This is a genomic window from Variovorax guangxiensis, from assembly GCF_003952165.1.
Lineage (GTDB): Bacteria > Pseudomonadota > Gammaproteobacteria > Burkholderiales > Burkholderiaceae_C > Variovorax > Variovorax guangxiensis.
The window spans coordinates 1-54332 of the sequence record NZ_RXFT01000002.1 but is presented as its reverse complement, the minus strand read 5'-3'; the positions used below and the strand labels follow the sequence as shown (position 1 = coordinate 54332).

Genomic DNA, 54332 nt, shown 5'->3' with positions numbered 1-54332 from the left:
GTTGATGACCGATTCCGCCTTCTGCAGGAAGGCCAGCACCTTGTCCTCGGTGCGGTCGTGGTTCGACTTGTGCGCCGACACGCCGATGCGCGACACCAGCCTCTGCGAGCCCCAGTAGCCCAGCGACACCAGCAGCAGCGACTGCGCCAGCGCCACCGCGCTCACGATGGTGCCCACGTCCACCCGGAAGCGGCGCGAGCGCCCGGGAGGTGCGACGAGCGCCGGTGTGTGGGGCGACGCTCCCGTGACAGATTTGACCGGCGGCTTTCCAGCCGCTTCCGGATTTCCGGACGAGTTCTTGTTCATACAGCTCCCTGACAACCACTCGACGCCGCAAGGCCGAAGCCGCGGGCCGGCTTCCGTCAGGCCCGCGGCGCCGATCGTTGGTGTCGGGGTCCGTGGCTGCGCGGAAGCGGGCGTGATTTTCGCTCGACTTCGGCTTGCCGTGCGGTATTGCACGGCGCGGCGGTGGCTCGAACCTGTCTAGACCAGTCCGGGGAAGCTGCTGAAAAAATAGGCGGCTCGTCCGTCAGCGCGCGTCGTGGAAGATGATGCCCAGCGTATGCCGGCGCCCCGAGCGTACGCGGCTCACACCGTGGCGCATCGTCACGCGATAGCTGCCGCGCGTGCCGGCCACCGGCCGCTGGTTGACCGCGAAGATCACCGCCTCGCCCCGCGAGAGCGACACCACCTCGGCGCGCGACTGCATGCGCGGGCGCTGTTCGGTCAGCACGAACTCGCCGCCGGCGAAATCGCTACCGGGCTCGCTCAGCAGCACAGTGAGCTGCAACGGGAATTGCAGGTCGCCGTACAGGTCCTGGTGCAGGCAGTTGTAGTCGCCCTCGCCGTAGCGCAGCAGCAGCGGGGTGGGGCGCTCCTGGCCGGCGGCGTGGCAGCGCGCCAGGTACGCGGCGTGTTCCGCCGGATAGTCGGCCGGCTGGCCCATCGCCGCCGCCCACGCGTTGGCCAGCGGCGCGAGGCGCTCGTACAGCGCGGCGCGCCACGCCGCCAGCTTTGGCGGCAGCGGATAGGCGAAGTACTGGTACTCGCCCTGGCCGAAGCCGTGGCGCTGCATCACCACGCGGCTGCGGAAATGACGGGGCCGGTCGTACATCGCCACGAGCGCGGCGCATTCCGTCGGGGTGAAAAGCGGTGTGCCGGTGGTGGCGCAGCCGCGGGCGGCGATGTCGGCTTCGATGCGGGGCCAGTCGAGGGCTTCGACCAGGGAGGCTGGGGTTGCTGCTGTCATGCGTGCAGTGTCCCGCCTTCGGCGCCGAGCGGCTGGCCGTTTCCGGACGCGACTTTCCGCACCGGTTCGCATCGCGGGCTTTGGAGGGCCAAGCGGAGGCTGTCCGGGGTTTTGAGCGATCATCCCCTCATGGCAAGAGAAAAAACCACCTCGCGCGAAGGCTCCACGGGGCAGCTGGTGCAGGGCCGGCCGGTGGCCGTGCTGGGGCGCGGCATGGCGCTGGTCAAGGTCGGCAAGGCGCCGCGTCCGCAGGTGCGGCCCGAGGACAACACCACGGCGCTGATGAAGAAGGCGGCCCGTGCGCTGGGCAAGCCCGGCATCGACAGGTCGGTGGTCTTCCGCGGACCCAACGCGGCCAAGGTGTACGCCTACTCGGCCTATCCGCCGGACCCGAGCAAGATCGTGCGCGAAGCGGCCGACGGCACCAAGGTCATCGGCCGCATGGTCGACGGCAGGTTCCGCGCGAGCAAGGCGTGAGCATCAGCCGCCCGCCGAAGCTCGAAAAACTGCTGGAGCAGACGCAGGGCTCGCGTCCCGTGGCCTTCGTGCTGGCCGGCCACAACGGCTCCGGCAAATCCACCCTCTGGTATTCGCGCCTGGCGCCCTCGCTGCGCCTGCCGCTGGTCAATGCCGACCGGATGATGATGTCCATCCTGCCCGACGCAGACCCCGCCACCGGACACATCCCTGCCTGGGCCCAGCGCCTGCGCGACGACGACGAGCGCTGGCAGATCCTCTCGCAGAAGGGCGTGCGCGCCTTCAAGAGCCTTGTGATGGACCAGCGCATGCCCTTCGCCTTCGAGACCGTGTTCTCGCACTGGAAGCCGCTGCCCGGCGGCGGCCACGAGTCGAAGGCCGACGACATCCGCGCGATGCAGGAGGCCGGCTACTTCGTCGTGCTGCTCTTCGTGGGGCTGGTGTCGGTGGACATGTCGGTCTTCCGCGTGAGCACGCGCAGGCAGCAGGGTGGCCACGACGTGGACCGCAGGAAGCTCATCGAGCGCTTTCCCCGCACGCAGGCGGCGGTCGGCCACGCGGCGCAGATCGCGAACATGACGCTCATGTTCGACAACAGCCGCTCGGAAAAGGACGCCTTCTCGCTGGTGCGCGCGCAGGCGAAGAAGTCGGTGCTGTTCGACGCGCGCGACCCGCAGTTCGACGTCGACCCGCAGCTGCGCGCCGTCTGCGACCCGTGGCTGGAGAAGGTCACGGGGCCGTTCAGGCCGCCGCGCGCTTCGCCGCCGAAGAAGAACAGCGCGGCATCGGCAGCGCCGGCGACCACATCGACAACCTGACCGGAGACCTTTGTGAGCACCTCGAATCCATCCCCCGATCAAGCCGGCGACTGGCAACTTCCCTGGACCGGCGGCTGCCGCTGCGGCCAGGTGCGCCTGCGCATCAGCGCGCCGCCGCTGCTGTCGATGGCTTGCCACTGCACCGGCTGCCAGACCATGAGCGCGAGCGCCTTCTCGCTCTCCATCGCCATTCCCACGCAGGGCTTCGAGGTGGTGTCGGGCGAGCCCGTCATCGGCGGGCTGCACGGCGCCGATTCGCATCACTACTTCTGCCCGCACTGCAAGAGCTGGATGTTCACGCGCGCCGAAGGCCTCGACCAGTTCGTCAACCTCCGGCCGTCGATGCTCGACAGCCACGCATGGGTCGAGCCCTTCGTCGAGACCTGGACCGACGAGAAGCTGCCCTGGGCGAATACGCCCGCGAAGCACAGCTTCGGCGCCCTGCCCGAGATGGACGCCTTCCCGGCGCTCATCGAAGCCTATGCCCGGGAAGGCTCCCGGCCCCCGAAGCGCTGACGGAAGGACTGGCGCCATGACGCCCCAGGCCGTTCTCGACCACTACGACCAGGGCCTGCTGTGGCCCGCCGATCGCCCGCTCCCGATCGCCGCCGACCTGGACGCCGCCTACCAGCAGGCGCTGGCCCTGCGCGCGCTTCGCGCCGCTCGCGGCGAACGCGCAGTGGGCTACAAGATCGGCTTCACCAACCGCACGATCTGGCCCCGCTACGAGGTCTACGCGCCCATCTGGGGCACCGTGTGGAACACCACGCTCACGCGCAGCAGCGGCGGCACCGGCGAAGTGAGCCTCGACAGGCTGTGCCAGCCGCGCCTCGAACCGGAGATCGTGTTCGGCATGGCCGCCACCCCGCCGCGCGACGCCACGCTGGAAGACCTCTTCGGCTGCATCGCGTGGCTCGCGCCGGGTTTCGAGATCGTGCAGTCGCACCTGCCCGGCTGGAAATTCAGCGCCGCTGACACCGTGGCCGACGGCGGCCTGCATGCGCGCCTGCTGATCGGGCGCGAAACGCCCGTCGGCCACTTCGCCACCAGCGCCCATGCGCTCGACGAACTGCTCGGCTGCACGCGCGTGAGGCTCCATCGCGGCGATGAATTCGTCGAAGAAGGCAAGGGTGCCAACGTGCTCGACGGCCCGCTGCATGCCTTGCACCACTTCAACCATGAGCTGCAGCGCTGCGCCGGCGCACCGGCCTTGATGCCCGGCGACGTGGTCACCACCGGCACATGGACTGACGCCTGGCCGCTGGAGCCCGGCCAGTCGTGGCGCGCCGAATTCGACGCGCCCTTCGATTCGCTCGGGATCACGCTGCGCTAGCGGCGGCCCGCGCCTGCTCCAGCAGCCACTCGCTGAAGAACCTCAACAACGGCCGCTGGTCGGCCCGTTCGGGCGTCACGAGGTAGTAGTTGCGCTCGCCCGAGAGCGGCCGCGCGCAGGCCACCACCAGTTCGCCGCGCGTGAGCTCGTCGGCCACCAGCATGGTCGGCATCAGCGCCACGCCGAGCCCGTGCGACGCGGCAGCGGCGAGGATGGAGAACAGCTCGTAGCGCGGGCCGCCGCGCGCGTTGGGTGCGTCCACGCGCTGCGCATCGAACCACTGGCGCCAGCCGTCGGGGCGCGTGCTCTGCTGCAGCAGCGGCATCCTGGCGATGGCAGCGGGCGTCACGGCCTTGCCGCGCGGAAGAAGGGCGGGGCTGCACACCGGCACCACGTCCTCGTGCATCAGCAGCAGCGCGCGCGTGCCGGCCCAGTTCTCGACTTGCGCGGGCGTGCCGGCGTAGAGCGCGGCGTCGAACTCCGCGTCGGCGAACAGAAAGGGCCGGGTGCGCGTCTCGATGTGCACCACCACGTCGGGCTGCAGCGCCGCGAAGCCCTTCAGGCGCGGCATCAGCCAGCGGGTGGCGAAGGTGGGCACGGCCGCCAGCGAGAGCGAGCCGCCCTCGCCCTGGTGCGCCATGGCGTCGAGCGTGTCGCGCTCCATCGCTTCGAGCCGTTTGCTGATCTGCCGCGCATAGGCCGCGCCGCTGGCCGTGAGCGCCACGCCGTGCCGCGTGCGGCGGAACAGCGCCACGCCCAGGAAGGCCTCGAGCGTGCCGATCTGGCGCGACACCGCGCTCTGCGTGAGGGCCAGTTCCTGCGCGGCGCGGGTGTAGCTCTCGTGGCGCGCGGCGGCGTCGAAGCACACCAGGGTCTGCAGGGGTGGGATCTTGCGGCGCATGTATGCCTCGGCTGTATGTATGGATCCGATGGCTCGTCAATGGAGAAGCCGCTCGAACATCTTGCAAGACATTCTACGAACGCATATCTGGGTGCGGAATCATCGTTTGCGTCATGGCCCCCGCGTGGCTAGCATCGGCCGATCCCCCTCGTTTTTCTTTCTTCCCCCCTTTTCCGGAGACAGCCACATGGCCGCCAAAGCGCAATTCCACTGGGACGACCCCCTTCTTCTCGACCAGCAGCTGACCGATGAAGAACGCATGATCCGCGACGCGGCCAATGCCTATTGCCAGGAGCGCCTCGCGCCCCGCGTGCTCGAAGGCTTCCGCACCGGCGAGACCGACCCCGCCATCTTCCGCGAGATGGGCGCCCTCGGCCTGCTGGGCCCGACCATCCCCGAGCAGTACGGCGGCCCCGGCCTCAACTACGTGGCCTACGGCCTGATCGCCCGCGAAGTCGAGCGCGTCGACTCGGGCTACCGCTCGATGGCCAGCGTGCAGAGCTCGCTGGTGATGGTGCCGATCTACGAATTCGGCTCCGAGGCGCAGAAGCAGAAGTTCCTGCCCAAGCTCGCCACCGGCGAATGGATCGGCTGCTTCGGCCTGACCGAACCCGACCACGGCTCCGACCCCGGCAGCATGGCCACGCGCGCCAAGAAGGTGCCCGGCGGCTACTCGCTCACCGGCTCGAAGATGTGGATCAGCAATTCGCCCATCGCCGACGTGTTCGTGGTGTGGGCCAAGGAAGTCAGCGAGAGCGGCGCCGTCGGCCCGATCCGCGGCTTCGTGCTCGAGAAGGGCATGAAGGGCCTGAGCGCTCCCGCCATTCACGGCAAGGTCGGCCTGCGCGCCAGCATCACCGGCGAGATCGTGATGGACGGCGTGTTCTGCCCCGAAGAGAACGCCTTCCCCGAAGTGCAGGGCCTCAAGGGCCCCTTCACCTGCCTCAACAGCGCCCGCTACGGCATCTCGTGGGGCGCGCTCGGCGCCGCCGAGGACTGCTGGCACCGCGCCCGCCAGTACACGCTGGACCGCAAGCAGTTCGGCCGCCCGCTGGCCGCCAACCAGCTCATCCAGAAGAAGCTGGCCGACATGCAGACCGAGATCACGCTGGGCCTGCAGGGCAGCCTGCGCCTGGGCCGCATGAAGGACGAGGGCATCGCCGCGGTGGAAATCACCTCGATCATGAAGCGCAACAACTGCGGCAAGTCGCTCGACATCGCCCGCATGGCGCGCGACATGATGGGCGGCAACGGCATCAGCGACGAATTCGGCGTGGCCCGCCACCTGGTGAACCTCGAAGTGGTCAACACCTACGAAGGCACGCACGACATCCACGCGCTGATCCTGGGCCGTGCGATCACGGGCATCGCGGCGTTCTCGAACTGAAAGCGGACAGCCGAACGCAGAAGAAATAACAAAAGGCACGCAGAAGTCGCAGAAGGAAACCGAAGCAATTCCTGGGTTTTACTTCTGCGACCTTTGCGTGGCCTTCGCGACTTCTGCGTTCTGTCCCCGTATTCCTTCTCGATAGACCCATGACCCCTCAAGCAGCCCTGGACGGCATCAAAGTCCTCGACCTCTCCCGCGTGCTCGCCGGCCCGTGGTGCACGCAGATCCTCGCGGACCTGGGCGCCGACGTCGTCAAGATCGAGCGCCCCGGCGTCGGCGACGACACGCGCACCTGGGGCCCGCCCTTCATCAAGGACGCGGACGGCAACGACACCGACCAGGCCAGCTACTTCACCGCCTGCAACCGCAACAAGCGCTCCGTCACGGTCGACATGGCCACGCCCGACGGGCAGGCGCTGCTCAGGCAGATGGCGGCGCAGGCCGACATCGTGGTGGAGAACTTCAAGACCGGCGGCCTGAAGCAGTACGGCCTCGACCACGAGAGCCTGCGCGCGGCCAACCCGCGCCTCATCTACTGCAGCGTGACCGGCTTCGGCCACGACGGCCCGTACGCCGAGCGCGCGGGCTACGACCTGATGATCCAGGCCATGACCGGCATGATGAGCATCACCGGCCGTCCCGACGACGTGCCCGGCGGCGGCCCGCTGCGCGTGGGCGTGGCGCTGACCGACCTGTTCACCGGCGTCTACGCCAGCACCGCGATCCTCGCGGCGCTGCAGGTGCGCGAGCGCACCGGCGAAGGCCAGCACATCGACATGGCGCTGCTCGACGTGGGCATGGCCATCCTCGCCAACCAGGCCAGCGCCTTCCTCAACACCGGCAAGGCGCCCGGACGCCAGGGCAACACGCACCCCAGCCTCGCGCCCTACCAGGACTTCCCGACGCAGGACGGCGCGATGCTGCTGGCCATCGGCAACAACGGCCAGTTCGCGCGCTTCTGCGAGGCCGGCGGCCACCCCGAGTGGGCGACCGACGCGCGCTTCGCCACCAACACCCTGCGCGTGAAGCACCGCGGTGTGCTCATTCCGATGATGGAAGAGCTCACCCGCACCCGCACCACCGCCGCGTGGGTCACGCTGCTCGAAGACAAGGCCGTGCCCTGCGGCCCGATCAACGACATCGCGCAGGCCTTCGACGACGCGCAGGTGAAGGCGCGGGGCCTCGCGGTCACGCTGCCGCGCGATGCGGGTGACGGCATCGCCAGCATCACCGGCGTGGCGAGCCCGCTGCGCCTGTCGGCCACGCCGCCCGTGCTTCGCCACGCGCCCCCGGCGCTGGGCCAGCACACGCAGGAGGTGCTGGCGGAAATGGGCATCGACGCGGCCCGCTTCGAGGCGCTGCGTTCGGCCGGCGTGGTCTGACGAAGAGGCCGGTGGCATGACGAACCCGATGCGCCAGCCGCCGTTCTCGGTGCTGCGCATCGACCACGTCGTGCTGCGCGTGAAGGACGCCGAACGCGCCATCGCCTTCTACTGCGGCGTGCTGGGCTGCACCGTCGAGAAGCGCCGCGACGACCTGGGGCTCGTGCACCTGCGCGCGGGCGCCAGCCTGATCGACCTCGTCACGCCCGACGGCCCGCTGGGCAGGCAGGGCGGGGCGCTCGCCGGTACCGAAGGCCGCAACGTCGATCACCTCTGCCTGCGCATCGAGCCTTTCGACGAAGCCGCCATCCGCGCGTTGATGGCGGCGAATGGCGTGACGGTGCACGGCGATGTACAGAACAACTTCGGCGCCGAGGGCAACGGCCCCTCGATCTACATCGCCGACCCCGACGGCAACAGCGTCGAGCTCAAGGGCCCCGCGGCGGCCTGAGCGTTCCTCTCTTTCTTCTTTCTCCGCCGATTTGTACGCCACTGTGTCTGCCCGACGCAGTGAACACACGCGCATGCAAATCGGCAGGTGGTTCGACACATCGCGGATACAGCCCGCCGATGTAATTCCTGCATCGCTTCAGATGCACGTCACACGAGGCGATGGGGCCCGAGACAGGGCCTCATTCCGAACCACCTTCCATCCAAAGGAACCACCATGACCGACAAGCAAGTCCTCTACACCGGCAAGACCCACACCACCGGCGGCCGCCTCGGCGCATCGCGCAGCAGCGACGGCCACCTGGACATCCAGCTGTCGCCCCCCGGCGGCAATGGCACCGGCACCAATCCCGAGCAGCTGTTCGCCGCCGGCTGGTCGGCCTGCTTCATCGGCGCCATGGGCAAGGCCGCGGGCACGCTGAAGGTCAAGCTGCCGGCCGACCTGTCGGTGGATGCCGAGGTCGACCTGGTCCTGCAGGAAGGCCAGTATTTCCTGCAGGCCCGACTGAACGTGAGCCTGCCCGGCCTCGACCGCGAGACTGCTCGCGCCGTGGTCGACACCGCGCACCAGACCTGCCCGTACTCCAAGCTCACGCGCGGCAACATCGAGGTGGAGTTGAATCTGGTCTGACAGGCGCGGGGGCCGTCAGCCGGATCAAAGACGCGGGCTCGTTCAGCCCGCGCGCCCGATGGTCGCCACGCCGAACACGATCACGCCCAGCGCCAGGTTCACCGTCACCAGCTTGCGCACCGTGTTCAGCCGCGCGGCAGCCACCGGCCAGGCGCTTTCATCCACCGCGCGGCGCATCGTCCTGAACACAGAGGCGCGGATGTAGACGTAGATGGCGGCCATCACGATCGCGATGCTCATCATGGCCTCGATGCGCCAGTGCAGGCCGCGGAAGCCGCCGCCAGCCAGGATCATCGCGACACCGGTCACGAAGAGCAGCGTGACCGATGCGTCCACCCCCACGAAGAAGCGCCTGAGCGCCGCGGCCATCATGCGCAGGCGCTGCGGCGGTTGTTCGAGCGTGGCGATGGCCGAGGGGCGCACCGCGAAGTGCATGGTGGCCATGCCGCCGACCCAGAAGGCGGCGCACAGCAGGTGGATGAAGAGGGCGGTGACGTAGAGCATGTTGGGCCCGATCAGAACACCGAAGGGCCCCGGCGCGCAACGAAGCCCTTCATCGTCATCCGGAGGGCTTGGTTTCCGCGAAACGCCGCATGTCCGCCACCACCTGCCGCAGCAACTCCGATGCGGCCGGCGAGAGCATGCGCCCGTGTCGCGAGACGATGTGGGAGCGGCCCTGCGACAGCAGCGGGTTCTTCATCGGCAGTTCCACCAGTCCGGGGTTGCTCGCGTTCGGCGTGAGCGAGATGCGCGTGCCCAGCGCATAGCCCAGCCCCGCCGACACGAAGTGCCCGAGCGCGCTGAAGGAGGTGGTGGTCAGGAGCGAGGCCAGGCGAACGCCCTCGCTGATCTCGGCGGCCTCGATGTGCTGGCGCACGCCGAAATTGCGATGCAGCGTGGCGCCCGGGTAGGGCTGCAGGTCGGCGAGCGTCAGAGGGCGGTCGAGCTGCGCGAGCGGGTGCGAGCGCAGCACCATTGCCTGGATCGGCTGCGGGTGCGACTGGTGCGAGGTTAGCCGATCGTCCTTCGGCGGCTGGAACAGCAGGCCGACGTGGGCGCGCTCCTCCACCACCCGCTGCACGATCTCGTCGGTGCTGGCCACGTCGAGGTCGATGGTGATCTTCGGGTGCGAGGTCATGAAGTCGCGCAGGCTGTGGCGCATGAGCCAGTCCACGTAGCCCTCGCCGGCCACGATGTCGATGTGGCCGCGCTCGATCTTGCGGATGCTGTCGAGCTGCGCCATCAGGTGCTGCTTCTGGCTGTGCTGGCGCCGCACGTAGCCGGCCAGCATCTGGCCCGCGTCGGTGGGCACCACGCCGCGCCCGTGGCGCTCCAGCAGCGGCAGGCCGCACTCCTGCTCGAGGATGCCGATGGCGCGGCTCACGGCCGAGGGGTCCATATCGAGCACCTCGGCGGCGCCGCGCACGGAGCCGCTGTCCAGCACCTGCATGAAGTAGCGCACGCGGCGCGTGTCGAGCCTGTCGTCCATGGCCCTGTCTCCTGAGTGTTGCATCCAATGCAACAAATATGTCAATTCGCGGTCATTGATGCAAGAGGCGGGCGATCCGAAACTCCCCGGCACCCCGCAGCCGCTGCTGCGCCACACGATGCCCACCCGATGACATCCGCCGCCTCAACCACCTCCACGCTGCCCTCCGTCGCTTCTTCCTCGGCTTCCGGAAAACTCAGGCTCCTGCTCGTCACCCTGGCCGTCGTGGCCGTGGCTGAGCTGATCGGTCCGGTGCAGTTCAGCGTCGGCCCGGGCAAGGTGGCGCTGCTGCCGATGCTGTGGGCGCTGCTGATCGCGGCCGCGTGGGGCATCGCGCATCGCCGCGTGCCGGGCGTGGTGCGCGTGGCGACGGCCGAGCAGTCCTTCGCGGGCGGCCTGCTGAACGCGGGCCTGCTGCTGTTCGTGGTGAAGCTGGGCCTCACGGTGGGCGCCGCGCTGCCGCAGGTGAAGCAGGCGGGCTGGGCGCTGCTCTTCCAGGAGTTCGGCCACGCGCTGGGCACGCTGGCGCTGGGCCTGCCGCTGGCGCTGCTGCTGGGCATCAAGCGCGAGGCGGTGGGCGCCACCTTCTCGGTGGGGCGCGAGGGCAACCTGGTGATCATCGGAGAGAAGTACGGCATGGCCTCGCCAGAAGGCCGTGGCGTGCTGGCCGAGTACATCACCGGCACGGTGCTGGGCGCGCTCTTCATCGCGGTGCTGGCGGGCTTCATCGCCAGCCTGCACATCTTCGACCCGCGCTCGCTGGCCATGGGTGCCGGCGTCGGCTCGGGCAGCCTGATGGCGGCGGCGCTGGGCGCCATCGCGGCGCAGCAGCCGGCCGAGATGCTGCCGCAGCTCACCGCCATTGCCGCCGCGTCGAACCTGCTGACGACGGTGGTGGGCTTCTACTTCACGCTGTTCCTGTCGCTGCCGCTGTGCTCGTGGCTCTACGGCAAGCTGGAGCCGGTGCTGGGCCGCTTCTCGAAGCGCGGCGCGCAGGACGCGGGCACGGGCGCCGTGTCGCAGGTCAGCGTCGGCCACGGCGGCGCATTGCCGCTGCGCGACACGCTCATCGCCTGGGCGGTGGTCAGCGGCGGCGTGCTCATCGGCAACTCGCTGACCTACAAGGTGCCGGTGCTGGTGTCGCTCGAAGGCCTGGCGGCGGTGGCGTCGATCGCGCTGATCGTCGAGGGCATCAAGCGCCTGGTGCCGCGCCTGCCGATGGTGCTGGTGCTGTCGGTGGTGGCCACAGTGGCCGGCATTCCGGGACTGTTCCCGTTCTCCGACGCGCTGATCGCGATCACCGCCAAGCTCAACTTCCTGGCCTTCACCACCCCCGTGCTCGCGCTGGCCGGCTTCTCGGTCGCGAAGGACCTGCCGGTGTTCCGCCAGCTCGGGTGGCGCATCGTGGTGGTGTCGCTCACCGCGACCGCCGGCACTTTCCTCGGCGCCACCGTGATCGCAGAATTCTTCCACTGAACCCGTCCCACGAGAGAACCCCCAAAGCCATGTACCGCGACCCCGAAATCGCCGAAGACACCCGTGCCCGCATGCTGGCCTGGCGCCGCGACATCCACGCCAACCCCGAGACCGCCTTCGAGGAGCACCGCACCGCCAACGTCGTCGCCAACGCGCTGATGCTGATGGGCCTGCCGGTGCACCGCGGCCTGGCCGGCACCGGCGTGGTGGGCACGCTGAAGAACGGCGAGGGCCCGAGCATCGCGCTGCGCGCCGACCTCGACGCGCTCAACATGCAGGAGCTGGGCACCCGGCCGCACGCCTCGAAGTGCGCCGGCAAGATGCACGCCTGCGGCCACGACGGCCACACGGCCATGCTGCTGGGCGCGGCCGAGCATCTCTCGCGCCACAGGCCCTTCAAGGGCACGGTGCACTTCGTGTTCCAGCCCGCCGAGGAGAACGAGGGCGGCGGCCGCGTGATGGTGGACGAGGGCCTGTTCGAGCAGTTCCCGGCCGACGCCGTCTACGGCATGCACAACTTCCCCAGCCTGCCGCGTGGCCAGTTCGCGATCCGCAAGGGCACCATGACCGCCTTTCTCGACACCTTTGAGATCGTCGTCACCGGCAAGGGCAGCCACGGCGCCATGCCCGAGACCGGCATCGACTCGGTGGTGGTCTCGGCCCAGCTGGTGAACGCGCTGCAGACCATCGTGAGCCGCCGCACCGGCGCCACCGATTCGGCGGTGGTCAGCGTCACGCAGATCCACGGCGGCGACACCTGGAACGTGATTCCCGAGACCGTGGTGCTGCGCGGCACCGTGCGCACGCTGGACCCCGGCATCCAGGACAAGACCCAGGCCGCCATGCAGCAGATCTGCGACGGCGTGGCCGCCACCCACGGCGCCAAGGTGGCGCTAGACTACCGCCGCGGCTACCCCGGCGTGGTCAACACGCCCGCCGAGACCGACGCAGCCATCGCCGCCGCCGCCAGCCTGGTCGAGCGCGCGCAGGTGCACACCGACATCCCGCCCGCCATGGGCTCGGAAGACTTCGCCTTCATGCTGCAGAAGCGCCCGGGCGCCTACATCGGCATCGGCGCGGGCGAGGGCCCGAACGACCCGAACGTGCACAACCCGTACTACGACTTCAACGACAACATCCTGCCGCTGGGCGCGGCCTACTGGGTGGCACTGGTCAAACAGCAGCTTCCCGCATCGAGAGATGAGAGCATGATGCGCTGATGCTCTCCGCCTTCGACATCTTCAAGATCGGCATCGGCCCCTCCAGCTCGCACACCGTGGGGCCGATGCGCGCCGCGCTCATGTTCGCGCGCTCGCTCGAAGCGCGCGGCCTGCTCGCGCAGGTGGCGCGGCTGCGCATTGACCTTTTCGGCTCGCTCGGCGCCACCGGCCACGGCCACGCGACCGACCAGGGCGTGATCCTCGGCCTCTTCGGCGACGCGCCCGACACCGTGCGGCCCGAGACCGTGCAGCCCCGGCTGGAGGCACTGCGCCGCACGGGCCGCCTCGAGCTGCTGGGCACCACGCCCATCGCCTTCGACCGCGTGCGAGACATCGCCTTCAGGGGCGAGGAATCGCTGGCCGAGCATCCCAACGCGATGCGCTTCACCGCCTTCGCGGCCGATGGCGCCACGCTGGCCGGGGGCACGTATTTCTCGGTCGGCGGCGGCTTCGTCGTCGAGGGCGGGCAGGCCGTTGCACAGACGGCGGCTGCGGCGTCGGCCGTGCCGCATCCCTTCGCCACCGGCGACGAGCTCATGGCGCAGTGCCGAGAACATGGCCTTTCCGTGGCCGCTCTCGTCATGCGCAACGAATGCGCGTGGCGTCCGGAAGTCGAAGTGCGCGCGGGGCTGCTGCGCGTCTGGCAGGTGATGCAGCAGTGCGTGCAGCGCGGATTCGGCATCGACAACCCGCTGGCCGCGCAGGCGCTTCCCGGCCCGCTGCGCATGCGCCGCCGCGCGCCCGAGCTGCACCGCGAACTGCTCGCGCAGGCCGGCGCGGCCGATCCGCTCGCGCAGGCCGGCGCGGCCGATCCGCTCGCGGCCATGGACTGGGTCAACGCCTTCGCGATGGCGGTGAACGAGGAGAACGCCGCCGGCGGCCGCGTTGTCACCGCGCCCACCAACGGCGCGGCCGGCGTGGTGCCCGCGGTGATGCACTACTACCAGCGCTTCGTGCCGCAGGCGAGCGACGAAGGCATCGTCGACTTCCTGCTCACCGCCGCGGCCATCGGCATGCTCTACAAGACGAATGCCTCCATCTCGGGCGCCGAGGTCGGCTGCCAGGGCGAGGTGGGCGTGGCCTGCTCGATGGCGGCCGGCGCGCTCGCAGCAGTGCTCGGCGCCACGCCGGCGCAGGTCGAGAACGCGGCCGAGATCGGCATGGAGCACAACCTCGGCCTCACCTGCGACCCGGTCGGCGGCATGGTGCAGATTCCCTGCGTGGAGCGCAACGCGATGGGCGCCGTGAAGGCCATCAACGCGGCGCGCATGGCGCTGCGCGGCGACGGCAGCCACTATGTGTCGCTCGATGCCGTGATCCGCACCATGAAGCAGACCGGCGAGGACATGAAGGCCACCTACAAGGAAACCTCGCTGGGCGGACTGGCCGTGAACGTCGTGGAGTGCTGAGGGCGCGAGGCTGCGTCAGAATGGCCGGTCCACCGTCTTGAACATTCAAAGCCGAGGCCCCATGACCCGCACCATCGCCGAAAAACGCGCCGATTTCCGCGCGCTCCATCAACAAGGCTGCTTCGTCATTCCGAACCCGTGGGACACGGGCAGCGCGCGTTATCTCGAAGGCCTGGGCTTCAAGGCGCTGGCCACCACCAGCTCCGGCTTCGCGTGGTCGCAGGGGCAGGCGGACGGCGCGATGTCGCGCGAGCACATCCTCGCGCACCTGCGCGAACTCGTGGAAGCCACCGACCTGCCGGTGAACGCCGACTTCGAGAATGGCTTCGCCGCCGATGCGCAGGGCGTGGCCGAAAGCGTGAGCCTGGCCATCGAGATGGGCGTGGCGGGCCTGTCCATCGAGGACTCGACGGGCAATGCCGCCGATCCGCTCTTTCCGCTCGACATGGCGGTCGAGCGCCTGCGCGCCGCGCGCAAGGCCATCGACGCATCGGGCGCCGACGTGCTGCTGGTCGGCCGCGCCGAGAACTTCTTCGCCGGCCGCCCCGACCTGGACGATGCCGTCGCGCGCATCAAGGCGTATGCGAATGCGGGCGCCGACTGCCTCTACGCCCCCGGCATCAAGACCCGTGAGCAGATCGCCGCCGTGGTCGCCGCCGCGGGAGGCAAGCCGGTCAACCTGCTGGTGGGCGCGCCCAGCGAACTCACGTTGAAGGACATCGCCGAACTCGGCGTGCGCCGCGTCAGCGTGGGCGGCGGGCTGGCGCGCGCGGCGTGGGGCGGCTTCATCCGGGCCGCGCGCACGCTGGCCGACGGGCGCTTCGACGGCTTTGCCGATGCCGCGCCGGGTGCCGAGCTCAACGCCTTCTTCAAACCCTTCGCAGACTGAGGCCGTGGAGGCGCTGCTCGCCGAGGTCCGCGCCTGCCGTGCGTGCGCGGTGCACCTGCCGCTGGGCCCCAGGCCGGTGGTGCAGGCCAGCGCGAGCGCGAGGCTGCTCATCGTCGGCCAGGCGCCCAGCCTCACGGTGCACCAGACCGGCGTACCGTGGAACGACCGCAGCGGCGACCAGCTGCGCCGCTGGCTCGGCATCGAGCGCGAGGTGTTCTACGACGCCGCGCGCGTGGCGATCGTGCCGATGGGCTACTGCTACCCCGGCCGAGGCAAGAGCGGCGACCTGCCGCCGCGCAGGGAATGCGCCGAGTTGTGGCACGAGAAGCTGTTCGCGCAGATGAAGCAGGTGGAGCTGACGCTGCTCATCGGCCAGTACGCGCAGCGCCATTTCCTCGGCAGGAAGGCGCACGCGGGCGTCACCGAGACCGTGCAGGCCTTCGCCGACTACGCGCCGCGCTTCGTTCCGCTGCCGCATCCGTCGCCGCGCAACACGGGCTGGCTCAAGCACCATCCGTGGTTCGAGAGCGACGTGCTGCCGGTGCTGCGCGAGCGCGTGCGGCACGCGCTCGGGCTCTGAGTGGGTTTCAGGGCGCCGAGGCGACCGAAGCACCCGTGGCGTTGAAGGGCCGCGCCGCATACACGATGCGCCCGCCCACCACCGTCATCAGCGATGTTGTCTTGCCCATGCGCTCCAGCGGCACGCTGAAGAAGTCCTGGTCGAGCACGGCGAAGTCGGCGAGCTTGCCCACTTCGAGCGTGCCGCGCCTGCCCTCGTCGAAGCTGAACCACGCGCTGCCCTGCGTGTACAGGCGCAGCGCCTGCTCGCGCGTGGGCGTCTCGTCGGCGCCGCGCATGGCCTTGCCGCTCACCGTCCTGCCGTCGAGCATCCACTGCAGCGCGACGAAGGGGTTGTACGAGGCCACGCGGTGTGCGTCTGTGCCCGCGCCCACGTTCACGCCGGTGCGCAGCGCGGTGCCGATGGGCGGCATGCGTCGCGCCGCGTCGCCGCGCACGGCGAGCGCGCGGTCGCCCTGGAAGTACATCGCGTCCTGCATGGTCCAGCCGATGCCCAGCGCCTTCATGCGCGCGAGCGTCTCGGGCGAGGCGTCGTCCAGGTGGGCGATGGACCAGCGCAGGTCCTTGATCGGCACTTCGGCGTTCAGCTTCTCGTACAGCCCCAGCAGGTGGTCGACCGAGCCGTTCTCCTGCCAGTGGATGGTGACGGCCATCTTCTTCGTGGCGGCCCACTTGACGAGCTCGTAGAACTTCGCCTTCGCGGCCTCGTCGGGGAAGTTGTTGTTGTACATGGCGAGCGTCACGCGTTCGCCCAATCCGTTGAACTTGAGCATGTCGTCGCCGAAGCCCATCGGCAGCATCTGCGTGAGGTCGCGAAACTCCTGCAGCTCCGCGCCGGGCTTCTGCGCGAACACGCTGTAGGCCACGCGCAGCGTCAGCGCCTTCTCGCGCCACAGCTGGAAGAGCGCGGCGTACTGCGATGGCGCGATGCTGAAGCCGCCCGGGTCCACCAGCCCGGTGATGCCCAGGCGGTTGAGCTCGGTGAAGAAGGCGCGCGTGCCGGCCACGTTGTCGTCGTAGGTGGGCTTGGGCAGCTTGTCGAAGAGCGCCGAGATGCCGACGATGTCGCCGCTCATCCAGCCGGGTGCGCCGTCGGGTGTCGGCTTCATGCCGGCGGGCAGCGTGCCGGGTGCGACGCCCAGCGCTTCGAGCGCCTTGGGCGTCATCACCACCGCCTCGTAGAAGAGCTGCACGTACACCGGGTTGTTCGGCGCCGCTTCCTGCAGCTCGGCCAGCGTGGGGCGGCGGCGCTCGGCGAACTGCTGCTCGGTCCAGCCGCCGGCCACGATCAGCCAGCCGCCGGGCCGCGCGTTGGCGGCGGCGGCGCGGATGCGCGCCATCGCCTCGGCGATGGTGCCGGCGCCGATCCAGTTGACCTCGGTGGAGTAGCTCAGCGCGGCGCGCACCGCGTGCATGTGGGAGTCGATCAGGCCGGGAACGACGGTGCGTCCGCCTGCGTCGACAGTGCGTGTCGCGGGGCTCGTGAAAGCGCCCATCTGCGCGGCGCTGCCGACGGCCACGATGCGGCCGTCGCGCACAGCGATTGCCTGGGCCATGGTGCCGGCGGCGTCGAGCGTGGCGATCTTCGCGTTCGTGACGACGAGGTCGGCCGGTTGAGCCTGCGCGGCAAAGCTCAGGGCGAAGAGGCTGGTAAGCAGCAGCGCTCTGCCAGGGACACCGCGGAACCGGCTTTGCCGGGCCGCAGGTGTCGCCCCCGGAGAGGGGGTTGGCGAAGCGACACGAAGTGCGCGAAGACTGGGGGTGAGTTTCATCAGTCCACCTTGATGCTGGCGGCCTTCACGACCTGCTGCGCCTTCGCCGTCTCGTCGACGATGAACTTGTTGAACTGAGCCGAAGGCATGGTGAACGGCTCCGCACCCAGCTTCTCCAGCCGCTCCTGCAGCTCTGGCGACACCATGATCTTCGCGACCTCGGCCTGCAGCCGATCGACCACCGGCTGCGGCGTCTTCGCCGGCGCGAACAGGCCGACCCAGAACAGGTACTCCGAGCCCGGCACGCCGGCCTCCACCGTGGTGGGCGCGCTGGGCAGTGCCGACGAGCGCTTGCCCGTGCCCACCGCGAGCGCCTGCAGCTTGCCGGTCTGGATCAACGGCAGGGCAGACACCATCGGCGCGAAGAACCAGTCGACGCGCCCGGCCATCACCTCGGTCATGGCCTCGGGCGTGCCGCGGAAGGGAACATGCTGGGCGTCGACGCCGGCCGCGAGCCGGAACACCTCGGCGTTCATGTGCGTGGCCGATCCGTTGCCGGCCGAGCCGTAGTTGAAGCCGCCGGGCTTGGCTTTCGCCTTGGCCACCAGGTCCTTCACGTCGGCGAAGTGCGAGGGCGCAGTCACCAGCACGTTGGGCAGGCTGGCCATCGGCGTGATGCCGGTGAAGTCCTTGAGGGTGTCGTACGACAGGCCCTTGTAGATCCACGGGTTCACGAGGTGGCCGGCCGAGTGCACCAGCAGCGTGTAGCCGTCGGCCGGCGACTTGGCGACGATGGCCGCGCCCAGCGTGCCGCCCGCGCCGGGCTTGTTGTCCACGATCACGCTGGTGCCCAGCGCCGGCCCGAGCTTTTCGGCCACCAGGCGCGCGACGATGTCGGTGCCGCTGCCGGCCGTGAAGGGCACGACCAGCCTCACCGCCTGCGTGCCGGGCCAGTTGCCCTGCGCGTGGGCGCCCGTGAGCGCGCAGGCCGCGAGGGCCGCCGCCGCGGCGAGCGTCTGCCGGCGGCTCCAGTTGAAAGTCTTCTTCATGCGTCTTGTCTCCGTTGATCTATTTGGCTGAGCGATGAATGACCGAGAAAGAGAGGAAGGCAGCCGCTAGGCGGGTGGCGCGTTCGGCATCACCAGCGCCACCAGCACCGGCCTGTTGCCGCGGTTTTCCAGCTGGCGCTTCTCGCCGGGCGCGAAGCGGCAGCTGTCGTAGGGGCCGAGCACTTCTTCCTGGTGCGCGCCGTCGATTTCGCCGACCACATGCAGCTGGCCTTCCAGCACGAGGTAGAGCTTTTCCATCGGCGAGCCGTCGAGGCCGGTGTGGCCGCCGGGCAGGATCTGGCTCATGCCCATCCACATCTGCGTGGAAGGGCCGGCCTCCTTGCCCTGAAGGCGCAGGCAGCGCATGTCGAAATGGTTGGGCGCCTCGTAGTGCGGCGCCTCGGCGAAACGGGTGACGTGCATGGATGTGCTCCGGAAAATAGAAGCAGGCTCAGGGCCGCAGCACGACGCGGTCGGTGCTGCCCGAGAGCACCAGCCGGTAGGCCTCGTGCGCCTCGTCGAGCGTGAAGTGGCGCGCCACAGGGAAGGGCTTGAGCGTGCCGCGCTCGAAGCCCTCGCGCATCGCGTCGAGCTGTGCGGTGCTGGCGACGCAGTCCATCGCCAGCGAGTCGATGCCCACGTAGGTGTGCATGCCGCGGTAGAACGCGAAGATGTCGAAGGGCACCGCGCGGTCGTGCGTGGCGATGAAGATCTGGGTCGCGCCCTTGGCCATCGCCTTGTTGGCCGCCTCGAAGTAGGCGCTGCCCACGGTGTTGTAGACGATGTTCGCGCCGCGTCCGTCGGTGAGCTCGCGCACCCGCGCGCCCACGTCGGCATGGTGGCGCGCGTCGATCGTGTCCACCGGGCCGCTCGCGAAGCCCTCGAAATGCCCGGCGCGGCGCTGCACCGCGATCACGCGCGCGCCGGCCTGCGAGGCGAGCTGCACCGCCGCCTGCCCGACCTTGCCATTGGCGCCGAGCACCAGCACCGTCTGCCCGGCCTGCGGCATGCCGCTGCGGCGGAAGCCCTCGTAGGCGGTGACGAAGGGCACGCCCACCGCGCCGGCCTCGTCCATCGAAATGCCCCGGGGCTTGGCGCGCAGCGCCTGCTTGGGCAGCACAAGGTAGCGCGCATGGGAGCCGTCGCGGGTGATGCCAACGTCGCCGCCGGAACCGTAGACCTCGCGGCCGATCCATTCGGAAGGCCCGCTGACGACGGTGCCCGCGAAGTCGCGGCCGGGGGTTCTGGGCCACACGGCCTGCGGCATGATGCCCAGCGTCGCTTTCACGTCGCTGGGGTTCACCGCGGCGGCGGCGATGCGCACCACGGCGTGGCCGGGTGGCGGCACAGGTTCGGGTTGCGGCGCGGCTTCGAGCCGAAGCGCGTCGAGGTCGGCGGCCTTCTGGTTCACGCGAAGTGCGCGCGGGCTGTGCATGGCTGTGTCGCTCATCGTTCAGCTCCTCGCGTCGGGCAGGCCCAGCATGGCGCGGGCCTCGCGCGGGTTGGCGACTTCGCCGCCCAGGCTCACGAGAATGTCGCGCGCCTTCGCCACCAGCTGGGCGTTGCTCTCGGCGAGCACGCCCTTCTCCAGATAGATGTTGTCTTCCATGCCCACGCGCACGTGGCCGCCCAGCAGCCAGGCCTGCGCGACGATCGGGAACTCCATGCGCCCGATGCCGAAGGCGCTCCAGAAGGCGCCGCGCGGCAGCATGTTGCGCGCGTAGAGCAGCGTCTCGGGCGTGGGCGCGAAGCCGTACTTCACGCCGAGAACGAAGGTCCACATGGCGGGCCCCTCGAGCGTGCCGTCGGCGATCAGGTCGAACGCGAGGTTGATGTCGCCCGAGTCGAAGATCTCCAGCTCGGGCTTCACGCCCGCCTCGCGCATCACCTTCGCCATGCGCCGCACGTTGCGCGGCGTGTTGATGACCACGTCGGGGCCGGAGTTCATGGTGTTCAGGTCGAGCGAGCACACGTCGGGTTTGATGAGCGCGATGTGCTCCACGCGCTTCTCGGGCGGCAGCAGCGTCGTGCCGGGCGCCGCGATCTTCGGGTCGTCCTCGCTCGGAATGAAGCGCCCACCGGGGCCGGTCGTGAGGTTCACGATCAGCTCGCGGTTGCCGCGGCGGATGCGGTCGACCACCTCGCGGTAGAGCTCGACTTCCATCGAGGGCCTGCCGGTCTCGGGGTTGCGCACGTGGATGTGCACCTGGCTCGCGCCGGCCTCGGCCGCGGCCAGGCATTCGTCGGCGATCTGCACCGGCGTGATCGGCAGGTGCGGCGTCTGCTCCGGCTTCACGAGGTTGCCCGTGACGGCGCAGGTGATGAGGGTCTTGGCGTTGCTCACAGGTGGCGCCCTCCGTCGACCACGATGCGCGTGCCGGTCACGAAGCGCATGGTGGTGGCCAGCGCCTCGACCGTCGCGGCCACGTCTTCCGGCTGGCCGATGCGGCCCAGCGGCGTGGTGCTGGCCATCTTGCTGGCGAACTCCGCGCCGCGCCCGGGCACGAAGCCCGATTCCACCGCGCCCGGCGACACCGACACCACGCGAACAGCGGGCGCCAGCGCCTTGGCCAGCGCGTCGCCCACCACGTCGAGCCCGGCCTTGGCCGCCACGTAGGCGAGGTTGCTGCCCACGCCCGTGAAGCCCGCGATCGACGAGATGTTGGCCACGAGGCCGTCGCCGCTCGCCTTCAGCAGCGGCGCGAAGGCGCGGATGGTGGCGAACACGCCGCGGAAGTTGGAACGCACGATGTCGTCGATGAGCTCGTCCGTCAGCGCGTCGAGGTCGCCCGCCGGCACCGGCTTCGTGTGGCCCGCGCTGTTGACGAGGATGTCGCAGCGCCCGAGCGTGGCCTTCACCTCGGCGGCCGCGGCCACGAGGCTGGGCGTGTCGACGATGTCGGCGCGGATCGCCGCATGGCGCTGGCCGCTGGTGGAGGGCAGGGCGGCCGCGCGCGCAGCCGCATCGTCGCCCTTGCGGTGCAGCAGCACGCAGGTGGCGCCGAGCGCGGCCAGGCGCGTGGCCGTGGCATAGCCGATGGCGCCGAGGCCACCGGTGATGACGGCGACCTTGCCGTCGAGTCTGGAGACTGGGTCGAAGCTCATGTCGGTGTGGGAAGTGGAGTCAGGGAATGGGGGGGCGGGGGAACTTCATCTCGCCGGGTTCGAGTACGAAGTCGTGGTGGAGTGACGCACTCTTGCCGTCAGGAGCCAGCGCGAAGCGGCCGATGAGCCTGCGCGTCACGCCGAAGGTCGGGTCGCTTTCCAGGTTCTGGTCGTCATCGGCGAAGACCTGCGTGATGAGTACCTTGTGGCCCGGCTTGCTCACCATGAAGTGCAAATGCGCGGGCCGGTTCGGGTGGCGCTTCTGCGCGCGCAGCAGCACGCCGCAGGGGCCGTCGGTCGGCACCGGATAGCCGGCGGGGCGCACGCTGCGGAAGTGGAAGCGGCCCTCGGCGTCGGTGGCAAAGCGTCCGCGCAGGTTCATGTTCTCCTGCGACGGGTCCTGGTTCTCGTAGAGGCCGACCGGCGAGGCCTGCCACACGTCGACGGTGGCGCCTTCCACCGGCCGGCCCTCGTGGTCGCGCACCGTGCCTGTCACTTCGAGCGGAGTGCCCGGCGTACCCGAGCGCGCGATGTTCTCGCCCTGCGCGCAGGCCGGTGCGTTGGCGCGCCAGAAGGGGCCGAGCAGCGCGGCCGGCGACTCGCCCTGCGGGTCCTGATTGTTCTGCAGCGCGACCACGGTCGACACCCCCAGGATGTCGGCCGCCAGCACCACCTCGTTCTTGGTCTCGCCGGTGGCCTGGCCGATGGCGACGATGAATTCGAGCGCCTGCTCGAACTCCTCTTCCGTCAGCTTCACTTCCTGCACCAGTGCGTGCAGGTGGCGCGTGACCGCTTCCATCACGGTGCGCAGCCGCGGGTCGGGCGTGTGCCGCATGGCGTCGAGCACATGGCCCAGCACCGATTGGGGGGAGGTGGCGATGTTCATGGCGGGTCTTTGCAATCGTTTGCACGATATTAGTCCAAATCGCCGAAAAGTAAAATGGAGGGGATCCGGGCTTTAGGAATGAGGGAAAGCCACCTGAAGCCATGCAGCCCGGCGACAATCGTTTGCACCAATGAGCGCCAATCAACCTTCCACACCAGCCACAGTGACCATCCGCGACGTCGCCCGCGAGGCCGGCGTGCACGTGTCCACCGTCTCGCGCGCGCTCAGCCCCGAGAAGCGCTCGCTCATCAGCGACGAGGTGCTGCGCGTGGTCGAGGAGGCGGCGCAGCGCCTGGGCTACCGGCCCAACCGCGCGGCCTCGGCGCTGCGCACGGGCCGCACCCACACCATCGGCGTGCTGGTGCCCGACATCACCAACGCGGTGTTCCCGCCGATCCTGCAGGGCATCGAGGCCAGCGCCGCCGCGCGCGGCTACTTCGTGTTCGTCACCAACGTGGTCGACCACGCGCTCGCCCGGCCGGTGCTGGAACGCATGCTGGCGCAGCGCGTGGACGGCGTGGTCATGGCCACTGCCACGCGCGACGATCCGCTGGTCGACTTCGTCACCAAAGCCGGCATGACGGCGGTGCTGGTCAACCGCGCCGACGAAACCGGGCGCCTGCCGGCCGTGGTGAGCGACGACCGGCTCGCGATGAAGCTCGCGGTCGACCATCTCGTGGGCCTGGGCCACAAGCGCATCGCGCACCTCGCGGGCCCGCAGACCATTCCCACCGGCGTGGGCCGCCGCCTCGGTGTGGAGCAGGCATTGCGCGACCACCGCATGAAGCCCTTCCGGGTGGTGGAGTGCGCGAGCTACAGCCGCGAAGCCGGCGCCGCAGCGATGAAGCAGATGCTCGAGGCGGGTGCCGCGCCGCAGGCGGTGGTGTGCTGCAACGACCTGGTTGCGCTGGGCGCCTACGACGCGCTGCGCGAGGCGGGCCTGCGCGTGCCGCAGGACATTTCAGTCACCGGCCACAACGACATGCCCCTGGTCGACATGGTCGACCCGCCGCTGACCACCATCCGGCTGCCGCACCGCGAGCTGGGCTGGCGCGCGGCCGAGATGCTGTTCGAGGAGATCGACGGCCATTCGATGTCGGCCTCGACCGTGGTGCTGCGCCCCGAGCTGGTGGTGCGCCAGTCGACCGCCGCGCCGGCAGGCACGCGCTGAGCCTTCGCCGCTGCTGCCGCTACCACCACCAGCGGGCGATGTCGTCGCTCAGGCCCATGTAGAGCAGCACCAGCGTGACCAGCACGACGATGCACTTGCTGCGCAGCGACATCTTCGGCTTCGGCGCGAAGACCGCGGCACCGCCCAGAAAGTGCACGCCGCAGTGCGGGCACTGCCGCACCTTGCCGTAGATGAGCTCCCCGCACCGGGCACAGGGCACGTCGTCGGGGCCAGGCTCCGGCGGCGGCGTGCCGGCGTCGTGCCGCCCGTCCCGCTGGCGCTGCTGCTGCAGCCGCGCGCGGCGTTCGCGGTGCGCGGCCAGGTCGATGGGGTCGTTGGGCTTGTCGGACATGCTCTGGTGAGAACGTATCCGGCTAGCGTGCCACACCTGCGCGCGACGTGGGTTTCCTGCGCGCGGCGGGCCGGCGCGGCGGCTTTGCCTCCAGCACCAGCTCGGCCGGCAGCTGGTCGTTCCACGATTCGGTGAAGTAGGCGCGGTCGCTGGGCACCAGCTGGGGCAGCGCCTCGCGCAGCAGCGCCAGCGACTGCTCGGCCGCTTTCAGCTCGCCCGCATGCGCCGCGTACCAGGCATGCTCGAAGAGCAGGCTGCAGTGCTGCAGGCCCGGGTAGCGGCGGCGTCCGGCCTGGTGGTCGGCCAGCCGCGCCTGCGCCACCTGCACCCAGTGCGCGGGCCAGTTGGCCGCGTCGAAGGCGTCGGCGAGCGGGCCGGCCAGCTTCGAGATGGCGGCCGGGTCCAGCGGCTTCTGCGCGCGGAATTGCGCGAGCGTGGGCTGCCGCTCCGGCCGGCAGTGGCCGCGCGCGATGCGCATCAGGTAGATCGCGTTCCATGCCGAGCGGCCCTGGCCGTCGGTGTGGCCGCAGAGCCATTCGCTGAAGGCGATCCATTGCACCGCGCGGCGGGTGGTGTCGGCGTTGCCGTCGTGCGCCAGTGCCGGCAGGTCGGCCAGGCCCACGCGGTCGAAGAGCCATGCGGCCATGCCCATGTTGGCGGCCACGTGCTGCGCGGCGTCGAAAGAGTGCGATTCGAAGGCGGCCGCCAGCGCCTCGCCGAAGCGCTGCAGCGATTCCTCGGCCAGCGCGGCGGCGGCGGGCTTGTCGTCGGCCGCGAGCGCCAGCGCGCGCGAGCGGCAGGCCAGCGCCCACAGGTTGCACCACTCGAAGCGCACGTCGGGATGGTGGCGCAGCACCAGGGCGCGCACCGCGTCTTCGGCCATGCCGCTCAGCAGCGACTGCGCCAGCGGCAGGTCGCGCGCGGTGTAGGCGCACCATGCGGAAACGATGCACTCCATCGCGCCCAGGTAGTCGTTGCCCGCCACGTGGTGCGCGAGCCGCTGCTTCTTCAGCGCCTGCAGCCGGCGCCGTGCCTGCTCGTTGTCGCCGAGGCGGCGCCACAACATGGCCTCGTTGAGCGTGACCAGTGCGCGCTGGAAGTCGGTGGCCGCCAGCGTGCCGGCGAGGCGGATCGATTCGAGGGCGTTGCCCCCTGCGTTCTCGCCGGCCTTCTCGCCCGCGACGGGCGCCATCAGCCGCCCCTGCCGCGCCGCCTGCTGCGAGGCAACGAGCTGCTTCCAGAACGCCGCGTCCTGCAGATGCACCGCGTCGGGCGGCGGCGAGCCAGCGGCCTGGCGCGAGGCGCGCGAGCGCAGGCCGAGAAAGGACGCCACTTCTGCCGCGGTGGCCGCGCGGCCTTCCACCAGCACGCGCACGCGCTTCGCCTCGGCGGCGGGCAGCCAGAAGGGGCCCTGGCTGCGCCGCTCGGCATTCAGGAAGCGGGGCTCGCGCTGCGTGTCCTCGCCCCAGCCGGCGTCGATGCCCCAGGCCTTGAAGTCGCGGAACGCGCGGCTCACCACCATGCGCAGGGTGCTGGCATCGGAGACCTCGCCGCGCAGGTCGGCCAGCCGCACGACATCGGCGCCGACCTCGTGGGCATGCTGCATGCGTACCAGCAGCCATAGCGACTGGAAGGCCGCGCGCCGGCCGTTCACCGACTGCGGCGAGGTGAGTTCGATGGAAACCTGGTTGGCGTGTGGGGCTGGCTTGGGCACGCCCCGATTTGAACCTCAAAACGGGGCGCTACCTGAAGATGACGCCGCAGAAGAAGGCTCGGCCCCGCGTTCAGTACCGGTGCTCGTCCAGCAGCCCGGGCACTTCGCTGCGCCCGATGCCCAGGTCGCGCAGATCGTGCTCGCTCATGCCGGCGAGGTGCCGCGAATCGGCGCGGGCGCGGCGGCGATTCACCACGCGGCGGCGCCAGCCGCGCAGGGCATGGATCAGGCGTTGATGAAAGGACGTTGGCTTAGGCGCATTCACGATGGGCTCCTTGGTTGGTGCGCTCATCTTCCCGCCGGGCGTGATATTGTGGAAGTTGAGAATTCTGAGCCTGGCAATCAGGCTTCCTGATACCGGCACAGCCCATGCGACAGCTCAACCTCGATCAACTGCGCACCCTCATCGCCATCGTCGACCTTGGCACCTTCTCTGCGGCCGCCCAGGCGCTGCACCTGGCCCAGCCCACGGTGAGCCTGCACATCAGCGAACTCGAATCGCGCCTGGGCGCGGCGCTGGTGGTGCGCGGCAACCGTCGCATCACGCCGACAGCGGCCGGCTCGGCGCTGGTCGAGCGCGGGCGAAAGCTGCTGCGCGACACCGACGACGCGGTCGAGGCGGTCAAGCGGCAGGCCGAGGGGCGGGTGGGCCGCGTGCGTCTCGGTACTTCCACCGGTGTCCTGGTCGACCTGCTGCCGCAGGTTCTGGAGGCGCTGGGCGCGGAGCATTCGGGCATCGACGTGGAGGTGAGCATCCGCGGCTCCTTCGAGGCCATGGAGCGGCTGGCCGCGGGCACGCTCGACATCGGCCTGGTCGCCATTCCGCAGCCGCCGCTGCGCGGCATCGTCGTCACGCCCTGGTGCGAGCAGCCCATGATGGCCTTCGTGCCTCGCCGCTGGAAGGCGCCGAAGCGCGTCACGCCGGCCTGGCTGGCGGCGCAGCCGCTGATCTTCAACGAGGCGACCACGCACATGTACCGCCTCACCATGGAGTGGTTCGCCGCCGCCGGCTTCGCGCCGCGCGCGCGCATCGAGCTCAACTACGACGCCGCCATGCGCAGCCTGGTGGCCGCCGGCTACGGCGCCGCACTGCTGCCGCTGCAGCAGTCCACCGATACCTTGCCGAGCAACGACCGCATGCAGATCCTGCCGGTGAGCCCGAAGCTCACGCGCCGCGTGGGCATCGCGCACCGCCAGCATGCGCTGCTCGACGGCGCGACGCTGAGCGTGCTCGAGGTGCTGAAGACCTTCAGCCAGGCATGAGCACCTTCAGCGCGACTGCGCCGGATCGTTCGGGATCCCCCCGATCGGGCATTCGGGCGTGCCCGCCGTGCTGCGGGTGAGCGACTCCACCATCTCACGCGTGCCCTCGGGGTCGTTGATCCACTTCGTGTAGAACTCGTAGGGGCAGGCCGCCAGCCCCTTGTCGCCATCGCCGGAGTTGATGGTGCCGGTGTAGCCGCGGTGCAGCAGCTTGAACAGGTGGTTCTGCGACTGGCCGTTGCGGCGCGCGTCGCGGATCAGGCCCAGCGACAGCTCCGCATAGTTGATGCCCATCTCCTCCTCGCCGCATTCGCCCAGCGTGCGACCGTCGAAGCCGATCAGCGCCGAGTGGCCGAAGTACGAGTAAACGCCATCGAAGCCCGCCGCATTGGCCACCGCCACGTAGGTGTTGTTCATGAAGGCCATGGCCTTCGACACCAGGATCTGCTGCTCCTTGGACGGGTACATGTAGCCCTGGCAGCGGATGACGAGCTCGGCGCCGCGCATCGTGCAGTCGCGCCAGATCTCGGGGTAGTTGCCGTCGTCGCAGACGATCAGGCTGATCTTCATGCCCTTGGGGCCTTCGCTCACGTAGGTGCGGTCACCCGGATACCAGCCCTCGATGGGCACCCACGGCATGATCTTGCGGTACTTCTGGACGATCTCGCCCTTGTTGTCCATGAGGATCAGCGTGTTGTAGGGCGCCTTGTTCGGGTGCTCCTCGTGGCACTCGCCGGTCAGCGAGAACACGCCCCACACGTTCGCGCGGCGGCAGGCGTCGGCGAAGATGGCCGTCTCCTCGCCGGGCACGGTGGCGGCCGTGTCGTACATCTCCTTGGCGTCGTACATGATCCCGTGCGTGGAGTACTCGGGGAACACCACCAGGTCCATGCCTGGCAGGCCCTTCTTCATGCCGACCAGCATCTCGCCGATCTTGCGCGCGTTGTCCAGCACCTCGGCCCGGGTGTGCAGGCGGGGCATCCTGTAGTTGACGACCGCGACGCCCACGCAATCGTTGCTGCTCGAAATATCACCGTGTCTCATGACGCTGCTCCTGATGGATGGTTGATGAAGGAAGAAAACAGGAAAGCCCGGATCGGCGTTCAACCGATCCGGGCCTTCCGGTGGAGCAATGGGTGCGTGTCGTCGGAGCCGATTGTTCTCAACTCATCGCGAGTTGCACATACGTCATTTCGCTGATTGCGGCGGCAACGCGCTCAGCGCGGGCGCGCGTAGCCCGACTCGATCCACGCGCTCGCGCTGCTCGCCGTGAGCCTGAACGCGGGCGACACGCCCACGCTGGCGAGTTCGCTGTCGTCTGCGTCGTCATGGGCCGTGAGCGTGGCCGTGGGGTTGTCCTCATCGGGCACGATGCAAAGCGCCACGCGCACGCGCCGGTCGTCGCGCGCGGTGACGGTCACGCTCTTGTTGAGCGTGGCGTGCAGCTGCTGCTCGTGGCGGCGGATGACTTCGGCGGCGGTCTTCACCAGCGTGGAGAAGGCGGGCGCGTCGAGCGGCTTCGGGTTCTTCTTGTCGCGGCCCATGGTCCAGGGGCCGACGAGGGCGGGCTCGGGGTCGCCGTGGCGGGTCATCTCGACGGCCCAGCCGTCGTCTTCCTCGTTCTTGATGATGCGGGCGGTCCAGCGGTCGTCGCGCCAGAGGCGGTCTTCCTGCAGGGGGAGGGTGTCGGAGTCTGTGGTCGTATCGGTCATTCGGATGCTTGCTGTCTGGCGCGTGGCATTTTCGCCTCCGTTGCGCAGCCGCCGATGTATCGCACCAGCCCCTCGACCAGCGCGTCGAAGGCCACGCGGCAGCGCGGGCTGTTGCGCAGGTCCTCATGCATCGTGACCCAGGTGTCCAGCTTCAGCGAGAAGGCGCGCGGCATCAGCCGCACCAGCGCGGGGTCGCGCTTCGCGAGGCCCACCTGGCAGACGCCGATGCCCGCGCCCGCGCGGATCAGCGCGAGCTGGGCGAGGTCGCTGTCGGCGCGCAGCGAGAAGGTGTCACGCGTGAAGTTCCTGATCGACTTTCCCGCCGCGCGCACGAAGGCCGGCGGCTGGTCGTAGCCGATGACGGCGTGCGCCGGCAGGTCGTCGAGGCTGCGCGGCGTGCCGTGGCGCGCGATGTAGTCGCGATGCGCGTGAAAGCCCAGCTCGATGTTGCCGATGCGGCGCGCGACCAGCTGCTCCTGCCGTGGCCGCACCATGCGCACCGCGATGTCGGCCTCGCGCCTGAGCAGGTCCTGCACGCGGTTGGTCGACACCAGCTCGACCTTCAGCGCCGGATGCGCCTCGCGCAGCTGCGTGATGATGGGCGGCAGCACCTCCGTGCCCACCACCTCGCTGGCCGATACGCGCACCACGCCGCGCACGCCTTCGCCCTGGCTGGTGGCGGCGCGCTCCATCGAGGCCGCGATGCTCTCCATGGCCTCCGCGTGCGTACGCAGCGCCAGCGCGACCTCGGTGGGCAGCAGGCCGGTCTGCGAGCGTGTGAAGAGCACTACACCCAGCGCCTCTTCGAGCGCGGCCACGTGGCGGCCCGCCGTGGGTTGGGTGATGCCGAGCGCGCGCGCCGCGCCCGACAGGGAGCCCTCGCGCAGCACGCCGAGGAAGGAGCGGTAAAGCTCCCAGCCGATGTTCCAGGTCATGCATAAATGTATGGCCGATGGCTTATGTTCGGCAATTCCAATGCAACCCCGTCGAAACCAGAATTCTTCCATCGACAACTGTTCTGGAGCATTTCATGGCACACGAAACGGCACGCAACGACAAGGTTCTGGTTCTCGGCGCAACGGGCGGCATCGGCGGCGAGGTGGCCCGCCAGCTGCGCGATGCGGGCTGGGATGTGCGGGCGCTCAAGCGCGGCGCAACAGAGGGAAAGAGCGACGGAATCACCTGGCTGGCGGGCGACGCGATGGACGAGCAGTCGGTGCGCCGCGCCGCGAAGGGCTGCTCGGTCATCGTGCATGCGGTCAACCCGCCGGGCTATCGCGGCTGGTCGGAGCTGGTGCTGCCGATGCTCGACAGCACCATCGCCGCAGCCAAGGCCGAGGGCGCGACCATCGTGCTGCCGGGCACGGTCTACAACTTCGGCCCCGACGCCTTTGCGCTGCTGGCCGAGGATTCGCCGCAGCATCCGCTCACCAGCAAGGGCGCGATCCGCGTCGAGCTGGAACGGCGCCTCGAGGAGGCCAGCCGCCAGGGCGCGCGCGTGCTGATCGTGCGCGCCGGCGATTTCTTCGGGCCGAAGGCCGGCAACAACTGGTTCTCGCAGGGGCTGGTGAAGGCGGGCCAGCCCGTGCGGGCCGTGAGCCAGCCCGGCAGCCCCGGTGTAGGCCACCAGTGGTCTTACCTGCCGGACGTGGCGCGCACCATGGTCGAGCTGCTCGCGCGGCGCGACAGGCTGGAGCCCTTCGCGCGCTTCCACATGGCGGGCCACTGGGATTCGGACGGCACGCGCATGAGCGAGGCCATCCGCAAGGTGGTGGCGCGGCGCACCGGCGCGAAGGTCCGCGTGTCGGCCTTTCCGTGGTGGCTGCTGGCGCTGGCCTCGCCCTTCGTCGTGACCTTCCGGGAACTGCGCGAGATGCGCTACCTGTGGCGCACGCCCGTGGCGATGGACAACGCGAAGCTGGTGGCCTTTCTCGGTCGCGAGCCGCACACGCCGCTCGAAGAGGCCGTGGAGACCGCGCTAGACGGCATGGGCTGCCTGGCCACGGCGCCGGTGGCTGCCGCCGCCTGAGGCAGGTTCAGAAAACCGACAGACCCGTGCGCGCCACGAACATTTCGAGCGCCTTCATGCCCAGCAGCGAATTGCCGGTGGCGTCGAGCGCGGGCGACCACACGCACAGCGTGAGCCTGTCGGGCACCACCGCGACGATGCCGCCGCCCACGCCGCTCTTGCAGGGCAGGCCGATGGAGAAGGCCACGTCGCCCGCCGCGTCATAAGTGCCGCAGGTGAGCATCAGCGCGTTGATGCGGCGCGTCTGCCGCTCGCCCGTGACCTCGGGCTCGCCGTCGATGGGGTGTGCCCCGTCGCGGCACAGGAAGGCGGCGGCGCGCGCCAGCTGGCGGCAGCTCATGCGCAGCGCGCACTGGTGGAAGTAGGTGTCCAGCACGGTCTCGACGTCGTTGTCGATCTTGCCGAAGCTCTTCATGAAGTTGGCCAGCGCGATGTTGCGAAAGCCGGTGTCGGCCTCCGATTGCGCCACTTCGTCGTCGAAGGCGATGGGCTCGCCGCACAGGCTGCGCATGAGCGCGAGGATGTCGGCCTTGGCGCTGCCGCCGCTGGCTTTGGCCTGGCTCACCAGCCGGTCGGCCACCGCGATGGCGCCGGCATTGATGAAGGGATTGCGCGGCTTGCCCTGTTCGTTTTCCAGCTGCACCAGCGAGTTGAACGGGTTGCCCGAGGGCTCGCGGCCGATGCGCTCCCACAGCGCGTCGCCCATGCGCTGCATGGCGAGCGTGAGCGTGAAGAGCTTGGAAACGCTCTGGATGGAGAAGGGCGTCTCGAAGTCGCCCGCGCCGGCTTCCTCGCCCTCGCAGGTGCGCAGCGCGATGCCGAACTGCCGGGCATCGACGCGCGCGAGCGCCGGAATGTAGCTGGCGACCTTGCCGCCCTGGCCGAGCTGCGGGCGCAGCGTGGCGACGATCTCGTCGAGGACGGGCTGGAATCGGGTGATGTTGGTGCTCATGCGCTGCGTTGTACCGCAGGCCGCCGGTTCACCAGCACGATGCCCAGCGCCACGCCGATGAGCGCCACGATCAGTTGCGCAGTGAGCGGCTCCTTCAGCAGCGCCACGCCGAACACCAGCGCGAAGAGCGGCGTGAGAAAGGTGAAGGACGACATCTGCGTGGCGGGGTAGTGCCGCAGCAACCACATCCATGCGAGATAGCTGGCGAAGGCGCCGACCACCGTCTGCAGCCCGATGGAGGTCCAGGCCCAGGCCGAGTACGAGAAGCTCCAGTGCTCGCCGAGCACCAGCGACAGCACCGGGCACATCGCCGCGGTGACCGCCACCTGGTAGAACAGCGTCTTCTCGGCGCTGGCCGTGGCCAGGCGCGTGGTGCGCAGCGTGAGCGTGGTCAGGCCCCAGAGCATGCCGGCCGCCAGCGCCATGCCGTCGCCGATGAGCTGCGACGAGCTCATGTGGGCGAAGCCCTCGCTGAAGGCCAGCACCACGCCCGAGAACGCGATGAAGAGCCCCAGCCACTGGAAGCCGCGCAGCCGCTCGGCCGGCACCCAGCGCGGCAGCAGCAGCGAGACCCAGAAGGGCGCGGTGTAGAGGAACACGGTGAGCCGCGACGCGCTGGTGTGCTGCAGGCCCAGGTAGATGCCGGCGAACTCGCCCGCGAACAGCATGCCCGCCAGAAGCCCGGGCCACAGCGTGCCGTCGCGCTCGAAGAGCGGCACGCGCCGCCACACGCACCACAGCCACAGCAGCACAGTGGCGCCGACCATGCGGATCGAGGCCTGCCACATCGGCGGCACCTCCGCCACGGTGGTCTTGATGAGGATCTGCTGCAGGCCCCAGAAGGCGCAGCAGGCAATGAGCAGGCCGATGGCGAGGCCGTCGAGGTGAGTCTTGCGCTGGATCATTCGGATCGTCGTTCGCGGCGAGGAGTCGCCGGATTCATCCGATGATCGTATCGCGGCGGCGTGTTCGGCGTGCGCGTGAGGCTTCCCGGCCCCTATCTAGGCGGGGCCACCGGATAGGGCGGCTTGCCCCGCGTGCCCGTCATCAGATCCGGCACCACGGTCTCCACGTCGGCCACCGCGCGCGCGGCGCGCTCCAGCTTCCTGGCGAGCGCTGCGTCCGGCACGCAGCCCTGCAGGTACACCCAGCGGCGCTGGATGATGACCCAGACGCTGCTTTTCTTCACCCCCGGCACGGCCAGCAGCGCGGCGCGCACCTTGGGCGCGAGCGGCTTGTCGTAGCGGTAGGCGTTGCTGTCGGCGCACTTGCCGGCCAGCCAGCAGGTGGTGCCGCGCTCCAGCCGCGAATGGGTCTGCAGGCGACGCTCTTGCGCCGTGTAGAACGGGCCCTCGGGCACGGCGCAGGCCGGCAGGCCCGAGGAGAGCTGGAAGAACGGGTCGTCGAACCAGTTCTGCTTGACCGGCCCGTTCGCTTCCTGCGCCGTGCCGGCCTGCGCGGCGAGCAGCAGGACAAGCAGGAGCGCAGGACGATGCGTCACAAGGGATGCTCCGTGTAGAAGCGACCGCCGTGGAAGAGCAGCGGCGATGCGCCCGCATCGTGCGAGCAGCGCTCCACCTCGCCGACGAAGATCACGTGGTCGCCTTCGTCGTAGCGGCTGCGGTTGAAGCACTCGAAGCTGGCCGCCGCGCCCACGAGCACCGGCGCGCCGCCCAGGCCCTCGGTGAAGGCCACGTCGGCCCAGCGGTCGATGTTCTTGGTGGCGAAGCGCTCGGCCAGCGCCTTCTGGTTGGCCGCGAGGATGTTCACCGTGTAGTGCGAGCCGGCGCTGAGCGCGGGCATCGAGCCGGCCGCGCGCGCCAGGCTCCACAGCACCAGCGGCGGCGTCAGCGACACCGAGTTGAAGGAGTTGGCCGTGAGGCCGACCAGCGTGCCGTTCGCCGCGCGCGCGGTCACGACGGTGACGCCGGTGGCGAACATGCCGAGGGCTTCACGGAACTCGTCGGACGAAAAGGAGGGCGGCTGGGCCCGGCGGGGAGTGGTCACTGAAAAAAGACGCAAAGGCTTGAAGGCGGAGGGCCATTTTGGCTCAGTGCCCGCCGGCCTGCCCGAGCGGGTCCATCAACTCGTCGACGAGCCGGGTATAGACGGCGGCCGCCGGCGAGGGCGTGCGCGCCGCCAGCGTGACGAGGCTGTAGTGCGTCTGCATGCGCTCCAGGCCCGCCACGGGCAGGGGAACAAGGGTGTCTGTGTCGTGGCCCGGATGGCTGGGGACAAGGGCGACCGGCGCGAGGATCACCGCGTCGGCGGTGAGCGCCAGGTGCCGCAGCGTGCCGGCGTCGTCGCAGGTTACGTTGAACACGCCGCGGTCGCCGCGCGGCGCCACCCGGTCGAACTGCGCCGCGACCTCCGCCGGCAGGCGCGGGCCGGCGACGGGGTAGGCCATGAGCTTGTCGAGCGGCACGGGCCGGGGCTTGAGCTTCAGCAGCGGGTGCTTCGGCCGCACGAAGAAGGACACCGGCAGGTTGGGCAGCCGCGAGAGCTTCAGCCCGGGCTGAAGCTTCGTCAGGTCTCGCGTGTCGGCGACGAACAGGTCGAGCTCGCGGCGGTGCAGGCGCTCGCACAGCGTGGCGGTATCGGCCACTTCCATGCGCATCTGCAGCTGCGGGTGGCGCTGCGTCATGAGCGACAGCGCCGCGCGGCCCAGCGTGCCGGCGGCGAAGGGGCCGAAGCCGACCGCGAGGCTGCCGATGGCAAGGCCCTCGAGCTGCAGCACGTCACGCGCGATCTGCTGCGCGTCGGCCAGCAGCTCGCGGGCGCGCGCCAGCACCAGCTCGCCGGCCTGGGTGAAGCGCACGCTGCCATAGGCGCGGTCGACCAGGCGCGCCTGCAGGCTCTCTTCGAGGCTCTCGATGCTGCGCGAAAGCGCCGGCTGCGAAAGATGCACTGCCTGGGCCGCGCGGCCGAAGCTGCCCTGGTCGGCGAGGGCGACGAGATGCTGGAGCTGGCGCAGCTGCATTTTGCGTTTTGCTTCAAAAGGAAGCGCATATTTTGCATTTGCCAATGGTTCTGGCGCTTCGCATCATTGCCGGATGAAATCTTCCTCGCCCGCTCCTTCTTCCTTCTCCGTTGCGCTCGTCGCCCTTGCATGCGCGCTGGGCGCGCCGTCGGCCTCCTTTGGGCAGACCGAGCCCAAGGCGCCCGAGCCCTCCACGCTGCAGGCCAACGCCGAGATGGCGAAGACGCTGCCCTTTGCCAACCGGCAGGACTTCGAGGACGCGATGCACGGCTTCGTCGGCACCGTGCCCGATGCGCTGGTGCCGGGCTCCGGCGCGCGCCCGGTGTGGAACATGAAGCCCTACGACTTCCTCAAGGCCGAGGCGCCGGCCGACACCGTCAATCCGAGCCTGTGGCGCCAGGCGCAGCTCAACGCGATCCACGGGCTCTTCAAGGTGACCGATCGCGTCTACCAGGTGCGCGGCTTCGATCTCGCGAACATGACCATCGTCGAAGGCGACAGCTCGCTGATCGTCATCGATCCGCTGCTGGCCGCCGAGACCGCGCGCGCCGCGCTCGAGCTCTACTACCAGCACCGTCCGCGCAAGCCGGTGGGAACGGTGATCTACACGCACGGCCATGCCGACCACTTCGGCGGCGTGAAGGGCGTGATCGACGAGGCCGACGTGAAGGCTGGCCGCGTGCAGGTGCTCGCGCCCTCGGGCTTCATGGAAACGGCGGTGGCCGAGAACATCCTCGCGGGCAACGCGATGAGCCGGCGCTCGCAGTACCAGTTCGGCACGCTGCTGCCGCCGGGCCCGCGCGGGCAGGTCGACACCGGCCTGGGCAAGGCGCTGGCGCGCGGCACCATGTCGCTGATCGCGCCTACGTCCACCATCGACAAGCCCACGGAGGAGCGCACCATCGACGGCGTGCAGTTCGTCTTCAGGCTGGTGCCGGGCTCCGAGGCGCCGTCGGAAATGCTCATGTACCTGCCGCAGTTCCGCGTGCTCAACATGGCGGAGGACGTGACGCACAACATGCACAACCTCTACACCATCCGCGGCGCGGAGGTGCGCGACGGCAACCTGTGGTCGAAGTACATCGACGAGGCGCGCGTGGCCTTCGGCGGCAAGGCCGAGGTGCTGATCGCCCAGCACCACTGGCCCACCTTCGGGGCCGAGCGCATCGTCGACCTGCTGAAGAAGCAGCGCGACATGTACAAGTTCATCAACGATCAGTCGCTGCGCCTGCTCAACCAGGGCTACACGGCGGCCGACATCGCCGAGACGCTGCGCATGCCCGCAAGCCTGGAGCAGGAATGGTCGGCGCGCGGCTACTACGGCACGCTGCGGCACAACGCCAAGGCCGTGTACCAGAAGTACCTGGGCTGGTACGACGCCAACCCCGCCAACCTGAACCCGCTGCCGCCTGTGGCCTATGCGAAGAAGACGGTCGAGTACATGGGCGGCGCCGACGCGGTGCTGGCGCGTGCCCGCGAAGATTTCAGGAAGGGCGAGTTCCGCTGGGTGGCCAGCGCGATGAGTCAGGTGGTGTACGCCGACCCCGCCAACCGCGCGGCCCGCGAACTGGGCGCCGACGCCCTGGAGCAGATGGGCTACCAATCGGAGGCCGGCACCTGGCGCAGCGCCTATCTGGTGGGCGCGATGGAGCTGCGCAACGGCGTGCCGAAGATCGCTGCCGGCAACAGCGCCAACGCTGATTCGCTCAAGGCAGTGAGCAACGACCTGTTCTTCGACTTCCTCGGCGTGCGGCTGAACGCGGCCAGGGCCGAGGGCAGGAAGATGGCCATCAACTGGAACTTCACCGATTCGAACCAGCAGTTCGTGCTGACGCTGGAGAACTCCGCGCTCACGCACATCGCGGGCCGCCAGCCGGATGCCGACGCCACCGTGACGCTGAGCCGCGCCACGCTGGACGCGATCACACTGAAGGAAACCAGCTTCCCGGCGGCGGTGCTCGCGGGCAAGGTGAAGATCGACGGCGACCGCACGAAGCTGGCGGAGCTGATGTCGATGCTCGACACCTTCGAGCCGATGTTCCCGGTCGTCGAGCCCCGCGCTCAGCCGAAGAACCAATAGCAGACAGCGATGGCGGCCATCACGCCCGCCAGCTCGGCCAGCAGCGCGCACGACACCGCATGCCGCGTGCGCTGGATGCCCACCGCGCCGAAGTACACCGCAAGCACGTAGAAGGTGGTCTCGGTGCTGCCCTGGATGGTGGCGGCCACCAGGGCAGGGAAGCTGTCGACGCCCTGGCTCTTCATGGTCTCGATCAGCATCGCGCGCGCCGCGCTGCCCGAGAAGGGCTTGACCAGCGCGGTGGGCATGGCGTCGACGAAACGCGCGTCGAGCCCCGCCGCCGTCACCAGCCAGCGCAGGCCGCCGAGCGCGAAGTCGAGCGCGCCCGAGGCGCGCAGCACGCCGATGGCGCACAGCATCGCCACCAGGTAGGGCAGCAGGTTCTTCGCGATGTCGAAACCTTCCTTCGCGCCCTCGATGAAGCATTCGTACACCTTGATGCGACGGATGGCGCCCGCCAGCAGGAACACGACGATCACGCCGAACAGCGTCAGATTGCCCAGCAGCGACGACAGCGAGGCGATGGCCGTCGCCGACAGCGTGCCCAGCAGGGCCATGAATCCGCCCAGCAGCAGCGCGCCCGGCACCAGGTAGGCCAGCACCACCGGGTCCCACAGCCGCAGGCGCTGCGCCACCGCCACCGACAGCAGCCCGACCAGCGTGGAGGCGCTGGTGGCCAGCAGGATAGGCAGGAACACCAGCGTCGGGTCGCCCGCGCCCTGCTGCGCGCGGTACATGAAGATGGTGACCGGCAGCAACGTCAGCGACGAGGCGTTGAGCACCAGAAAGAGGATCTGCGCGTTGGTGGCCGTTACCGGGTCGGGGTTCAGGCGCTGCAGCTCGCGCATCGCCTTCAGGCCGATGGGCGTGGCGGCGTTGTCCAGCCCCAGCGCGTTGGCCGCGAAGTTCATGGTGATGAGCCCGAGCGCCGGATGCCCCGCCGGCACGCCCGGCATGAGCCGCCGGAAGAGCGGCCCCAGCAGCCGCGCGAGCCAGCCCACCAGCCCCGCCGCCTCTGCGATGCGCAGGAAGCCCAGCCACAGCGTGAGCGTGCCGAACAGTAGCACCATCACCTCGACCGCCAGCCGCGCCATCGCGAACAGGCTTTCGACCAGCGCCGCGAACACGGTCGGATCGCCCCCCACCAGCCAGCGCACCAGCGCCGCCAATGCCGCCACCCCGAAGAAACCCAGCCACAAGCCGTTGAGCACGCTTCTTTTCCTTTTGTTTCGCTTCGATGATAGGCCCGCCATCCGGGCCCGCCGCGAGCTACAGTTCGGCCCATGCGCGCCTCCACCGTCCGCCGATTCGCCGCTCTCGTCCTGGGCGCCGCCGCCCTCTGGCTGGCGGGTTGCGCGAGCCTGCCGCCGCCGCAGCCGCGCCCGGTGGTCACGGCTGTTACCGACGTGTCGCAGACAGAACTGGGGCAGCTGGCGGCCAAGGGCACGCCGGGCGGCTCGACCTCGCTTTCGGGTTTCCGGCTGCTGCCGGAGGCCGCCTTCGCCTTCGACGCGCGCATCTCGCTCGCGCGGCATGCCGAGAAGTCGCTCGACGTGCAGTACTACCTGATCCAGAAGGACGACGTCGGCCTGCTGTTCCTCAAGGAGCTGCGCGAGGCCGCGGCGCGCGGCGTGCGCGTGCGGCTGCTGGTGGACGACCTCTACACGGGCGGCGAGGACGAGGTGTTCAGCACGCTGTCGGCCTTCCCGAACATCGAGGTGCGGCTGTTCAACCCGCTGCCGTCGCGCGCGAGTTCGCTGGCCACGCGGCTGCTGTTCTCGCTGACCGATTTCGGCCGCATCAACCATCGCATGCACAACAAGCTGCTGGTGGCCGACAACAGCTTCGCGGTCTCGGGCGGCCGCAACATCGCCAACGAATACTTCATGCGCAGCACGGCGGCGAACTTCATCGACATGGACGTGCTGTCCAGCGGCCCGGTGGTGCGCCAGATGTCCGAGGGCTTCGACCGCTACTGGAACAGCGAGCACGTGCGCCCCATCGAGCAGATCGCGCCGCTGCGCATGCCCGTTGCGCAGGCGCAGAAGCGCTTCGACGAGATCGCGCGCACCGCGGTGCCCGACGTGGCCATGCACCAGCGCGACGTGCTCGACAAGTCGCCGGTGGGGCAGCAGCTCATTGCCGGCAACGTCGAGCGCTACTGGGCACCGTCGACGCTGTTCGTGGACGACCCCGAGAAGATCACCCGCAAGGCCGAAGCTGCGTACGAGGGAAGCGTGACGGAGGGTGCGCTGAGCGTCATCAATTCGGCCGAGCGCGAGGTGAAGATCGGCTCGCCGTACTTCATTCCGGGCGCACGCGGCATGGCGATGATGAAGAAGGCCATCGAGCGCGGCGGGCGCATCACGGTGGTGACGAACTCGCTGGGCGCCACCGACGAGCCGTTGGCCTATGCGGGCTACGAGCGCTACCGCGCCGACATGCTGAAGATCGGCGTCACCATCTACGAGATCGCGCCCACGCTCACCGGCAAGTCGGGGCGTTTCGGCGACTTCGGCAAGTCGATCAGCCGGCTGCACGCCAAGCTGGCGATCGTCGACGACGAGCGCTTCTTCATCGGCTCGATGAATCTCGACCACCGCTCGGCCGCGGTCAATACCGAGATGGGGCTGGTCATCGACAGCCCCGAGCTGGTGAAGGACTACGACAGGCTCATGAGCGGCGAGCGCGTGAACCTCGGCTACCGGCTGCGGCTCGCGCCCAACGGCCGGCGCGTGCAGTGGCTGGAGTACGACGACGCCGGCGGCGACATCGTCCACGAGGACGAGCCCGGCGAATTCCTCTGGCTGCGCTTCAAGAACTGGCTGCTGCTGCCGATCGTGGGCGAAGAGCTGCTGTAGCCGGGCGGCCTGCTCCAGCTGCCATGAATGTGGCGGCCATGCCGAAGCCGGCCATGAAGTAGCAGCCAAGGTCATCTCCGGCGCGGCAAGGTGCGTTACATTCCTCGCAAGAGTGTGAACTTTTGTCACAGACGCATTCATTTCCGGAGACTTCGACCATGACCGTTCCCGTGCCGCGCGAGTCGATTGCGCCGCTTTCCAACAGCCGTCGGCGTGCGCTGACCGGGCTGGCCGCCGCCACTGCCGCCGCCGGCCTCGGCTTTCCGGCGCTCGCGCAGAACCGGCCGCTGCGCGTGGGAACGACCTTCGACAACAGCAGCGTCGAGAAGGCCAACGGCCAGGGCCTGTACCAGGGCTCCAGCGCCTTCTTCAATGCGCTGAACAAGGCTGGCGGCATCAACGGCTCCAAGGTCGAGCTCGTGATGGCCGACGACACCTTCAAGCCCGACGTGGCCAAGGCCAACGCGCTGGCCTTCGAGAAGGACAGCTCCGTGCTCGCGCTGGTGCACCCCCTGGGCACGCGCCAGACGGCCGAGGTGATGGATGCGGTGCCCGGCATGGCCGTGGTGGGCCCCATCACCGGCACGATCTCGCTGCGCAGGAAGAATTCGCCCAACACCTTCTGGGTGCGCGCCAACTACGACCAGGAAGTCGAGAAGCTGGTGAGCACCGCCGCCGTGCTGGGCCAGAGCCGCATCGGCCTCGTGCATTCGAACGATCCGCTGGGGCAGTCGGTGCTGGCCGCCTTCAAGGCCGCGCTGGCGAAGGCGAAGCTGGAGCCGGCGGTGATCGCGACCACGCCCAACACCACCAGCATGGAAGTGGGCCCCGCCGCCGAAGCCATCGCCAAGGCCAAGCCTCAGGTGGTGGTGGTCGGTCTGGCCGGCACGGCGCCGGTGTTCCTGAAGGCGCTGCGCGAGGCGGGCAACAGCAGCTCGGCCTACGGCCTCTCCATCACGGCCAGCGCGCTGTCGGCCATGGGCGACCTGGCCAAGGGCCTGGGCTTCGTGATCGTGGTGCCCTCGCCGTACTCGACCAAGTTCGAGATCGTGCGCCGCTACCAGGCCGACATGGTGGCCAACGGCGTCAAGGACTTCTCGCTCACCAGCCTGGAGGGCTACCTGAACGCGGCGGTGCTCGCAGAGGGCATGCGCCGCGCGGGCGGCTCGCTCACCCGCGCATCGGTGATGTCGGGGCTCGCGAGCATCGAGAACTTCGACCTGGGCGGCGTGAAGATCAACTACGGGCGCACCAACCGCGAAGGCGGCCAGTTCGTGGACGTGGCCGTCATCGGCAGCCGCGGCCAGATGCTCAGCTAGGCCGCCGGGCGCGAAAGCGGGACCGGACAGCCGAACGCAGAAGGAATACAAAAACTACGCAGAAGTCGCAGAAGAAATCGAAAACTTTTTTGGTTTTCCTTTTGCGACCTTCGCGAAACCTTCGCGCCCTCTGCGTCCGGCTGCCCGCTCCCGAATTTCAGACCCCGACCCCGAGCAGCCCCTCGAGCAGCGACGCGTCCTCCGCCAGCTGCGCACTGAGCCCCGCGTGCACCACCGTGCCGCGCTCCAGCACGATCGCCTTGTGCGTCATCTCCAGCGCGAGCACGGGGTGCTGCTCCACCACGATCGACGCGAGCCCCTCCGACTCGCACAGCCGCCGGATCGCCGTCGCCAGTTCCTCCACGATGATCGGCGCGAGGCCCTCCATGGGCTCGTCGAGCAGCAGCAGCTTCGGGTTGGTCATGAGCGCGCGGCCGATGGCGAGCATCTGCTGCTCGCCGCCCGACAGCTGGTTGCCGTAGTTGCCGCGACGCTCGCGCAGGCGCGGGAAGAAGTCGTAGACGCGCTTGAGGTTCCAGCCGCCCAGCCGCGAGATGACGGTGAGGTTCTCTTCGACCGTGAGCGAGGGGAACACCTCGCGCTCCTGCGGCACCCAGCCCAGCCCCGCGCGCACGCGCTGGTGCGAGGGCCAGCGCACGATGTCCGTGCCCTGCCAGCGGATCGCGCCCTGCATCACGCGGGTGTTGCCCATCAGCGTCTCGAGCAGCGTGGTCTTGCCCACGCCGTTGCGCCCGAGGATGGCAAGGCTCTCGCCCTGCTGCAGGGAGAAATCGAGCCGGTCGAGCACCACGGCGTTGCCATAGCCGGCGGTGACGTTGTCGAAGGCGAGTGCTTCAGGCATGGGTGTGTGGGTGGTGATGGAGGTGCGAGCTGCCCAGGTAGACCTCGCGCACGCGCGGGTCGGCGCCGATTTCCGAAGGCGTGCCCTCGGTGAGGATGCGTCCGCCCACCAGCACCGAGATGCGGCGTGCGAAGCGGAAGACCAGCTTCATGTCGTGCTCGATGAAGAGCACGCTGATGTCCGCGGGCAGCGCCGCGATGGCCTCGAAAAGCTCGCCGCTCTCGTCCTCCGGCACGCCGGCGGCGGGTTCGTCGAGCAGCAGGATGCGGGGCCTGGCCGCGAGCGCGAGCGCGATCTCGAGCAGCCGCTGCTTGCCGTAGGCCAGCTCGGCTACGGGCACGTCGGAGAGGCCGTGGAGCTTCAGCGTGCGAAGCAGCACATGCGCCTCGTCGAACACCGCGGTGCAGCCTTTCAGCGGCCGCCACCAGGTGGCGCCCAGCCCTTCGCGCTCGCTGATCGCCAGCACCACCGACAGCAGCGGCGTGAGGCTGGGAAAGAGCGTGTTGATCTGGAAGGTGCGCGCCAGGCCCATTCGGGCGCGCTTGTCGCCGGGCAGCCGCGTGATGTCGGTCCCGCCCATGTGGATGCTGCCGCTGGTGGGCTTGAGCACGCCGGTCAGCAGGTTGATGAGCGTGGTCTTGCCGGCGCCGTTGGGGCCGATCAGCGCCTGCCGCGCGCCGGGCTCGAGCGAAAGGTTCACGTCGGCCACGGCCTGGAAAGCGCCAAAGCGCACGCCCAGGTCCTGCGTGCGCAGGGTGTGCGTGGCGTTCGTCATCGCGCCTTCCCCGTGCGCACGAAGCGCGAGAGCGCACCCATGATGCCGCCGCGCCCCAGCATGACGGCGGCGATCAGGAAGATGCCGAGCCAGAACATCCAGTACTGCGGGTTCATGTCGGCGAACCAGTCGTGCACCAGCATGTAGACGATGGCGCCGATCATCCCGCCATAGAGCCGCCCCGTGCCGCCGAGCACCAGGATGATGAGCACCTCGGCCGAGCGGTTGAAGCCGATCGACTCGATGCCGACGAACTGCGTGGTCTGCGCCAGGAGCGCGCCCGCCACGCCCGCCACCGCCGCCGAGAAGGCGTAGGCCATGCGCAGCCGCGCCTCCACCGGCGAGCCGATGGCCGTCATGCGCTTGCGGCTGTCGTGGATGCCGCGCAGCGCCAGCCCGAAGGGCGAGCGCAGCACCAGCCGCACCAGCAGGAACATCGCGAGCACCACGCCGAAGGCGTAGCCGAACGCCGTCTTGCCGTAGAGGTCGAATTCGAAGAAGCCGAGCACCGGCGCGATGGCCACGCCCTGCAGCCCGTCGGTGCCGCCGGTGATGCCCGAGAGCCGGTTGGCCAGTTCGTAGAGCAGCACGCACACGCCGATGGTGATCATCAGCCGCGTGAGATCGGCGCCGCGCACCACCAGGTAGCTCAGCGCATAGCCCAGCGCTGCGCACACCGCGAGTGCGAAGACCAGGCCGCTGAAGGGCTCGCTCCAGCCGTACTTGGCGAGCAGGCCGGCCGCGTAGGCGCCCGCGCCGAAGAAGGCCGCGTGGCCCACGGTGAGGATGCCCGCGTAGCCCAGTGCCATGTCGAGCGACACCGCGAACAGGCCGAAGATGAGGACCTGGCTCATCAGCGTGAGCTTGTCGGGCAGCAGGAAGAAGCTCGACGCCAGCGCGAGCCAGAAGGCGGCCTCGGCGATGCGCAGCTGCGCGGGAGAGAGGTTCAGGGCTTTCATGCGAGCCCCTTCTTCGCGACGATGCCGTTCGGGCGCACCAGCAGCATGACGATCATGAAGACGTAGATGAGAAATGCGCCGGCTTCCGGCAGGTAGTACTTGCCCGCCACGTCGACGATGCCGACCAGCAGCGCCGCGACGAAAGGCCCGGTGACGGTGCCCGCGCCGCCCACGCAGACCACCATCAGGAAGTAGACGAGGTACTTGAGCGGAAACGAGGGCTCCAGCCCCAGCATCCCCAGGCTCAGCGCGCCGCCCAGGCCCGCGAGGCCGCAGCCCAGCGAGAAGGTCAGGAAGAAGAGCCGCTGCACATGGATGCCGGTGCCGCCGGCCACGCGCTGGTTGTCGACCGCCGCGCGCACCATCGCGCCGTAGCGCGTCTTGCCCAGGCCCAGCAGCAGGGCAGCCAGCACGAGCACGCCGCAGACGATCAGGAAGAGCCGGTAGCGGCCCACTTCCAGGCCCGCCAGCGACACCTGCCCGTCGAGCGCCGGCGGCAGCGTGAAGGGCTGCATCGTCGGGCCGAAGAAGTAGGTGAAGGCGGCGATGGACACGAACACCACGCCGATCGACAGCAGCACCTGGTCCAGCGGATGCGCGCGGTACAGGCGCCGGTAGAACACGAACTCCAGCAGGGCGCCCAGCACGGCTGCCGCCACGAAGGCGGCCGCCAGCGAGAGGCCGAAGCCGAGCCCGAAGCGGTTCATCAGCACGGCGGCTGCGTAGCCGCCCACCATCGCGAAGCTGCCATGCGCGAGGTTGACGAAATTCATGAGCCCCATCGTGATGGACAGGCCCACGCCGATGAGGAAGAGGAGCATGCCGTAGGCCACTCCGTCGAAGATCACGATGCCCATGAATTTCCCGCTTGCTGACTCGCTGGCTGAACGATGGATACGACGAGCAATGCCTACTTGGCGGCGGCGCCTTCCTTCGCCGGGTCCTTCACGCGCTCGAACTTGTCGAACTCCACGTTCACCAGCTGGCCGTTCACGCGCTCGGTCTTGCGGATGTAGACGGTCTGCACGATATCGCGCGTGGCCGGGTCGATCTCCACCGGGCCGCGCGGGCTCTCGAAGCTCAGGCCCTTGAGCGCGTCCATGAACTTGTCGCCGGCGGTGTCGCCCTTGGTCCTGGCCAGCGCGAGGTCGATGGCGGCCATGGCGTCGTAGGCAGTCACGGCGAAGTAGCTCGGGCGCAGCTTGGTGCCGTTGTCGGCGGCGAAGTCCTTCACGAACTTCTGGTTCTTCGGCGACGGGTGCGCGAAGGAGTAGTGGTGGCTGGTGACCAGGCCCAGCGCCACGTCGCCGGTGGCGTCGAGGTAGCTGTCGTCGGTGGCCTCGCCGGTGGCGTAGAGCTTGATGCCGGCCTGCTCCATGCCGCGCTCCTTCCACACCTTCAGGAAGGCCGGCGGCATCACGCCCGAGGGGAAGAAGAAGAACACGGCCTGGGGCTTGGCGTCCTTGATGCGCTGAACGTACGCCGAGAAGTCGGGGTTGTTCATCGGCGTGCGCACTTCGCCCGACACCTTGCCGCCGCCGGCCGTGAAGGTCTTCTTGAAGGCGGTCTCGGCGTCGACGCCCGAGGCGTAGTCGGCGACCACGGTGTAGGCGTCCTTGATGCCTTCCTTGAGCATGTAGCGCGCCATCGGGTCCGTCACCTGCTGCACGGTGAACGACAGCCGCGCTACGTACGGCGAGCTGGTGGTGATGGCCGAGGAGGCCGCGTTCATCACGATGGTCGGGATCTTCGCCTGCGTGGCGATGGCGCCCACGGCGTACGCGTTGGGGCTGAAGTCCAGGCCGGTGAGCACGCTCACCTTGTCGCGCACGATGAGCTCCTGCGCGATGCGCTTGGCGGCGTCGGGCGCGGGGCCGGCGGTGTCCTTCTTGATGATCTCGACCGTGCGGCCGCCCACCTTGCCGCCGTGCTCCTTCAGGTAGAGCGCGATGCCGGCGTCGAACTGGCGGCCGTAGTCGGCGTACGGGCCCGAGTAGGTGGCGATGAGGCCGATGCGCAGCGGCTCGCCGGCGGCCTGCGCGGTCGCTCCCAGCAGGCCGAAGCCGGCCAGCAGCAGGGTCGAGAGGATGGTTCTCTTGGTCATCGTCGTCATGGGAAAACGCCTTTCAGGTGGAGTGGATGCGCCCCTTCGGGCGCCGCTGTCATGTAACCGGATGTGCAAACAAAGCGGGCGATGATGCCCGAGCCAGGCGTCAGACCTGCGTATCGGGTACGCGCACCGTGAGGCCATCGAAGGCCGCGGTGATGCCGAGCTGGCAGCTCAGGCGCGAGCCGGGCCGGCGCTCGGACGCCACGGCATCGAGCAGCGCGCTCTCCATGTCGTCGGGTGGCGGCAGCAGGTCGATGAAGGCGTCGTCCACGTAGACGTGGCAGGTGGCGCAGGAGCAGCAGCCGCCGCACTCGGCATCGATGCCGCGCACGTTGCCGCGGATGGCGGTCTCCATCACGCTGGCGCCGACCTTGGCGTCGACCGCGCGCGTGGTGCCGTCCTTGAGGATGTAGTGGATCGTGGGCATGGGTTCTAGAACATGTCGAAGTACTCGCGGTGTTCCCACTCGCTGACTTCGAGGTTGAAACGGGCGATCTCCGCTTCCTTGATATGGCAGAGGTAGTCGACGAAGGGCTTGCCCATCTGCGCGTTGAGCATCTCGTCCTGGCGCAGGCAGGCGAGGGCGTCGCTCAACGAGCGGGGCAGTTGCTCCGCCGGCGTTTCGTACGGTGCGTCGGCAGAGGGGCCGGGGTCGATCCTGTTGCGGATGCCGTCCAGGCCCGAGAACAGCTGCGAGGCCAGGTACAGGTACGGATTGGCCGTCGGCTCGCCCACGCGGTTCTCGATGCGAGTGGCCGCCTGGCCCGCGCCGCCGAGCACGCGCAGCATCGCGCCGCGGTTGTCCTTGGCCCAGATCGCGCGGTCGGGCGCGAGAGAGAAGGGGCGGTAGCGGCGATAGCCGTTGATGGTGGGGCTTGCGAGCGCCGCGGCGCCGCAGGCGTGTGCCTTGAGGCCGCCGAGGTAGTGCATGCCGGTCTCGCTCAGCGGCTGGCCGCTCGAGGCCTCCGGCATGAAGGCGTTGACGCCGTCGCTCCTGCGGCGCAGCGACTGATGCAGGTGCCAGCCGCTGGACATCACGTTCGGGATCTTCGGCCGGCACATGAAGGTGGCGTGCAGCCCGTGGCGCTGGCAGATCTGCTTGATGGCGCTGCGCAGCAGCACCATGGTGTCGGCGGGCGTGACGCCGGCGGTGGGGCCGAAGGTCAGCTCGAACTGGCTCGGGCCGAATTCGATCTCCAGCGAGCGCAGCGGCAGGCCGAGCGCCACCAGTTGCGAGCGCAGCAGCTCCATCAGCGTGTCGACGCGGTCGTAGCGCAACTCGGTGAGGTACTGGTGGCCGTGCGACAGCAGCGACACGCGCGGCGGCTCGCCGGGCTGGCCCGAATCGGCCAGGCCCATGCGCGCGTCGTCGAGCTTGAAGACGTGGAACTCCACTTCGAGGCCGGCGACGAAGTCCAGACCCAGCTCGTCGAGTTGGTGCACCGCGCGCTGCAGGATCTGCCGCGTGGCAAAGGGGCAGGGCTTGCCGTCGGCCATGTAGGCGTCGCACATCACCCAGCCGGTGCGCGGCGACCATGGCAGCACCTTGAACGTGGCGGGGTCGGCCACGATGGTGAAGTCCGCGCCGCCCTGCAGGCCTTCGATGGCGAAGCCGCCGCCTTGCGTGAACACCGGGAACACGGTCTTGTGGGATGTGTCCTTGGCCAGCAGGGTCGAGGTAAGGTTCACGCCTTCCCAGAGGGCCGAGCGCGCCTCGGTGGCAACGAGCGTCTTGCCGCGCAGGATGCCGTGCTGGTCGGGCCAGGCGAAGCGGACGAGGTCGACCTCGCCGCCGTCGATGCGGCGCACCAGTTCCCTGGCCTGCGCGTGCTGGTCTTCGCTCCAGAGGCCGAAGCGGTCGACGAATGTGTGGCTCGTCATGGCGTGTGCTCAGGCTGCGGCCAGGCGTGCGGAGGCCCAGTCCGACTTCAGTCGCCGCGCGCGGTCGGCGTCCTGCCAGTAGGCCTCGGTGGCGGCCTCGTCGGCGACGTTGCGGCCGATGCCGTCGATGGACGGCGGGCCGGTCATGGCGCTGGCCTGCGCGGCGTCGATGACCATCGGCGCGCCTTCGCCGGCCAGCGTGGCCTCGATCGCCTTCACCAGCACGCGGCGGTAGGCAATGATCCCTTTGTCGGTGCTGCCCAGGTGCTCGCGGGTGCGGTCCTGGATGGGGCCCTGCGACTCCACCGCCCACTGGTCGTGCACGTTGATGTCGTCGCCCATGCCGGTGTAGGTCTCGGTGAGCTGTTCCTCGATGCTGTAGCCGTAGTTGTTGCGCTTGTTCTTGCGCGAGGTGTAGTCGGGCAGCTCGTAGAGCTTCAGGCGCTGCTCGCGCATCTGCTGCTTGTCGACCGGGCCGGTGAAGCTGGTGAAGATGGCGTACCAGTAGCAGTGCGTGTCGTCCACCGGCACGTGCCACTGCGAGATGGTCATCTCGGAGCTCATCGGGATCACGAAGGCCTGCGGGAACACCAGGTTGGTCACGCGCACGTGGGTGGTGTCCTCCGACAGCTTGCGCAGCGCCTTCAGGCGGAAGCCGTAGTCGGTGGGCTCGACGCTGATGTCGGGCCGGTCGTATTCGCGCAGCACCTTGGTGATGGGCATGTCGGAGTCGGCCGAGGCGCCGCGGAACTGCTTGCCGTAGCTCCCGGAGGTGTCCTCGTCCTCGAAGAAGCGGTGCAGGTACGAGGCGTGCGCCGGGTCGATGCCCACCTCGAGCGCCTGCAGCCAGTTGCACTCGAACAGGCCCTTGAACGCGAAGGTGTGGCTGTCGGGCGCGACGAAGCAGTCGAACTCGGGGAAGGCGGGGGGCTCGCCCTCGCCGATGTAGGCGAAGACCACGCCGCTCTTCTCGACCACCGGATAGGCCGACTGCTTGATGCGGCTGCACAGCTTGCTGGAGGCGGGTTCGGCCGGGGTCTCTAGGCAGTTGCCCCTGGCGTCGAACAGCCAGCCGTGGAAGGCGCAGCGGATGCCGCCGTTCTCGAGGCGGCCGAAGGCGAGGTCGGCGCCGCGGTGCGGGCAGTCGCGGTCGAGCATGCCGAGCTGGCCGCTCTCGTCGCGGAAGAGGACGAAGTCCTGCCCCATGAGCTTCACCGGCTTGACCGGGCGCGGGCCCGCCAGTTCGTCGGCCAGGGCCACCGGCTGCCAGTAGCGGCGCAGCAGCTTGCCGGCGGGCGCGCCGGGTCCGACGCGGGTGATGAATTCGTTCTGCTCTGCGCTGATCATCGTGCGGGCTCCATCGTGGGGACTGTGGAAAGAGGCTTGCAGGCATTGCATGCAGCTGTATGCATTGTCTTGGTGATCCTCGATCCCGGTCAAACTTTCATCTGCCAAATTGCCCCAATCTGGGGCTTGCAAAGGCCAAAATCAGGGTAAACGCTGAGCGTATCGTCGGTTTTTGACACTTCTTGTGAAGCTATGCATGCAACAACCGAGCCAGAGTAAATACGCTGCGTGCAATGTGGGGCCCGTCTCCTAGAATCCGCCCATGGACTCCCAACAATCCCGCGTGCTCGTGCAATTGCGCGACATGATCCTCAAGGGCGAATTCGGGCCCGGAGAGCGGCTGGCCGAGATCCCGCTGGCCGAGAAGCTCGAAGCCTCGCGCACCCCGGTGCGGCTGGCGCTGGCCAGCCTGGAGCACGAAGGGCTGATCGAGCAGTCGCCCAGCGGCGGCTACCAGATGCGCCGCTTCACCTCGCAGGAGGTGGCCGACGCCATCCGTGTACGCGGCGTGATCGAAGGCTTCGCCGCGCGCCTGCTTGCCGAGGACGGCGCCTCGCGCCAGCTGCTGCGCGACCTGAAGGAATGCCTGGAAGACGGCGACCGCGCCGTGAACAAGCCCAGCATGGAGATCGACGACTACGCTGCCTACGTCGAGATGAACGACCGCTTCCACAAGCTGATCATCGAAGGCTGCGGCAACCTCGCGCTCAAGCGGGTGATGGACATGCTCGGCGGCCAGCCCTTCGCCGCCCCGAGCGCGATGCTGCCGATGCAGTCGTCGATGGAAGAGGGCCAGCAGTGGATGCGCCAGGCTCACCGCACGCACCATGCGATGGTGCAGGCCATCGAGCGCGGCCAGGGTTCGCGCGCGCAGGCGCTGGGCGAGGAGCACGTCGAGATCGCGCGCATGAACCTCGACTACGCGCTGGAGCGGCCGGAGCTGGCGGCCGAGCTGATGCCGGGCATCAAGCTGGTGGCGAAGGGTCGCGGCGGCGCCTGAATCTCCGACGCTGGCGGTGCGGCAGCTCAGCTGCTGAGCGCACGCCTCGGCGTTACCACCGCCTCCACCGCCGCGCCCACTGCCAGCAGGCGGTGATCGGTGTTGCCGATGCTGGCCACCATCAGCCCCACCGGCGCGGTGCCCGCGTCATGGCAGGGCACCGAGAGCGCGCAGCCGTCGAACAGGTTCACCACCGCGGGGTTGCGCAGCATGCGGCCGTTGATCCGGTAGTAGGTGTCATCGTCCTTCAGCACCTCGGCGATCGGCGGCGCGATGTCGGGCGTGGTGGGCATCAGCATTGCGTCGTAGCTCGCGGCCACGGTGTTGATCGAGCGGATGAACTGCCGGCGCAGCGCCTGCAGCTGCAGGTAGTCGGGCGCGGTGATGGTCTCGCCGGTCCTGATGCGGGCCAGCACGCGCGGGTCGTACCTGGCGGCGGCGGTCTTGATGAGCTCGCGGTGCCAGGTGAAGGCTTCGGCGGCGGTGATCATCCCGCGCGGGTTGATGGTCGGCGCCTTCGCGAACTCGGCCATCGGCAGCTCGGTGATCGTCGCGCCCGCGGCGGAGAGCTTGGCCAGCGCCGAGGCGAAGGCCGCAGCCACGGGCGGCGAGAGTTCGTCGAGGAAGAAGGTCCTGGGCACCGCGAAGCGCAGGCCACGCATCGGCAGCACGCGCAGCGGGCGCGGCAGCTCGGCGGCGAGCACGGAATCCAGCAGGGCGCAGTCTTCCACCGTCCACGCCATCGGACCGGCCGAATCGAAGGAGGTCGACAGCGGCAGCACGCCGTCCAGCGGAACGCGTCGCTGCGTCGGCTTGAAGCCCACCAGGCCGTTAAGCGCCGCCGGAATGCGCAGCGAGCCGCCGGTGTCGGTACCGATGGCGCCGGCTGCCATGCCATCGGTCAGAGAGATCGCGCCGCCGGAGGTCGAGCCGCCGGGGATGCGGCCGGTCGCGCGGTCGTAGGCGTTCTTCGGCGTGCCGTAGTGCGGGTTGATCCCCAGGCCGGTGTATGCGAACTCGACCGTGTTGGAACGCCCGATGATGATCGCGCCCGCGCGCCGCAGCCGCTCGACCACGATGGCGTCGCGCGCGGCCGGCGGCTGGCCGGCCAGCACCACCGAGCCGCCGAGCGTGGTGACGCCGGCCTCGTCGAACAGGTCCTTCAGCGAGATGGGGATGCCGGCGATGGGCGAGGCGGCGGGGCGGCCGCCCTTGCGTTCGGCGTCGAGCCGCGCGGCGGCGGCGCGTGCCGAATCGGCATGCACGCGGATGAAGGTGCGGGCGCCTTCGCCGGCGGGGTTCTGGATGGCGGCCAGCGCTTCTTCCACGAGCTGGCCGCTGCTGAGGCTGCCGGCGGCGAGGCGGCGCGACATCTCGGCGATCGAGAGCTGGCCCATGGCCCTGCCTCCGGTCGGCTCGGCCGGCTTCTGGGCGAAAGCCCGCGGCCAGAAGGAGGACAGCCCGGCGGTCGCGGCTGCGCCGGCGGCCTGCTGCAGGAAGTGGCGACGTCGTTGTTGTTGCTGCTGCGTCATGGCACGCTCCCCCATCCGGTCGGATGGAATCGGGCCAGTCTACACAGCCATGGCGGCGAACGCGTTGCCGGCCGTTACCGCTGCCGGTGCCGGGCGCCGGGCACCTCGATCAGCAGCTGGGGCTTGTAGCCTTCCTGTTCGCCGTTGCGCGCGTAGCCCAGGGGGTTGGCGACCACGCGGCAGCCGTTCTTCACGTAGTCGGACGGGCAGTGCAGGTGGCCGTGCAGCCAGAGCTGTGCATGGGGCAGCAGCTCGTCGAGCGCGTTGCAAAAACCTGCGGTGCCGGGTGTCAATCCGTAGCGCGGATCGCCGCTCTCGAGGCTGGGCGCGAAGTGGGTGATGGCGACCGTGGTCCCGTCGAATGGCTCGGCCAGCGCCTGCTTGAGCCAGTCCTGGCAGGCCAGCCCCTGGTCGCGCAGCTGCGCGGCGAGGAACAGCTCGCCGTTACGCATGGTGGCTGCTTTTTCAAGATAGAAATCGGCCGCGCGCATGGCCTTGCCGCGCTTCTTGAGTGCTTCGGCGAGGCTGTCTGTCGGCTCGGCGAGCGCGTCGAAATCGGCCCAGAGCGTGGTGCCGACGAAGCGGACGCCTTCGATCACGCGGGTTTCGCGCTCCAGCCAGATGATGTCGAGCTCGTCGCAGAGGGCGCGCAGGCGCTGGTGGGTCTCGTCGAAGTCGACGTTGTCGTATTCATGGTTGCCCGGCACGTAGATCACCGGCACCGGCCAGCCCTTGCGGGGGGAGAAGCGGCCCAGGCCGAAGTCGGTGTCGGTCAGGCGGGAGCCCTGCTGGTAGGAGCCGATGTCGCCCGCCAGGATCAGCATGTCGGCGCCGGGCAGGGGCTCGGCTCGGAAGCGGGGATGGGACTCCAGGTGCAGATCGGACAGCAGTTGCAGCTTCATCGTCGGGCCAGTCTAGGTGAATTGCCCCATGCGTGACACGCATAAGGTTTGGCTTGATCTTCTAGGGTTAACCCTTATTCTTGGAGCATCAACCACTCCAGCGCAGCCACGAGCCGCGCACCATCATGTTCAGCCTCATCGCCCAAGTGGCCCGTTTCTTCCGTTCTTCCAGCGCCAATGCCCCGGCCAGCCACGCCGCCGCGCTGATGGAAAGCGCCGACATGCGCGCCGGCCGCGGAGCCCATCACGCACAGGAGCTGCGCGCCGCAGCCAGCGCCTGGCTCAGCGTCGTCCGCTGATCCACATATAGATAGCGAGATAGCGCAACAGGTCAGTCGGGCACCTTCTGTCCGAGGACCGAGCCGGCGAAAGCCGCGGCTGCCGAGCGCAACAGCGCATTTCGCAGCCATTCGTGAGAATGCCCGTGCTGGGCGCGCCGATGCCAGATCGCATCCACGTGTACCGGCGGCTGGTCGAAGGGAAGGTCGCGCAGTACCAGCTGGTCGTCGATGCCGGTCACGGTCACGAAGTGGCGGGGCAGCACGGTCAGCAGATCCGAATTGGCGACCACCCTGCCTGCGGTGAAGAACTGGTTCACCGTCACCACGATGCGCCGCTCGCGGCCCATGGCGCCCAGCGTCTGGTCGATGAAGCCGTAGGGCCGGCCCGAGAAACTCACCAGCAGGTGGCGGGCGGCACAGTAGTCGTCCAGCGTGAGGGGCGCATCCGCCAGCGGATGGCCCCGCCGCATCACGCATACATATTGGCCCAGGTAGAGCCGCTGGGTCTCGAACGGAACCCCTACCCCCGACTGCCCCCGCGCCGCGAGGCTCGCGATCACCGCCGGGAAATAGCCGACCGCCATGTCGACCTCCTCCTGTTCCAGCATGCGGCGCGGATCGCGCGTGGTCAGCGGCAGCACGCGCAGGGAAATGGCCGGGGCTTCCTTTTCGGCGATCTGGACCAGGCCCGGGATGAGCTCCGCCGCGGTGGCATCGGCCATCGCCAAGAGGAATGTCGTGTCGGCCGTGCTGGCATCGAATTCGCCGGGGGCCAGCGTGTGCTGCAACTGGCGCAGGGCGTCCCGCACGGTCGGCCAGAGGGCGAGCGCGCGAGGGGTGGGCTCGACGCCTGCGCCGGAGCGGCGCACCAGCTCGTCGCCCAGGACTTCGCGCAGGCGTCGCAACGCATTGCTTACCGCCGGCTGCGTGATCGACAGGTTGCGAGCGGCTCGCGTGAGGTTGCGTTCGGCCATCACCTCGTCGAAGACGCGAAGCAGGTTGAGGTCGAGCGTGCGAAAGTTGACGTCCATCAGCCTTGTGAATGATAAACATCAGAAAGATAAATTGGATAAACACTGGGGTAATCCCTAATATCACCCCATCGGCCTTGTTCGCCACCACTGATTACCAATGTCCCAGGAGGGATGCATCATGACCAGCTTCGTTCACGTTGACCAACCTACCGTCCACCCCGGCGTCCGTCGCGCCGAAGTCCTGTTCGGCCAGATCCAGGCCGCACGTGCAGGTGCCAATGGCGCCCGCCCGTTGATCGCCCTGTTGATCGTCGCCATCGCGGCGGCCGTCCTTGTGGTGACCGAGTCGCTCGTTTCCAACTGGAACGACGGCGGTCTGCTTGCTGCCTGGACGGTGTTCTGCATTGCAGCCATCGCCTTGTTCGCGCTGTTCGCCGGCTCGGTCCGCCAGAGCAGCCTCGCCGCCGCGTGGCGCGCAGCTGCCGAACGCCGTGCCGCGGCGCGTGCCGACGCCCGCTTCCTCGCCACCGCTCAAAGCGACCCGCGCGTGATGCAGGAACTGCAGGCCGCCATGTGGCGCCAGCAATCGGAAGGCACCGTGCCCGCAGCCGAAGCCGCCAAGATCGATGCACTGGCCCGCATGAGCGCCCGCTCGCAGGAAGTGCGCATGCCCACGCTGTACGAAGCGATGCGCCGCATGAACAGCTCGCGCTACTACTAAGCAGCAGCGATTCGCCAATAAAGAAAGCCGCCTTCGGGCGGCTTTCTTTATTTATGAGGGGAGGCGCACAGTCGCTGCGCAAAAAGTGCGAAAGAGTAGACGGAGCCTCA

General features: G+C 69.1%; 57 protein-coding genes (1 of these 57 running past the window's edge). 22 read left to right on the top strand and 35 right to left on the bottom strand.

Going from position 1 to position 54332, the window contains the following annotated elements; all coding sequences use genetic code 11:
• On the bottom strand, positions 1-306 hold the 5' portion of the coding sequence (locus EJP67_RS05925; protein ID WP_126020572.1) for an adenylate/guanylate cyclase domain-containing protein. It extends 1647 nt beyond the left edge of the window; 306 of the gene's 1953 nt are visible here — the first part of the coding sequence; it begins with the start codon at positions 304-306; its stop codon lies beyond the left edge, outside the window.
• Positions 307-529: 223 nt separating this feature from the next.
• Positions 530-1249, bottom strand: a complete 720-nt coding sequence (locus EJP67_RS05920; protein ID WP_126020570.1) for a 2OG-Fe(II) oxygenase — start codon at positions 1247-1249, stop codon at positions 530-532.
• 129 nt (positions 1250-1378) lie between these two features.
• On the opposite strand from EJP67_RS05920, the gene EJP67_RS05915 reads away from it, so the two are divergent.
• The 4 genes from EJP67_RS05915 to EJP67_RS05900 are packed head-to-tail and all read left to right on the top strand — an operon-like array spanning position 1379 to position 3877.
• Positions 1379-1726, top strand: a complete 348-nt coding sequence (locus EJP67_RS05915; RefSeq protein ID WP_221297555.1) for a hypothetical protein — start codon at positions 1379-1381, stop codon at positions 1724-1726.
• Positions 1723-2544: a zeta toxin family protein gene (locus tag EJP67_RS05910; RefSeq protein ID WP_240650539.1), complete on the top strand. Its 822-nt coding sequence runs from the start codon at positions 1723-1725 to the stop codon at positions 2542-2544. Before EJP67_RS05915 ends, EJP67_RS05910 begins: the two co-directional genes overlap by 4 nt.
• Positions 2545-2556: 12 nt before the next feature.
• Positions 2557-3060, top strand: coding sequence for a GFA family protein (locus EJP67_RS05905; RefSeq protein ID WP_240650538.1), 504 nt, complete (start codon positions 2557-2559; stop codon positions 3058-3060).
• Between the two features lie 16 nt (positions 3061-3076).
• Positions 3077-3877, top strand: a complete 801-nt coding sequence (locus EJP67_RS05900) for a 2-keto-4-pentenoate hydratase (RefSeq protein WP_126020568.1) — start codon at positions 3077-3079, stop codon at positions 3875-3877.
• On the opposite strand, the gene EJP67_RS05895 is transcribed toward EJP67_RS05900, so the two are convergent.
• Positions 3864-4778 (bottom strand): LysR substrate-binding domain-containing protein, encoded by a 915-nt coding sequence (locus EJP67_RS05895; RefSeq protein WP_126020566.1) that lies wholly within the window; start codon positions 4776-4778, stop codon positions 3864-3866. The genes EJP67_RS05900 and EJP67_RS05895 overlap by 14 nt on opposite strands.
• A gap of 187 nt (positions 4779-4965) precedes the next feature.
• Between EJP67_RS05895 and EJP67_RS05890 the strand changes: the two genes are divergently transcribed.
• From EJP67_RS05890 to EJP67_RS05875, 4 genes are all read left to right on the top strand, one after another.
• Positions 4966-6165 carry an acyl-CoA dehydrogenase gene (locus tag EJP67_RS05890; RefSeq protein ID WP_126020564.1) on the top strand — a complete coding sequence of 400 codons (1200 nt, stop codon included), beginning with the start codon at positions 4966-4968 and terminating at the stop codon, positions 6163-6165.
• A 149-nt stretch (positions 6166-6314) separates the two neighbouring features.
• Positions 6315-7550, top strand: a complete 1236-nt coding sequence (locus tag EJP67_RS05885; RefSeq protein WP_126020562.1) for a CaiB/BaiF CoA transferase family protein — start codon at positions 6315-6317, stop codon at positions 7548-7550.
• Positions 7551-7566: 16 nt separating this feature from the next.
• Positions 7567-8001, top strand: a complete 435-nt coding sequence (locus EJP67_RS05880; protein ID WP_126020560.1) for a VOC family protein — start codon at positions 7567-7569, stop codon at positions 7999-8001.
• A gap of 216 nt (positions 8002-8217) precedes the next feature.
• Complete coding sequence (locus tag EJP67_RS05875; RefSeq protein ID WP_126020558.1) at positions 8218-8631, top strand: organic hydroperoxide resistance protein; 414 nt, start codon at positions 8218-8220, stop codon at positions 8629-8631.
• Between the two features lie 42 nt (positions 8632-8673).
• Here EJP67_RS05875 and EJP67_RS05870 read toward each other — a convergent pair whose 3' ends face one another.
• Together EJP67_RS05870 and EJP67_RS05865 are read right to left on the bottom strand one after the other, a co-directional pair.
• On the bottom strand, positions 8674-9135 hold the full coding sequence (locus EJP67_RS05870; protein ID WP_126020556.1) for a CopD family protein: 462 nt from the start codon (positions 9133-9135) through the stop codon (positions 8674-8676).
• Positions 9136-9190: 55 nt separating this feature from the next.
• Positions 9191-10120: a LysR family transcriptional regulator gene (locus tag EJP67_RS05865; protein WP_126020554.1), complete on the bottom strand. Its 930-nt coding sequence runs from the start codon at positions 10118-10120 to the stop codon at positions 9191-9193.
• Positions 10121-10249: 129 nt separating this feature from the next.
• Between EJP67_RS05865 and EJP67_RS05860 the strand changes: the two genes are divergently transcribed.
• From EJP67_RS05860 to EJP67_RS05840, 5 genes are all read left to right on the top strand, one after another.
• Positions 10250-11596, top strand: a complete 1347-nt coding sequence (locus tag EJP67_RS05860; RefSeq protein ID WP_126020552.1) for a DUF3100 domain-containing protein — start codon at positions 10250-10252, stop codon at positions 11594-11596.
• Positions 11597-11625: 29 nt separating this feature from the next.
• On the top strand, positions 11626-12816 hold the full coding sequence (locus tag EJP67_RS05855; protein ID WP_126020550.1) for a M20 aminoacylase family protein: 1191 nt from the start codon (positions 11626-11628) through the stop codon (positions 12814-12816).
• A complete protein-coding gene (locus tag EJP67_RS05850) occupies positions 12813-14225 on the top strand; it encodes an L-serine ammonia-lyase (RefSeq protein ID WP_165909580.1) in 1413 nt (470 codons plus the stop codon). The genes EJP67_RS05855 and EJP67_RS05850 overlap by 4 nt, the downstream gene beginning before the upstream one ends.
• A gap of 61 nt (positions 14226-14286) precedes the next feature.
• Entirely contained in the window at positions 14287-15114 is an 828-nt protein-coding gene (locus EJP67_RS05845; protein ID WP_126020547.1) for an isocitrate lyase/PEP mutase family protein, read from the top strand.
• Between the two features lie 4 nt (positions 15115-15118).
• Complete coding sequence (locus EJP67_RS05840; protein ID WP_126020545.1) at positions 15119-15694, top strand: uracil-DNA glycosylase family protein; 576 nt, start codon at positions 15119-15121, stop codon at positions 15692-15694.
• A gap of 7 nt (positions 15695-15701) precedes the next feature.
• On the opposite strand, the gene EJP67_RS05835 is transcribed toward EJP67_RS05840, so the two are convergent.
• The 7 genes from EJP67_RS05835 to EJP67_RS05800 all read right to left on the bottom strand — a co-directional run bounded on the left by EJP67_RS05835 (position 15702) and on the right by EJP67_RS05800 (position 22445).
• Positions 15702-17465, bottom strand: coding sequence for an amidohydrolase (locus EJP67_RS05835; RefSeq protein ID WP_240650537.1), 1764 nt, complete (start codon positions 17463-17465; stop codon positions 15702-15704).
• Positions 17465-18454 (bottom strand): tripartite tricarboxylate transporter substrate binding protein, encoded by a 990-nt coding sequence (locus EJP67_RS05825; protein WP_126020543.1) that lies wholly within the window; start codon positions 18452-18454, stop codon positions 17465-17467. The genes EJP67_RS05835 and EJP67_RS05825 overlap by 1 nt, the downstream gene beginning before the upstream one ends.
• Positions 18455-18520: 66 nt before the next feature.
• Entirely contained in the window at positions 18521-18877 is a 357-nt protein-coding gene (locus EJP67_RS05820) for a cupin domain-containing protein (RefSeq protein WP_126020541.1), read from the bottom strand.
• A 28-nt stretch (positions 18878-18905) separates the two neighbouring features.
• Positions 18906-19904, bottom strand: a complete 999-nt coding sequence (locus EJP67_RS05815) for a quinone oxidoreductase family protein (protein WP_126020539.1) — start codon at positions 19902-19904, stop codon at positions 18906-18908.
• Positions 19905-19907: 3 nt separating this feature from the next.
• Positions 19908-20798, bottom strand: coding sequence for a beta-keto acid cleavage family enzyme (locus tag EJP67_RS05810; RefSeq protein ID WP_126020537.1), 891 nt, complete (start codon positions 20796-20798; stop codon positions 19908-19910).
• On the bottom strand, positions 20795-21559 hold the full coding sequence (locus EJP67_RS05805; protein ID WP_126020535.1) for an SDR family NAD(P)-dependent oxidoreductase: 765 nt from the start codon (positions 21557-21559) through the stop codon (positions 20795-20797). Before EJP67_RS05805 ends, EJP67_RS05810 begins: the two co-directional genes overlap by 4 nt.
• Positions 21560-21578: 19 nt before the next feature.
• Complete coding sequence (locus EJP67_RS05800) at positions 21579-22445, bottom strand: dioxygenase family protein (protein ID WP_126020533.1); 867 nt, start codon at positions 22443-22445, stop codon at positions 21579-21581.
• Between the two features lie 130 nt (positions 22446-22575).
• On the opposite strand from EJP67_RS05800, the gene EJP67_RS05795 reads away from it, so the two are divergent.
• Complete coding sequence (locus EJP67_RS05795) at positions 22576-23616, top strand: LacI family DNA-binding transcriptional regulator (protein WP_126020531.1); 1041 nt, start codon at positions 22576-22578, stop codon at positions 23614-23616.
• Positions 23617-23635: 19 nt separating this feature from the next.
• Here the strand turns inward: EJP67_RS05795 and EJP67_RS05790 are convergent, their stop codons facing one another.
• The 3 genes from EJP67_RS05790 to EJP67_RS05780 all read right to left on the bottom strand — a co-directional run bounded on the left by EJP67_RS05790 (position 23636) and on the right by EJP67_RS05780 (position 25974).
• Positions 23636-23968: a hypothetical protein gene (locus EJP67_RS05790; protein ID WP_126020529.1), complete on the bottom strand. Its 333-nt coding sequence runs from the start codon at positions 23966-23968 to the stop codon at positions 23636-23638.
• Positions 23969-23990: 22 nt separating this feature from the next.
• Positions 23991-25682: a hypothetical protein gene (locus tag EJP67_RS05785; protein ID WP_126020527.1), complete on the bottom strand. Its 1692-nt coding sequence runs from the start codon at positions 25680-25682 to the stop codon at positions 23991-23993.
• 70 nt (positions 25683-25752) lie between these two features.
• The gene (locus EJP67_RS05780) at positions 25753-25974 is read right to left on the bottom strand and encodes a DUF1127 domain-containing protein (RefSeq protein ID WP_240650535.1); all 222 of its coding nucleotides are present in this window, start codon (positions 25972-25974) and stop codon (positions 25753-25755) included.
• Between the two features lie 77 nt (positions 25975-26051).
• Here EJP67_RS05780 and EJP67_RS05775 point away from each other — a divergent pair, with 77 nt between their 5' ends.
• Positions 26052-26945, top strand: coding sequence for a LysR family transcriptional regulator (locus tag EJP67_RS05775; RefSeq protein WP_126020525.1), 894 nt, complete (start codon positions 26052-26054; stop codon positions 26943-26945).
• 6 nt (positions 26946-26951) lie between these two features.
• On the opposite strand, the gene EJP67_RS05770 is transcribed toward EJP67_RS05775, so the two are convergent.
• The 3 genes from EJP67_RS05770 to EJP67_RS05760 all read right to left on the bottom strand — a co-directional run bounded on the left by EJP67_RS05770 (position 26952) and on the right by EJP67_RS05760 (position 29592).
• Positions 26952-27989: an aliphatic amidase gene (locus EJP67_RS05770; RefSeq protein ID WP_126020523.1), complete on the bottom strand. Its 1038-nt coding sequence runs from the start codon at positions 27987-27989 to the stop codon at positions 26952-26954.
• A gap of 173 nt (positions 27990-28162) precedes the next feature.
• A complete protein-coding gene (locus EJP67_RS05765; protein ID WP_126020521.1) occupies positions 28163-28657 on the bottom strand; it encodes a hypothetical protein in 495 nt (164 codons plus the stop codon).
• Complete coding sequence (locus EJP67_RS05760; RefSeq protein ID WP_126020520.1) at positions 28654-29592, bottom strand: LysR family transcriptional regulator; 939 nt, start codon at positions 29590-29592, stop codon at positions 28654-28656. Before EJP67_RS05760 ends, EJP67_RS05765 begins: the two co-directional genes overlap by 4 nt.
• Before the next feature lie 95 nt (positions 29593-29687).
• On the opposite strand from EJP67_RS05760, the gene EJP67_RS05755 reads away from it, so the two are divergent.
• The gene (locus tag EJP67_RS05755; protein WP_126020517.1) at positions 29688-30686 is read left to right on the top strand and encodes an NAD-dependent epimerase/dehydratase family protein; all 999 of its coding nucleotides are present in this window, start codon (positions 29688-29690) and stop codon (positions 30684-30686) included.
• A gap of 7 nt (positions 30687-30693) precedes the next feature.
• On the opposite strand, the gene EJP67_RS05750 is transcribed toward EJP67_RS05755, so the two are convergent.
• From EJP67_RS05750 to EJP67_RS05730, 5 genes are all read right to left on the bottom strand, one after another.
• Positions 30694-31638, bottom strand: coding sequence for a glutaminase (locus tag EJP67_RS05750; RefSeq protein ID WP_126020515.1), 945 nt, complete (start codon positions 31636-31638; stop codon positions 30694-30696).
• Positions 31635-32543 (bottom strand): DMT family transporter, encoded by a 909-nt coding sequence (locus EJP67_RS05745; protein ID WP_126020513.1) that lies wholly within the window; start codon positions 32541-32543, stop codon positions 31635-31637. The genes EJP67_RS05750 and EJP67_RS05745 overlap by 4 nt, the downstream gene beginning before the upstream one ends.
• A 92-nt stretch (positions 32544-32635) precedes the next feature.
• On the bottom strand, positions 32636-33139 hold the full coding sequence (locus EJP67_RS05740; RefSeq protein WP_126020511.1) for a BON domain-containing protein: 504 nt from the start codon (positions 33137-33139) through the stop codon (positions 32636-32638).
• Positions 33136-33645 carry a flavin reductase family protein gene (locus tag EJP67_RS05735; protein WP_126020509.1) on the bottom strand — a complete coding sequence of 170 codons (510 nt, stop codon included), beginning with the start codon at positions 33643-33645 and terminating at the stop codon, positions 33136-33138. Before EJP67_RS05735 ends, EJP67_RS05740 begins: the two co-directional genes overlap by 4 nt.
• A gap of 43 nt (positions 33646-33688) precedes the next feature.
• Entirely contained in the window at positions 33689-34618 is a 930-nt protein-coding gene (locus EJP67_RS05730; RefSeq protein ID WP_126020507.1) for a LysR family transcriptional regulator, read from the bottom strand.
• Positions 34619-34691: 73 nt separating this feature from the next.
• Here EJP67_RS05730 and EJP67_RS05725 point away from each other — a divergent pair, with 73 nt between their 5' ends.
• Positions 34692-36698, top strand: coding sequence for an alkyl/aryl-sulfatase (locus EJP67_RS05725; RefSeq protein ID WP_126020505.1), 2007 nt, complete (start codon positions 34692-34694; stop codon positions 36696-36698).
• On the opposite strand, the gene EJP67_RS05720 is transcribed toward EJP67_RS05725, so the two are convergent.
• Positions 36680-37909 (bottom strand): nucleoside recognition domain-containing protein, encoded by a 1230-nt coding sequence (locus tag EJP67_RS05720; RefSeq protein ID WP_126020503.1) that lies wholly within the window; start codon positions 37907-37909, stop codon positions 36680-36682. The genes EJP67_RS05725 and EJP67_RS05720 overlap by 19 nt on opposite strands.
• Positions 37910-37981: 72 nt before the next feature.
• On the opposite strand from EJP67_RS05720, the gene EJP67_RS05715 reads away from it, so the two are divergent.
• Together EJP67_RS05715 and EJP67_RS05710 are read left to right on the top strand one after the other, a co-directional pair.
• Positions 37982-39559 (top strand): phospholipase D family protein, encoded by a 1578-nt coding sequence (locus tag EJP67_RS05715; RefSeq protein ID WP_126020501.1) that lies wholly within the window; start codon positions 37982-37984, stop codon positions 39557-39559.
• Positions 39560-39717: 158 nt separating this feature from the next.
• The gene (locus EJP67_RS05710) at positions 39718-40878 is read left to right on the top strand and encodes an ABC transporter substrate-binding protein (protein ID WP_126020499.1); all 1161 of its coding nucleotides are present in this window, start codon (positions 39718-39720) and stop codon (positions 40876-40878) included.
• A 157-nt stretch (positions 40879-41035) separates the two neighbouring features.
• Here the strand turns inward: EJP67_RS05710 and EJP67_RS05705 are convergent, their stop codons facing one another.
• The 8 genes from EJP67_RS05705 to EJP67_RS05670 form a co-directional block, all read right to left on the bottom strand.
• Positions 41036-41740 carry an ABC transporter ATP-binding protein gene (locus EJP67_RS05705; RefSeq protein WP_126020497.1) on the bottom strand — a complete coding sequence of 235 codons (705 nt, stop codon included), beginning with the start codon at positions 41738-41740 and terminating at the stop codon, positions 41036-41038.
• On the bottom strand, positions 41733-42515 hold the full coding sequence (locus EJP67_RS05700; protein ID WP_126020495.1) for an ABC transporter ATP-binding protein: 783 nt from the start codon (positions 42513-42515) through the stop codon (positions 41733-41735). The genes EJP67_RS05705 and EJP67_RS05700 overlap by 8 nt, the downstream gene beginning before the upstream one ends.
• Positions 42512-43474, bottom strand: a complete 963-nt coding sequence (locus EJP67_RS05695) for a branched-chain amino acid ABC transporter permease (protein WP_126020493.1) — start codon at positions 43472-43474, stop codon at positions 42512-42514. The genes EJP67_RS05700 and EJP67_RS05695 overlap by 4 nt, the downstream gene beginning before the upstream one ends.
• Entirely contained in the window at positions 43471-44331 is an 861-nt protein-coding gene (locus tag EJP67_RS05690; protein ID WP_126020491.1) for a branched-chain amino acid ABC transporter permease, read from the bottom strand. The genes EJP67_RS05695 and EJP67_RS05690 overlap by 4 nt, the downstream gene beginning before the upstream one ends.
• Positions 44332-44384: 53 nt before the next feature.
• On the bottom strand, positions 44385-45587 hold the full coding sequence (locus EJP67_RS05685) for an ABC transporter substrate-binding protein (protein WP_126020489.1): 1203 nt from the start codon (positions 45585-45587) through the stop codon (positions 44385-44387).
• A gap of 100 nt (positions 45588-45687) precedes the next feature.
• Positions 45688-46011, bottom strand: coding sequence for a 2Fe-2S iron-sulfur cluster-binding protein (locus EJP67_RS05680; protein ID WP_126020487.1), 324 nt, complete (start codon positions 46009-46011; stop codon positions 45688-45690).
• Between the two features lie 5 nt (positions 46012-46016).
• On the bottom strand, positions 46017-47465 hold the full coding sequence (locus EJP67_RS05675; RefSeq protein ID WP_126020485.1) for a glutamine synthetase family protein: 1449 nt from the start codon (positions 47463-47465) through the stop codon (positions 46017-46019).
• A gap of 9 nt (positions 47466-47474) precedes the next feature.
• On the bottom strand, positions 47475-48812 hold the full coding sequence (locus EJP67_RS05670; RefSeq protein WP_126020482.1) for an aromatic ring-hydroxylating dioxygenase subunit alpha: 1338 nt from the start codon (positions 48810-48812) through the stop codon (positions 47475-47477).
• Between the two features lie 262 nt (positions 48813-49074).
• Between EJP67_RS05670 and EJP67_RS05665 the strand changes: the two genes are divergently transcribed.
• Entirely contained in the window at positions 49075-49812 is a 738-nt protein-coding gene (locus EJP67_RS05665; protein WP_126020480.1) for a GntR family transcriptional regulator, read from the top strand.
• A 26-nt stretch (positions 49813-49838) separates the two neighbouring features.
• Here the strand turns inward: EJP67_RS05665 and EJP67_RS05660 are convergent, their stop codons facing one another.
• Both EJP67_RS05660 and EJP67_RS05655 read right to left on the bottom strand, forming a co-directional pair.
• Positions 49839-51344: an amidase gene (locus EJP67_RS05660; protein WP_126020478.1), complete on the bottom strand. Its 1506-nt coding sequence runs from the start codon at positions 51342-51344 to the stop codon at positions 49839-49841.
• A 74-nt stretch (positions 51345-51418) separates the two neighbouring features.
• Positions 51419-52246 (bottom strand): metallophosphoesterase, encoded by an 828-nt coding sequence (locus EJP67_RS05655; protein ID WP_126020477.1) that lies wholly within the window; start codon positions 52244-52246, stop codon positions 51419-51421.
• A gap of 125 nt (positions 52247-52371) precedes the next feature.
• Between EJP67_RS05655 and EJP67_RS33545 the strand changes: the two genes are divergently transcribed.
• A complete protein-coding gene (locus tag EJP67_RS33545) occupies positions 52372-52545 on the top strand; it encodes a hypothetical protein (protein WP_165909565.1) in 174 nt (57 codons plus the stop codon).
• Between the two features lie 32 nt (positions 52546-52577).
• Here EJP67_RS33545 and EJP67_RS05650 read toward each other — a convergent pair whose 3' ends face one another.
• Entirely contained in the window at positions 52578-53558 is a 981-nt protein-coding gene (locus EJP67_RS05650) for a LysR family transcriptional regulator (protein ID WP_126020475.1), read from the bottom strand.
• Between the two features lie 121 nt (positions 53559-53679).
• Here EJP67_RS05650 and EJP67_RS05645 point away from each other — a divergent pair, with 121 nt between their 5' ends.
• The gene (locus EJP67_RS05645) at positions 53680-54222 is read left to right on the top strand and encodes a hypothetical protein (RefSeq protein WP_126020473.1); all 543 of its coding nucleotides are present in this window, start codon (positions 53680-53682) and stop codon (positions 54220-54222) included.
• The last annotated feature ends 110 nt before the right edge of the window (positions 54223-54332 follow it).

Excerpts from the sequence above, each read along its gene's own strand:
- EJP67_RS05865 (WP_126020554.1), bottom strand. The coding sequence starts at position 10,120 with ATGGACGACAGGCTCGACACGCGCCGCGTGCGCTACTTCATGCAGGTG.
- EJP67_RS05795 (WP_126020531.1), top strand. The coding sequence starts at position 22,576 with ATGAGCGCCAATCAACCTTCCACACCAGCCACAGTGACCATCCGCGAC.
- EJP67_RS05825 (WP_126020543.1), bottom strand. The coding sequence starts at position 18,454 with ATGAAGAAGACTTTCAACTGGAGCCGCCGGCAGACGCTCGCCGCGGCG.
- EJP67_RS05895 (WP_126020566.1), bottom strand. The coding sequence starts at position 4,778 with ATGCGCCGCAAGATCCCACCCCTGCAGACCCTGGTGTGCTTCGACGCC.
- EJP67_RS05665 (WP_126020480.1), top strand. The coding sequence starts at position 49,075 with ATGGACTCCCAACAATCCCGCGTGCTCGTGCAATTGCGCGACATGATC.
- EJP67_RS05755 (WP_126020517.1), top strand. The coding sequence starts at position 29,688 with ATGGCACACGAAACGGCACGCAACGACAAGGTTCTGGTTCTCGGCGCA.
- EJP67_RS05890 (WP_126020564.1), top strand. The coding sequence starts at position 4,966 with ATGGCCGCCAAAGCGCAATTCCACTGGGACGACCCCCTTCTTCTCGAC.
- EJP67_RS05780 (WP_240650535.1), bottom strand. The coding sequence starts at position 25,974 with ATGAGCGCACCAACCAAGGAGCCCATCGTGAATGCGCCTAAGCCAACG.
- EJP67_RS05870 (WP_126020556.1), bottom strand. The coding sequence starts at position 9,135 with ATGCTCTACGTCACCGCCCTCTTCATCCACCTGCTGTGCGCCGCCTTC.
- EJP67_RS05745 (WP_126020513.1), bottom strand. The coding sequence starts at position 32,543 with ATGATCCAGCGCAAGACTCACCTCGACGGCCTCGCCATCGGCCTGCTC.
- EJP67_RS05805 (WP_126020535.1), bottom strand. The coding sequence starts at position 21,559 with ATGAGCTTCGACCCAGTCTCCAGACTCGACGGCAAGGTCGCCGTCATC.
- EJP67_RS05725 (WP_126020505.1), top strand. The coding sequence starts at position 34,692 with ATGAAATCTTCCTCGCCCGCTCCTTCTTCCTTCTCCGTTGCGCTCGTC.
- EJP67_RS05800 (WP_126020533.1), bottom strand. The coding sequence starts at position 22,445 with ATGAACATCGCCACCTCCCCCCAATCGGTGCTGGGCCATGTGCTCGAC.
- EJP67_RS05670 (WP_126020482.1), bottom strand. The coding sequence starts at position 48,812 with ATGATCAGCGCAGAGCAGAACGAATTCATCACCCGCGTCGGACCCGGC.
- EJP67_RS05700 (WP_126020495.1), bottom strand. The coding sequence starts at position 42,515 with ATGACGAACGCCACGCACACCCTGCGCACGCAGGACCTGGGCGTGCGC.
- EJP67_RS05820 (WP_126020541.1), bottom strand. The coding sequence starts at position 18,877 with ATGCACGTCACCCGTTTCGCCGAGGCGCCGCACTACGAGGCGCCCAAC.
- EJP67_RS05655 (WP_126020477.1), bottom strand. The coding sequence starts at position 52,246 with ATGAAGCTGCAACTGCTGTCCGATCTGCACCTGGAGTCCCATCCCCGC.
- EJP67_RS05750 (WP_126020515.1), bottom strand. The coding sequence starts at position 31,638 with ATGAGCACCAACATCACCCGATTCCAGCCCGTCCTCGACGAGATCGTC.
- EJP67_RS05675 (WP_126020485.1), bottom strand. The coding sequence starts at position 47,465 with ATGACGAGCCACACATTCGTCGACCGCTTCGGCCTCTGGAGCGAAGAC.
- EJP67_RS05875 (WP_126020558.1), top strand. The coding sequence starts at position 8,218 with ATGACCGACAAGCAAGTCCTCTACACCGGCAAGACCCACACCACCGGC.
- EJP67_RS05885 (WP_126020562.1), top strand. The coding sequence starts at position 6,315 with ATGACCCCTCAAGCAGCCCTGGACGGCATCAAAGTCCTCGACCTCTCC.
- EJP67_RS05770 (WP_126020523.1), bottom strand. The coding sequence starts at position 27,989 with ATGAGACACGGTGATATTTCGAGCAGCAACGATTGCGTGGGCGTCGCG.
- EJP67_RS05835 (WP_240650537.1), bottom strand. The coding sequence starts at position 17,465 with ATGAAACTCACCCCCAGTCTTCGCGCACTTCGTGTCGCTTCGCCAACC.
- EJP67_RS05765 (WP_126020521.1), bottom strand. The coding sequence starts at position 28,657 with ATGACCGATACGACCACAGACTCCGACACCCTCCCCCTGCAGGAAGAC.
- EJP67_RS05815 (WP_126020539.1), bottom strand. The coding sequence starts at position 19,904 with ATGAGCGACACAGCCATGCACAGCCCGCGCGCACTTCGCGTGAACCAG.
- EJP67_RS05680 (WP_126020487.1), bottom strand. The coding sequence starts at position 46,011 with ATGCCCACGATCCACTACATCCTCAAGGACGGCACCACGCGCGCGGTC.
- EJP67_RS05920 (WP_126020570.1), bottom strand. The coding sequence starts at position 1,249 with ATGACAGCAGCAACCCCAGCCTCCCTGGTCGAAGCCCTCGACTGGCCC.
- EJP67_RS05760 (WP_126020520.1), bottom strand. The coding sequence starts at position 29,592 with ATGACCTGGAACATCGGCTGGGAGCTTTACCGCTCCTTCCTCGGCGTG.
- EJP67_RS05775 (WP_126020525.1), top strand. The coding sequence starts at position 26,052 with ATGCGACAGCTCAACCTCGATCAACTGCGCACCCTCATCGCCATCGTC.
- EJP67_RS05880 (WP_126020560.1), top strand. The coding sequence starts at position 7,567 with ATGACGAACCCGATGCGCCAGCCGCCGTTCTCGGTGCTGCGCATCGAC.
- EJP67_RS05715 (WP_126020501.1), top strand. The coding sequence starts at position 37,982 with ATGCGCGCCTCCACCGTCCGCCGATTCGCCGCTCTCGTCCTGGGCGCC.
- EJP67_RS33545 (WP_165909565.1), top strand. The coding sequence starts at position 52,372 with ATGTTCAGCCTCATCGCCCAAGTGGCCCGTTTCTTCCGTTCTTCCAGC.
- EJP67_RS05845 (WP_126020547.1), top strand. The coding sequence starts at position 14,287 with ATGACCCGCACCATCGCCGAAAAACGCGCCGATTTCCGCGCGCTCCAT.
- EJP67_RS05690 (WP_126020491.1), bottom strand. The coding sequence starts at position 44,331 with ATGGGCATCGTGATCTTCGACGGAGTGGCCTACGGCATGCTCCTCTTC.
- EJP67_RS05710 (WP_126020499.1), top strand. The coding sequence starts at position 39,718 with ATGACCGTTCCCGTGCCGCGCGAGTCGATTGCGCCGCTTTCCAACAGC.
- EJP67_RS05695 (WP_126020493.1), bottom strand. The coding sequence starts at position 43,474 with ATGAAAGCCCTGAACCTCTCTCCCGCGCAGCTGCGCATCGCCGAGGCC.
- EJP67_RS05915 (WP_221297555.1), top strand. The coding sequence starts at position 1,379 with ATGGCAAGAGAAAAAACCACCTCGCGCGAAGGCTCCACGGGGCAGCTG.
- EJP67_RS05900 (WP_126020568.1), top strand. The coding sequence starts at position 3,077 with ATGACGCCCCAGGCCGTTCTCGACCACTACGACCAGGGCCTGCTGTGG.
- EJP67_RS05705 (WP_126020497.1), bottom strand. The coding sequence starts at position 41,740 with ATGCCTGAAGCACTCGCCTTCGACAACGTCACCGCCGGCTATGGCAAC.
- EJP67_RS05790 (WP_126020529.1), bottom strand. The coding sequence starts at position 23,968 with ATGTCCGACAAGCCCAACGACCCCATCGACCTGGCCGCGCACCGCGAA.
- EJP67_RS05685 (WP_126020489.1), bottom strand. The coding sequence starts at position 45,587 with ATGACGACGATGACCAAGAGAACCATCCTCTCGACCCTGCTGCTGGCC.
- EJP67_RS05860 (WP_126020552.1), top strand. The coding sequence starts at position 10,250 with ATGACATCCGCCGCCTCAACCACCTCCACGCTGCCCTCCGTCGCTTCT.
- EJP67_RS05650 (WP_126020475.1), bottom strand. The coding sequence starts at position 53,558 with ATGGACGTCAACTTTCGCACGCTCGACCTCAACCTGCTTCGCGTCTTC.
- EJP67_RS05855 (WP_126020550.1), top strand. The coding sequence starts at position 11,626 with ATGTACCGCGACCCCGAAATCGCCGAAGACACCCGTGCCCGCATGCTG.
- EJP67_RS05730 (WP_126020507.1), bottom strand. The coding sequence starts at position 34,618 with ATGCAGCTGCGCCAGCTCCAGCATCTCGTCGCCCTCGCCGACCAGGGC.
- EJP67_RS05645 (WP_126020473.1), top strand. The coding sequence starts at position 53,680 with ATGACCAGCTTCGTTCACGTTGACCAACCTACCGTCCACCCCGGCGTC.
- EJP67_RS05660 (WP_126020478.1), bottom strand. The coding sequence starts at position 51,344 with ATGACGCAGCAGCAACAACAACGACGTCGCCACTTCCTGCAGCAGGCC.